Consider the following 57671-nt stretch of genomic DNA (forward strand, 5'->3'; position numbering starts at 1 on the left):
AGCCTTTATTTTATGCAGAAATTGAAAAATTATTCCCGAAAGCTAGTTGCGAAAAAAGCTGATCGAAAGATCAGAACGGCCAGTTTGCCCCGAAACAGGTGGTCACTTTAAAGCGAAATGGGGTGACAGTTTAAATGCGGAACGGCTGGCCATTTTTGCCGAAATGCCCACTCTGTCAGCATTGTTCACAATGAAATGATTCTTAGTAATCAAGCAGAAGCTATTTATCTTTTATCTCCATGAAAACTCAAGAGTTTATATTTCAGCAGAAGCGATTTACTTATTTCGCTTCAAAATAGCCATCAATCTGGTTTTCAAGATGCTGTTTAAATTGTAAGCTAAACGGTAGTCCCCGATACGCTATCCTAGTTTATTCATTGATTAAGTTTTAAGTTCATCAATCGTTTTTTGAATTAGAAATGGAGCTTTACTCTGAAGCATCTCCGCATAATTTATACTTTGTGCACGGAAGGTATCTACTGCTGTGCAAAATTTTTCTGAAACCTGATGCTCTTCCGAATAATTCTTCATTAGGAACCAGTATAACACTTCGCAGAACATACCCAGCTCCGGTTTTGTAAAGCCTCCTAATTTAGCAATGAGCCATATGGCCCCAACATTTTTCTTTCCATTTTCTTCAAAGCTAAAGACCAAGTTTGGATTGAGGTAAAGCGGTATATTGTCGATTGAATATATCTTGTGAACTTTCTGCACACTTTCGAATTTGGTTATCTCCTCTGGTCGGATTTCCTGGTGGTTGAATTCCTTGAAGTTGGTAAGGATTTCGATGTTGCGACGGTGCATCGATTTTGTTTTTTTGATTTCTGTAGCTTCGACTTTAGCCAAGAGTTCATTGATTTTATCTTCATAAAATTCATCACTATTATGTTTAATAACATTATAGATACAACTCGTGCTGGTGACCCAATAATCACCGCCTCCTTCCTGATTATCCTCTTCCTTTTTTTCTTTGGCTGTACGTGTTTTTAGTTTATAAGCGAAATTGGCTTTTGCCTTATCAGAGATTTTACGATTATACTCTATGAGTTCCTTAATTGTGATTTTTTGCATAATAAAGAGCTTTAATAATCAGCAATTTAAGGTTTTTTATTGTATTTCTATCAATCCCGTTTTTACTAGAAAGATAACTAAGTATTTGGTTGTTGTCAGTATAGTCTTGATGCTTATCGAAAATAATCTTTAAATTCAAGTTGGATTATTTTATCGGTCAAAGAACGTTCATATATAGTGTTTGTTTAAGCGAAACTGGTTAGCCCATTTAGAGCCAAATTGGTCAAGAATTTGATTGTCTGCTTTTTTTAAGAAAATCCAAAATTGGCATAACCATACATATATTAAACTAGAAATCAGAAAAAGATTATCGATGGCGTATCCACCATCAAAATCTTATAATATCATATATTAGCTATAAAATATTGTATAGGAACGAAATGGGTATTTTGGCAAAAGCGTACGCACGTTTCGCCTTTATACAGACATACTGTGTCGCTGCAAACTGGTCGCGCTTATCTTTTAATCGGGATTTCTTCACTCAGTAATTCCATTTATTTTTTTAAGTTCAGGCCAATTACAAGGCTCAGCTATTAAAATACCACTTGATGCGATTTTTGTCTATCTAGTGGGATTTAGATGCTGTGGTGCATCTTTAAGGTGATATTTCGATATGATTTTCCATCAAAGATCCATTGTTCATCTGAAAAAGATGGGTTGGATGTGTACCTGAATTAAATGGATATGGTTGCTTCGAGGGAGAAATAAATTGGAGGTCGACGCCGGTTTTTGTTCAGAGGGAAAGGAACATGTTAGACAACCGCCTGGCATGCAAATTCATGTACAGTTTGGACCGAAAAGGATTGAACCTTTTTCGCTGAAATATGCACTTTGAAAGCAGGTTAAGTTCTTCCCATACGGAATAACCCCCGGGCGATTCTGGAGTAATGCCAAGAGTTGTTTAAATAATCTAACTATTAATAAATGTTGGAGATTTTTAGGGTAATTACGCCCGTCTTGGGTTGATCAACCTTTGTAGGCTAGGATCACCGACATCTAACGTGAGGGCATATCTAAATCGGAGTCTGGGTGGATCAACTTCATCCTTTCGGAAAAACAAGGTTATTTTGCCATCTGTATTAGCGCAGGCATTTACCCCATAGAAATAAGCTGACATATCTTCAATGAGGTTCAATGTGCCATGATAATACTTATCGATAAGTTTGAAAAAATTGGTGCCGTTATATGTTGGTTCTTCAACCACTGCCTCCCCATTATATGCACTTATTTTGAATCTCGGAATTTCAGTATCATAGTCATGCTCGATATCAGCCCTTAGCTGCATAAAATCTTTTTTAAAATCAACCTGGGCTTTTTTGGCAATATCTATGATTTTCAGGTAGCCTTGTTTATACCTGAAATTTTCTGAGAATGTTTTAATATATTTTTCGACTTCAGATTCTTTGTAGAGTAAAAAAGAGCTTACCTTAAAATCACCGTCTTCAAGGAGACCGGATTTCCCAAAATTGTTCAATAACTGCCTACCGGAAATGAAAAATTCTTTGATACGTTTACGTATCAAAATCTCTGGGGTCCTATCAGAACTTGTACTGCCATCTAGGTTTATAGAAAAGTAGGTGCCGTTGTTAACCCCTTGCAGATATTCCTCACGCAGTTTCATCACTTCATGGTAAGTATCGTAGAAATTGGTAAAGTCTTCCTTATTCTTTTTCTCATACAGTTCATACCGGCTTTTCGCTGCAGGCCATCGCTTTCCCATGAACCCCATTTCGGCCATTTTTTCGAAATGCAAAAAAAAGCGGGTTAAAATGCCCTGAGAGGTCCCGTGGTTTGAGATATAATTTATTCCGGATAATAACATTTGCAGTAAGTTTATAAAGTATTACGAAAAAACGTCATTACTTTATTGACCATCCCATTCTTCAGCATCGGACAGGTATTTATCCATCCAGGATTTCATGATATTGCCAACAAATCTGGTCTTCCGGCTTTCTCCAAAAAGACTAAAGGAATTATAACTACGTTTTTTCTGATATTTAATCATTTCCAAATCCCGCATCCTGATTTCAAGGATACTTCTGCTAACCTGGAATATATAAGCCAGTTGAGTAATCACTACTTTATAGTCCCTAATATTACAAGGTTGGTTATCAACCCAAATTGATCCATAATTGCGTATTCCCTCACCAATCTGCCATTTTACCAGTTGAAACATCAAAGAATACTTTGGTATTAATAAACAGGCTGCCAGATAATTAGCCTGCCATTCTATCCAGTGTTTCTCTTTTTCTAATTTATGTTTCTGTGTTGCCCGATCATATTTGGAATCTTCGTGCTGATCATAATCAGTTTGTGTGATTTTAAGATCTTCATGTAACAAGAAATGAGATATTTCATGCATGCATACAAAAGCAAATTGCCCAGTACCCAGCAATTCCGGGTTAATGTGTATGGTTTTGTCTTTTCTTTGATAAAATCCGTTGAGGTGGGATTTGTTTCTCTCAAATGGTACATCTACAAAGAAGCGCAAGCCATGTACTCTTGTGATGTAGTCCATAAAATCATCTAAGGGCAAAGGATTACCTCTGGAAACGACATTTGGATTAAAATCGGTAAGGATTTTCTCGCTAATTCCTTTTATGATAGTTTTTGAAAGGTATTCCAACCCCTCTGTTTTATCCCCTGGTTGTTCCCAGTTTACCTTGGCATTAAGTTCTCTACTTAAAAACTGTTCGATGATCAAATCCCAATCGTTTGAAGTGATATCAATTTCTTCATTCACAAAGAGGGTTTTGATCTCTCGTAATTTCCGAAGCTCTTCATTCAGGGATACTACTGGTAGATCTGATTGCTCTGCACTTTTGCGCTTCTTGTTGAATAAGCGGATATCATGGCTATCAGCATCAACCTTGATCCACATCATGTTCTTATTTTTTAACAGATTATATCCGCCTTCCTGTAAATCGGTGGTGGTGATCAGCACTCCTTTTACATAGAGGCCAGCAACTTGTTGGATTTTAGCGATAAACTCCTCTACGTCGCTAACCGGAATAGGGCCACTATAGTCCTTACATTCTATCAGATATAGAAGATGGCACTGATTTGCGCCAGGGGGAATAACTTTGAGACTTATATCGAATATAATGTTACCTTCTCTGTCATTAGAATAGAAGGGTGCCTTTTGTTCGAGATGGCAAAATTCCGGATTTAAACCAAGACGGCCTTCTTTCACGGCGGTATCCATAATCTGATATGCTTTACCCTCAAAAAGATCCCCTTTTCTTACAGTGTTCATAATGCTAATAATTTTCGTAAATATAGCCATTTGTAAAAATCAATTAACTGACACATAGCACTTTATTTATCAACATTAAAATAGTAAATATATTAGCAAAGGATTTTTTGCTAAAAGTTAGCATTTGTCAATTACAAATCCATTTATTTACTCTTTACAATTTATCGGCTGTTTGGCTAATTTCTACTATTAACATTTTTGGCACCTAAATCCTAAACTCAGGTTTAACTAGAGCACAGTATTGCGTGAGCCACTGAGCCAATAGCAGAATGTTTTAATTATAATCTAGCTATCGAAAAAGTTAATCTTTCATACAAAACAATACTTTTTCATTCAAATAAACAACTTTCACCCTCCAAACAAAGAGCGATTCTGGCGTTAGATTTTCAGAATATTTTTCATATAAAATATCGATAGATATTATAATAAATCTTATTTGTTAACAGATAATAAGTGAAATACCACAATGAAAAATACTTATTTATATGTCCGCGTAAGTACAGACGAACAAAAAAGAAAAGGATATTTTCTTCCAGAACAAGAGGACCATCTATTAAAATATTGCGAATTCAATGGCATTGACGTAATGGGGATCTACTGGTAGGCTGGCTAACAGATATTTATTGCCATAAAAAAAGGAAACAACCCGTTAGAATTGTTTCCTTAAGTAAGTGCTGGAGTCGAACCACACAGTGATTAGTAATTTAAATTCCTTCTAATTTTAAAAGAGAATGATTATATTTACACTATAGCAATTGCAGCTAAAACGTAACGAAATAATTGGTGAGCGATTAGGTGAGTCAAAATCTAAAACCGCAATTATACTATTTAAACGCTGATTTTAGCACTAGGTGCAAATCCCAGCGGGATCACAGAAAGCCTCACAGAAATGTGGGGCTTTTTTGTGTTTAAAAAGTTTGGCAGCATTCACGCCAGCATGAATTTCAAATACATTGCAATAGCAAAAAATATAAACTTAAAATGGCGATAAAATCGCTGATCTCTGCCACCCTCGTTATTCCAAAGGAATCACTTTGTGACAAACCAGGACGATTGGGGTAAAGTACATATGCATTTGGTTTGACTAAGATAACGGTTTTATGATGATTGATGATCCTTACATTCTTTATCGGTTCGTACGCTGGTAGTCAAGTTTCCAATAATCCCGTTTGTGTAAAATTTTCACAAAAAAACACCCTTTTATACTTGTAATGAGTTTCTCAGTCTTATTTGGTGTAAAATTCAGATCCTACCCTTTGCGTAACAATTCTGTTGCGATATGTTTGTGGCACTATACTCTCATATTTAGATTTAAATTAACAATGAAAAAATTAACGCTTAAGAATGGCAAGGCAATAGCTTGCCTGATCCTAACCTTTTTATTTATGGTGCAGGCATGCAGGAAAGACTCTTTGATGCCTAGCTCAAACCTTCTCAATAAAACTATATCGGTTGAGGAAGCCAAACAGTACTTTGAACAAAACATCCTAAAGTTCAAGCCCGGGGTTAAACTCTCCTCAACAGGTCCGATAAAATCAGAAAGGAATGATGGTACCGATACCTCCGATGACAAACTTCCCATGTGGGATGCCTCAAAGTTCAGGGATTTAAGTATAGGTACAAATGCGGTTCTGGCTCCCTTGCATAGGGAGGGGGTGTACGTCCACATCTCGAATAAAAAGATGGTCAAATATGGCTTTCTGAATTACCTTATGATGCATAAGGATGCAGACAATAAAATAATCACTGAGTGGGTGGAGCTGAAGCCTACCGAAAAATGGGTTGATGCTAAATTTTCCAGAAATTATGATGGAAAAATATTGGTAAAAGACTGGGATGGGAAAATAAAGCGCATATATACCTTCAATGATGGAATACTAGTAACAACCAATAAGCTAAAGAAAAATGTATTAGCTTCTTTAAAGGGCAAGACAATAAGTTCAGAGCAGGTTTGTCTGGTTACTACAACCGTCACCATAAAAACAATACCGACACGGTGCCCATGCATGGGGCATACCTATGAACAAATAGGACAATGCGATTGCAGTGTAAAACCAACGCATTCATATTACAGAACCGTTGAGGTAGAAACGACCTATGATTGCGAGATACCCGACGAACCGATCGAGCCTACCCCAGGCGGTTCTGGAGGCACACCTGGTGGTCCAGGTAATCAAGGTGGAGGTTCACCCAACCCAAATGATTACACTCCATTAAACTGTAATCCCGACCCAAATTACACAGTTCCAACTGTGCCGCCGCCACCCGGAACCGAGTATATACTACCCTGTTCGGAACTTGAGATCCCTACAGAAGAACCACCTCTGCCTAGCGATGAGCCGATCGAACCTAAATCATCTGCTGATTTGCTGGTTGAGTGGTTTAACAATGATCCAGATGCCCAGTTGCACTTATCGGATAACGAAATAGCCTATTTGTATGCGAACCCGACAATAGCAAGCGAACTGCTAAATACAACTTTTTCAGAAGCTAAAGAGGTTAAAGAATTTACAAAGTGGGCTATTGCGTATAGTATAAATAATGGTTACAGCGAATACGTTACTTCCCTACTTAATGGCGTTTATGAAAATCAACCAGACGCCGATGCAGAATCAACTTTTACAAACTTTAGTTTTGATAATATTGAAACAAATTTTGCTTTCAGTTCAAATGGAGTTAATGTTTATGGGAATAGTCCCGCACTTCCAGACTACCCCTCTAACCATCCGGTTTCTGCCGCAATTACAGCATATAATCCGTGGATATATTTAGCATTTTCTAATTCAAACAATACCAGCATAAGGCATTTTCATAAACAAGTGAAAGGCCTAGCAGGTAGTGATGGTTGGGGAAAATCGATTGGTGCCATTGGAGAAGGATTGGCAGCAAGCAGAATTACATCCTGGCCAACCTCACCAGGTTTCCAATATAGAGTTGGTTTCATGGCAGGAACTACACATTTGGATGGTTTACAGTGGGGCGTGCTTTTCAAAACCAGTACAGGAATTGGATGGGGATTAAATGTGGTGAATTCAGATCTTAATGGAAATGAAGTAATCACAAAAATGGAAGAGCCGGATGGACCGGAAGTATTTGGTCAGAAAATGGCAAGAATCTCTTATGAGATAAAAACCATCAGTCCTTATAATGACCCCGCTTATCTATGGGCTAGTTTTTCAGAAGGAATAAAACAGGCAGAACATAGGGCCAATAGTTCAGGTATCAGCGCATCGGTCTTAGTGTTTGATACTGACTCTTTTCTTAAATTGAAAAACTCCACATATGGGCCACAATTATTAAATCGGCTGGCAACTATGTTCTCAAGAAAAAATGACAATGGTGAGCAAAAAGTGTATTTAAGGTTGGAGAAAAGTTTGTATGCTGACGCAAGATCTTCATATTTTGCTTTAGCTGGCAGGATTAAAAATTTATCAGAATGAAAATAGTTATTTTAGCCGTATGTTTACTTTTTTCTAATTATTACAGCAGCATGAGCCAATCAATAGATAAAAATCTCGGAATTGTGGTAACCGATTTTGACACTAATTTTTCAGAGTATGTGAAAAAATACGGCCAATTAGAAGTTTTAACCTTGCTTAACCCAGGGCAGACTATTTACCCGCCAGGGGATGTGATGCCGATTAATCCATATTATTATAAATTAACAGAAAAAATTTACCAGTTTAAAAATTTAAAACACCTGAGATTGCAGTGTCTGTATGTCTTAGATTTGCCGAATAACATTACAAAGTGCAAACTGGAAACCCTGGCCATTCCATTCTGTCCTGATTCTAATATGGAGTCTATTGTGGGTAAATTAAAAAAGTGTAAGTATTTAAAAGAAATTGATTTGGTTAATGTAGTTCTACCTGATGACAAAATTGCATTTTTGAAAAAAAGCTTACCTCACATAAAGTTCGTTAACTTGATGGATGACCTTTCTTTTGACGATGAAATTGAAAATTGAAAGAAGGCAGATCATAATATTCTTGGCAAAATGGGAAAAATAAAGTTGGAAATAGATTTTTTTTCTCCTGCTAGTTAAATAATTGTCGAATAATTAACCAATGGATCTAAAACATCTATTTATCCGTAACATTGCTGAAAGGTGCTACAGATTGAGACATAAAAAAGAACGGTCAATAGGCATGCTGTAGTTATCTTCAAAAAAATTGGCTAGTTTTTATTTGTTGCAAGTTATGTTAATGGAACTTTTTTACGTATTTTTAATTAAAGCATTTGTAGCTAAAACGTATTGAAAAAATGGTAAATTATTCGGTGAGTAGATTTTAAAAACACCTCTAAATACTATTTATACGCTGATATTTGGACTAGGTTCGAATCACAGCGGGATCACAGAAAGCCTCACAGAAATGTGGGGCTTTTTTGTGTTTAAAAAGTTTTGGCACCATTCACGGCAGCATGAATTTCAAATGCATTGTAATAGCAAAAAATATAAACTTAAAATGGCGATAAAATCGCTGATCTCTGCCATCCTCGTTATTCCAAAGGAATCATTTTGTGACAAACGAGGACGATTAAGGGTAGGCTGAATAAAAACAAAAGAGCGGCACTCAAGTCCGCCCTTTTATGTAATTCCTATGATCTGATTTTATTTGTATTGAGTAAGATTCAGGAGCCGTCACTTATTGAAATCAATCTATCCTGTTTAATCTTCCATTTACCATTTTCCTTTTGTAAAAAATAAACCATACTGGATGAGCCCCCTCGAGGTGAATAGCCTAATTCCAATATTGAAATCGCTAAATTACCATCGGCACTTATAATAACCGGTGCAAAGACCATTGTTTTTTTTACTTTTCCTTTGATTTTAAACCAGGGCTTACCAGCTGTGGATAGTGAATAGTTAGGAACCACTGAGGTATCAACGCTATTTAAAAAGGTTTTCCATTCAGCCCTTTTCCAAATATTTGATGCCGATGTATCAATACCATCCGGATCTTTAAAATCAAAGTGCCTTATTATATTTTTTTTGGTGGTACCATAGACGGCGTATTTCCCTTCTGTTGATAAGTTTTGCTGTAATAGCTTGTGAATCTTATAAAGCTCAGCATTATCTGTTTGTGCGTTGACCTGTAATCCTACAAAGGATAAGAACAGGAATATAATTAATAATCTCATTAGCAATCTTTTTTAATTGTTGATCCTGGTGAATGTTGGGTTTCTTTAAGTACATTGGATTCGATCCTTGATTTATTTGGCGCAAAACGGTAGGCTTTAGTCTCCATCAGCCCACCCCAGGCCAGATCCGTACAGTATAATAAACTCAAGAGGCCTTCGCAGGTAAGCACAGGCTAGGTTAATATTTATCTTAGCGCTATTTCTATGTTAAATATCTGTTTGTTTGAAAACCTATATAGATTTTCAAACGTAAACAAGGTGAGCGCACTTTTGCTGCTCTCAATCCGGTAGATCATCTTCGCGACTGATAATTGTCCTTGCTGCTGAATACCCAAAATGTGACCGTTGCCAGTCATCCTTTGTTCTTTCCTATTGAACTGCCAGCTAATATCTTTTAAATTAATTGTTTTATTAATGTTACTGATATTTGGCTTTTGAATATAGTTTTCAAACTGAGAGGCAATCTGTTTGCTACGTTTTTCGTAACTACCTGCCAGAAGTTCCATACTTGACAAATCGATAAAACTAAACACCCCCATTAGAAGCAGTTCCTTTTTAAGTACAAGGTTATACAAGCTATCATTGCTTATCTTTAAACGGACTTCTATCGCGTCATTCGGATCCACTATTTTGTAATTATATAAATTAAGTTCGCTGCTGTCATTTCTTAAGAAAAAAGAACTAGAGTTTTTTCTTAACAGCATTTTTCTATTCACAAGATAGATTTCTTGTGTTATGGGCGAAGCCAGGAAAGTTCCCGAAATATCTGACTGGTTAAAAATAGCTGCAATACTAAAATCATTCACCCATACCAGTTGTGCAAACGGGAGGGTATTCTTATAATTGATCACCAGAACAGAATCCTTTCGATTAAACCCGGCCTTAACTTCAAATTTTTCACCAAAGACTGTTGAACTCTGTGCAAATGAACTATAGCCGCTAGCTAAAATTATAGCTATAGCGGCAATTAACCTATTTATTGTGGACATGAAAGTTTGCTCAATTTCCATTTTTTTTATAAGAACAAATAGTATAATAGGATTGGACTTTAAAATACATGTCGTTCAACAAAACTGTTTTTATGAGAAATCGGTAATTGAAATCAATCTATCCTGTTTGACCTTCCATTTACCATTTTCCTTTTGTAAAAAATAAACCATACTGGATGAGGCTCTTCCAAGCGTATTGATTATTTTCAATATTGAAATCGCTAAATTACCATCGTTGCTTATAATAACCGGTGCAAAGACCATTGTTTTTTTTGCTTTTGCTTTGATTTTAAACCATGGTTTACCAGCTGTGGATAGTGAATAGTTAGCAACCACTGAGGTATCCACACTGTTTAGGAAGTTTTTCCACTCAGCCCTTTTCCAGATATTTGATGAAGAGGTATCAATACCATCCGGATCTTTAAAGTCAAAGTTTATCATCACATTTTTTTTGGTGGCACCGTAAACGGCATATTTTCCTTCTGTTGATAAGTTTTGCTGCAATAGCTTGTGAATCTTATAAAGCTCAGCATTATCTGTTTGTGCGTTGACCTGTAATCCTACAAAGGATAAGAACAGGAATATAATTAATAATCTCATTAGCAATCTTTTTTAGTGGTTGATCCTGGTGAATGTTGGGTTTCTTTGAGTACATTGGATTCGATCCTTGATTTATTTGGCGCAGAACACATAGAAGTGCCCGCGTGATAACTATTTAGGCCTATAATATATAGTGGCCGGATAAGCATATACAACAAACAAAGCAATACAGCTACATCCAAAGTATTAATGAATATACTTCTGCGGAAGGGTATTATTAAAGAATACATTATGGCCCCTATAAGGAAACAGGTAAAATTAAAATAAGGGCTATGTAGTTGGCGGTTCTGAATATTTGTATCGCTGTTGAACCAAAATGAACATGAAAAACATAATAACAGTAAGGCTGCACAATACAGACCAGTGGATATCCCTAATAATTTTACTGAATTAAAATACATAAACAATTACACCTTCAATAAACCGGTTTAATTGCCTACGGGATATCCATATATAATGAATAGGCAAGAGTGGCGCAAATATATACATTTAAAAATATTTTTCATACTACTGCCATTGCTAATTACTTATATAGATTAAAATCCTTTATGAAAAGGTCAATATATTACATAGATAGTTATGTTCCATAACAAACTGACGACATTCTTAACCCCAGCGGGATCACAGCTAAGGCAACAAAAAAAGCGCAGTAATCTGCGCTTTTGTTTTTTACTTCCAAATGCCCATCACATCATTTTTTTATCAATAAAACTTAACAATTTATCTCTATAGCCTGCACTTACCGGTAATTTGGTGTCGCCAATTAAAACATGATTATCAATAATCTTTTGCATAAAGTTTATATTCACAATATACGAATTGTGTATGCGCATAAAATTAACCGGTAATTGCATTTCGAGCTGTTTCATGCGCTTATACACTAAAGAATGGCCTTCTGCAGCAACAATATTTACATATTCTTTATTGGCCTCAAAATACAATATTGATTCGTAATTAATTTTCACAACCTGTTTGCCAGACTTAACAAACATACAATCAGCTAAAACATCATGAGTATTAAAATCTACAGGCTGTTTTAGCAAGGCAAAATAATCCTGCACTTTCGTGGCTGCCTGGGCGAAACGCTTAAACGTAATCGGTTTCAGTAAATAATCAAGTCCGTTAAATTCGTATCCTTCCAGCGCATAAGCAGAATATGCTGTAGTATAAATAATAGGCTGGTTTTTAGGTAATACCGTAGCCAGCTCCATCCCCGACATTTCAGGCATCTCAATATCCATAAAAATCAGATCTACAGTTTCTTTACGCAGGTATTCCATTACTTCAAAAGCATCAAAACACTTCTGCTTTAACTGCAAAAAAGGTATTTTACTGATGTGATCTTCCATCAATTTAACCGCATTGGGTTCATCATCAACAACAAGACAACTTATCATTTTAACAGGGTATATTTAAATTAGCGGTAAAACAATTATCTTTTTCTGTAATAGCCAGATCAAATCGGTCAGCATACAATAACTGTAATCTGTTCCGCAGGTTTTGCAAACCTCCCCCAGCCTGTTTTTGTTTTTTTGCTGAAACAATCTGGTTACGCACATTTACAGACAAATATTCAGTATGCCGGACTATATGTAAAACAAGTAAATTGCTGGGGTTACGCTTATCGATACCATGCTTAAATACATTTTCTACCAAAGGCATGATTAACATCGGAGAAACTTTCACCAGCTTGATATCGCCTTCTATCCGGAAGTCTAACTTCAGCGGGTGTCGTATCCGCATTTTCTCCAGATCGATATAGTCGCTGATAAACTGAATTTCTATAGACAGCAACACTTCATTTTTAGGTGCTTCATCTACAAAATAGCGCATAATATTGGATAATTTCTCTAATAATACCGCAGTTTCTGGCGATTGCTTTTGTGCCACATAGTAAATGTTATTAAGTGTATTGAACAGGAAATGAGGTTGAACTTGCGCTTTCAGCAAATCAAGTTCAACCTTTGTAGTATACTCTTTCAATAATTTCTGTTCCTTTCGCACTTTAAAATAATTTAAAGCAAAGCGAAAGAAGATACTAAAAATAAAATTTATTATACAGGAAACCGCAGTTGTTGCATACAACTGCAAACGAGGAATAGTATCAGGCTCATTAGGATAAAAAACGGCAAATGAATAAATTCTGAACTCAACACGTGCAATACAAATAACAAACAATAAAACTAGTGCAAAAAAAACATACGTTACTTTTTTATTCTTCTCATAGAATAAGGGCATTAATCCGTACACATTTGTGTAAACAATAATAATGATAGCTGAAACATTAACAATAGTTGCTATTACCGTCCATAAAAAATTATTAGTCTGCAAGTAAGAGACAAGAGTAAGAATCGTAATAACTATCCAAACAATCCAATGAAGTTGTCGGGAAGCAATATCCCACTTTAAAAACTTTATCATGCTTTCAAATATACCGGTTCCATCACGCCATATCAATCAATTTCAATGAATTACATTGTTTATTCAACAGATAGGTTTGTTTAATATTATAAATAAGTTATTGAAAATGTAACACAAGGGGTTGAATAGTTTTTTTAAAAAAAGTTTATCCATACACATTTGTGATATAAAGCCACAATTGGCTGGCTTTAAAATGAGTAAACATTTTTTAATTATTTAAATTTTTCTTGCTATGAAACTTATTCAAACAAAATTGAACATTGGAATAATCCTCGCCATTCTTTTTACATTAACTTCCTGTAGTAAAAAAGATGATAACGTTGATGGAGGGAATATTGGCGACAAGGTAAAAAAAGCGAAATTTACCGTAACCGTAACCGGTGGCACCGCTAAAAACCTCAGTATCATGGTGGGCGGCGCAAATACCAGCGGTAGCACCAGTACCTGGAAAGTGAACGGTACTGTAATGAATGATGCAGTAGTAATGCTTGAATCTGGTGATTTTCCTGGCACTGCAGCCAAAACTTACACTTTCGAATTACAGCAGCCCGCCAATAACGTTTCGCTTAATATTAATGCCACATCAAATAACAGCTCTACTTACAAAATATACTACAAGACCGAAATAAATGATGTTACAAAAGATGAGGCAACTGTAGATATTACTTCGGCCAAGACCTTTACAAAGCCCCTCCGCTATACAGAATAGTGCCAACTTCCTGTATCAAAACTACGCTACGGAAATTAATATTTCCGTAGCGGCAATTTGGTGACACCAGAAGATTATTAGCCCTGTTTGATGCGCAAAACAGGGTTAAAAGTGGCGGTTAACAACTACCGGTATTGTAAAACAATCTCTAGAAACCTTATGGATGAGGGCAGATGACAAAGCCTAAGCTTAGATGTACTGCACAAAGAAAAATTATTTGACCGGTTTTGAGCGAGTTAAACCTATGAACTGCACAAGGAAATTATTACTGAAGTTTATTACAACCTGTATAATACTGATAAACTATCATAATTTATCAGCTCAACTTGCAGCCAATGCCGCATTTAATATCGATAGTATTATTGAAAACAAAATGGCAAATACCGGAATGGTTGGTATTGGCGCTGCCATTATAATAAATAAGAAATTAGTATGGCAGAAAGGTTACGGATACGCCAATCGGCTAAGTAAAATTCCGTTTACGCCCCAAACCATCATGAATATTGCATCAATAAGTAAAGTAATTACAGGCGCTTGTTTAATGAAGGCCGTAGAACAGGGAAAATTAGATCTCGATACAGATATTAATGCTTATTTATCTTTCAAGATTGTAAACCCCTATTTTCCGCATGATAAAATTACCTTAAGAATGCTGGCCACGCATACATCCAGCCTTGCAGACCGTTATCCATTTTATACGGATAGCACGTATTTCTATGGTAAGGATGCTCCTGAACCATTGAGCGAGTTCCTAAAAGCCTATTTTGTGCCAGGTGGAAAATACTATTCACAGGAAAATTTCCTGCATCACAAACCAGGTACCTATCGCGATTATGCCAATACCGGCGCAGCTCTGGCTGGTTATATAGTGGAATTGAAAACCGGGGAAAAATTAAATGTTTTTAGCCGGAAGTATATCTTTAAGCCACTTAAGATGGAAAATACCGGATGGTTTTTGGCAGAAATCGATACCAATAGCCATTCCAGATTATACAGCAAGCAAGGCGAACACATCAATCAAATCCCATTATACGGTACAACTACATACCCAGATGGCGGTACGCGTACCTCGGTAGCTGAACTCTCCAGGTTCTTTATTGCTTTACTAAATGAAGGGGCCTATAACGGAATAAGGATCTTAAAAAAGAAATCGGTAGCTGAAATGCTTCGCTTTCAGTTTACTCAAGCAAACAAACCCGAAAATGTAAATCCGGATAACCTTAACTCAGGTATTTTTTGGGCAACAAAAATGGGTGGCACCAGAATTGGACATAATGGGTCTGATCCTGGGGTAAGAACATTTATGCTCGCTGACTTAACTAAAGCAATTGGTATTATATTATTCGTTAATACCTCATTAGGTGAAAAAGAAGAAAGTATCTATTTTAATATCTACAACGAGCTTTATAGATATGCAAAGACCCGTGACACAGTCTATTGAATAGACCCGACAAGCATAAAACTAACACCTGCAAGCATAAAACTAACGCCTGCAAGCATAGAACTAACGCCTACAAGCATAGAACGGATCTGCTAAGGGATCACTCCTCGCCGTCACCCTGAACTTCTGCCACTCATATATCCGTCACCCTGAACTTCCGCCCGGCTGGTTGGACGGGTGTTTCAGGGTCTCTTCTTTACTGCATTAAACCATAGAGGGATACTTCGCTGCGCTCAGCATGACAATGCGGAATAAAGAATTCCCGCCTACGCGGAAATGACGGATCTGCTAAGGGATCACTCCTCGCCGTCACCCTGAACTTCCGCCACTCATATATCCGTCACCCTGAACTTGATTCAGGGTCTCTTATTGAGAAGTGCGAACTAAAGAGAGGTGCTGAAACAAGTTCAGCATGACGGCGAGGCGGATCTGCACCCTGCCCTCCGGCATAGGAGATGATGGCAGGAGAAGCTGTTGAAACTTATGCACAGCCCCACAATACCCCACGGAACCAAAACAGAGGCAAAAACGATTTTTCTTCGTTCCTAGCCGCTGTTGCCAATAAAGTTTCGACTAGCTTATCCAACATCAGATCCAAGCCTTGATTTTTTGTTACTTTTTCATCAAGGAAAAAGTAAGAGCCCCCGCGGCGGCGAGCGGAAGAAAGCCCGTGCACACGGCATAGATAGCGAAAGCATTACGATTCCCGCCTGCGCGGGAATGACGGATTTGCTAAGGGATTGGAAATACTCTTCTAAACAGATTGCTTCAGCTCGCACAACCCTGCTTCGCAATGACGAATCGCGGAAAACAAAAAACCTATAAGATCATTACAATCCTATAGGTTTCTTTGTGCTTTTTGGTTAAACAGATTTGTCTGTGCAAATACCCAAAGCATTAAGATTGCTTCGTTCCTCGCAATGACGAATTACTAATTCCATCCTCCCCCTAACGACCTATACAAACCCACTACCGCATTTAACTGCTCCGCTTTAATCGTTGCCAGTTCCAGTTCGCTTTGCAGCAGGTTGCCTTGTGCCGTAATTACCTCCAAATAGTTGGCCATACCGCTTTTAAACAACAAGCTGGCATTGCGCGAAGCCTCCTGTAACGTTTGTGCTCTTTTTTCGGCAATGCTGTACTGATCTTTCAGTTTCTCTACTTTAGTAAGCTCATCAGAAACTTCTCCCACCGCATTTAAAACCGACTGACGAAACTGAATTACCGACTTCTCGCGGTCTATCTTAGCCAGTTCCAAATTTGCTTTCAGCTGTCCGCGTTGAAAAATAGGTTGCGTAATCCCGCCCGATACCAGGCCGAACAACGAAGCCGGCACGTTGAACCAGTTACTTGCTTTAAAAGAGTTAACCCCACCACTTGCCGTAATCACCAGCGAAGGGTACAAACTCGCTTTCGCCACCCCTACTTTAGCATTCGCTACATCCAGTGCCAGTTCGGCACTTTTAATATCCGGCCTGCGGCTCAACATCGCCGAAGGGAAACCTGCATTTAAATTAGCAGGGATACTCATTTTATCTAAGCGACTGGCACGGTTAATCGTTTTGGGCAAAGTACCAATCAGTACGCTTAAAGCATTTTCCTGTAAGGCTACATTCTGCTCCAGGCGTGGTACCAGTTGTGCTGCAACCAGCTGTTGTGCCTGTGCCTGCTGTATCGCCAGCGAAGTTACCTGACCCGCATCAAACTGCAGGTTAATAATCCGCAGTGTGCTGTCGTTCAGCTTTAAGTTTTTGCGGGCAATTTCCAGTTGTGCATCCAGCATCAGCAAGTTATAATAACCCTGTGCCACATTGGCCACCAAACGCGTTTGTACCGCTTTGCGTGCTTCGGCAGTTTGTAAAAAGCTGGCTAAAGCACCTGCCTTTTGGTTGCGGATTTTTCCCCAGATATCCGCTTCCCAGAATAAGCCCAGGTTGGCACTGTAATCTTCAATATGCGTAGAGCCTGTAAACTGGTTTAAACTCAATCCGTTTAAACTGTTATCAGACGGGCGACTCGAACTGGCCGTAACCTGTAGCTTCAGCTCAGGTATATTGCCCAGTTTCGATTGTGTAAACAACACTTCAGCCGCATCGATATTTTTCAATGCAATTTGCATGTCGTAATTTTTGGCCAGCGCCGTATCAATCAGGTTTTGTACCGTAAGGTCGTTAATAAAACTCTTCAGCGGCATATCGCCAACGCTTGATGAGTCCTGAGGCACTGCATTTCTAAACATTTTAGGCGCCAAACCTTCAGGCAGGGCCAGGTCTTTAGAAACCGAACATCCGCTCCACACCAAAGCAAGGAGCAGGATGGTATATAGATTAAACCGTTTCATAAACTGCATGATTATTATTTACCGGTTCTTCATGGTGATGAACAACCGCTTTTTCTTTTTTAGATATTTTTTCCTGTAAAGCCTGGAAGATGACAAAGAGTACCGGAATGATAAATAAACCTAATACCACACCCGATACCATCCCTCCGGCAGCACCAATACTGATAGAATGGTTACCCTGTGCCGACGGACCCGTTGCAATACTCATCGGGAACAAACCAAACACAAAGGCCAGTGAAGTCATGATAATTGGCCTGATCCTTAAGCGTGCCGCTTCTATCGCCGAATCGAACAGGCTCAGCCCTGCCCTTCGTCGCTGAACCGCAAACTCTACAATCAGGATGGCGTTCTTAGCCAGCAAACCGATGAGCATAATCAGCGCTACCTGTACATAAATGTTGTTTTCGATACCGGTTAAGCCCAATACCACAAACACACCAAATACGCCCGTAGGGATAGAAAGGATTACCGCCAATGGCAGGATATAACTTTCATACTGTGCCGATAACAGGAAGTACACAAATACCAGACAAAGCAGGAAGATCACGGTCGATTGTCCGCCCGAAGAAATTTCCTCGCGGGTTTGGCCCGAGAATTCGTAGGCATAACCTGTTGGCAATTGTTCTTTAGCCGTTTCTTCGATTGCTTTAATCGCATCACCCGAGCTGAAACCCGGTTTAGGGATGGCATTTACCTCGATAGAGTTAAACAGGTTATAACGCGAAGCCGTTTCAGAACCATATACACGGGTTAATTTAACCAGGGTACTCACCGGTACGCTTTCGCCATCTTTGTTTTTCACAAACACCCGGTCAATACTCGCCGGGTCGGTCCTGTCGGCAATATCAGCCTGCACCACTACCCGGTAGTATTTACCAAAGCGGTTAAAATCTGAAGCCTGCGCCGTACCAAAATAAGTTTGCATGGTTTGCAAAATATCTTTCACACTTACGCCCAGCTGATCGGCCTTTTCGTTATTCACATCCAGTTGCAACTGCGGATAATCTGCTTTGTATGAAGTAAAGGCAAAGGCAATGGCTGGTTTAGCCATTAATTTGGCGATAAAGTTATTGGCTACACCACTAAATTTATCCAGCCGGCCGTTCGTTTTATCCTGCAACATCACATTCATCGCTTCCACGTTACTGAAGCCCGGTACTGTAGGGAAACTGAATACAAAGAAAGTACCCGCAGATATAGCGGCCATTTTAGCCCTTACAATATTCTGGATTTCGTCGATGTTTTTTACTGCACCCCTTTCTTCATTCGGTTTTAACAATAAGAAAATCTGTCCGGCCGAAGGACTGTTCGATGCAGTTAAGAAGTTATAACCTGCCAGCGACATTACAAACCTCGCCGATGGCATGGCACGCAATTCTTTTTCGGCCTGTTGCAATATTTTATTGGTATTGGCTAACGAAGTTCCCGAAGGACTGGCTACCGCAATCGCCACAAAGCCCTGATCCTCTGTTGGGATAAAACCGGTTTTCGTTCTGCTCACCAGTAAAACCGTAAGCGCAATAATGATAGCCAAACCAGCCATGCTGATCCATTTATTGCGGATAAGCACTTTTAAGCCGCCAATATAACGGTTGGTCATGTAATTAAAACCACCGTTAAAGCCTGCATAAAACTTCTCTACAAAGCCTTTTTTAGGGGCATGGTGATCGCCTTCAGCATGTTTGTTCTTTAAAAATAAGGCTGCCAGCGCCGGACTTAAAGTTAAAGCGTTAACCGCCGAGATAATGATGGCGATGGCCATGGTTAAGGCAAACTGTTTGTAAAAGATCCCTGTAGAACCGGTCATAAAACCTACGGGTAAAAATACCGCCGCCATTACGAGGGTAATCGATATAATTGCCCCGGTAATTTCGTTCATGGCCTCGGTAGTGGCTACCTTAGGGCTCATGCCGGGATTTTCTTCCATTTTGGCATGCACCGCTTCTACCACCACAATCGCATCATCTACCACAATACCAATGGCCAGTACAAGGGCAAACAAGGTTAACAGGTTAACCGAGAAACCGAACAGTTGCATAAAAAAGAAGGTACCAATAATCGCCACCGGTACTGCAATAGCCGGAATTAAGGTCGATCTGAAATCCTGAAGGAAAATAAATACTACGATAAATACCAGTAAAAAGGCTTCGATCAAAGTATGTTCCACCTGGTTAATCGATTCGTCCAAATCCGTTTTGGTACGGTAAAACTGGTTGAATTTAATTCCAGCAGGAAAATCTTTCGATAGTTTGGCCATCAGTTTATCAATCGCAATCTGGATTTCGTTGGCATTCGAGCCCGATAACTGAATTACCCCAATCGTAATCCCATCACGACCGTTTAAACGGTTAACACTGCTGTAACTGTAAGCACCCAATTCCACGCGGGCTACATCTTTTACGCGCAATATCGAACCATCAGCATTAGAACGGATCGCAATGTTTTCGTACTCCTCTGGCTTGGTAAGCTTACCTTTATATTTAATTACATATTCGAAAGCCTCGTTACTGCGTTCGCCCAAACGGCCCGGTGCTGCTTCCAGGTTTTTATCTTGTATGGCACGCATTACTTCGTTAGGGGTAATCTTATAGGTAGCCAGCTGACTTGGGTTTAACCAGATCCGCATCGAATAATCTTTAATCCCGCCAAATACACTGGCAGAACCTACCCCCGGAATACGTTTAATTTCAGGGATGATATTAATTTGTGCATAGTTGTTAACGAAAACCGCATCGTATTTTTTAGGATCTTCGGAGTACACCCCAATTGCACCAATAAAGCTGTTTTGCTGTTTCGTAGTGGTAATACCATATTGTACTACCTCGGCCGGTAACTGGCTCGTAGCCTGCGAAACCCGGTTTTGCACGTTAACGGCAGCCTGATCCGGGTTGGTACCTTGCTGAAAGTAAACCGTGATGGCCAGCGTACCATCGTTACTGGCAGAGGAAGTCATGTAGGTCATGTTTTCCACACCATTAATTGCTTCCTCCAATGATGGAGTTACCGAACGTAATATTGTTTCGGCATTAGCCCCCGGATACACAGCAGTTACCAATACCGATGGAGGCGCGATATTAGGAAACCGCTCTAAGGGTAACTTTGTTAGGCCCAGTATACCAACTATTACCAATAAAATGGAAATAACAGTTGAAAGTACCGGCCTGTTTATAAATTTCTGAAACATGACTTTAATAGTTTTTTGTTCTTATTTTTTTGTATTGGCAACAGCTACTTTATCTGCTGCTTTTTGAGGTTGGATCACCATGCCCTCCTGTAACTTATCAATGCCGCTTAACACAATCTGGTCGCCTACTTTAACGCCCTCTTTAATCAGGTAATTTTCGCCGGCTTTACCCACAATCGTAATGGCTTGTTTTTTAACCTTACTGCTGTCGCCAAGAGTAAACACAAATACTTTATCCTGCATTTCAACCGTTGCCGATTGTGGTACCAGGATGGCATCATTATGCAATAAACCCAAACGGATTTTACCGGTATTACCCGAGCGCAATACGCCATTGGCATTCGGGAAACTGGCCCTTAATGTAATGGCACCTGTGTTTTTATCAAACTGGCCGTCAATCATGTCTATCTTACCCTTAACCGGATAAGTAGAATTATCGGCCAGTACAAGTTCTACCGCAGGTAAGTGCTTAATCCTGTCGGCAGGGCTATTGCCCGGGTAATTGTTGTTAAAGCTGTTGAAGTCGTTTTCGGCCAGCGAGAAATACACATGCACTTCGTGAATATCCGATAACTGTGTTAGCGCAGTCTGGTCTGCCGGAGAAACCAAACTTCCTTGTTTTTTCGGGATCCGGCCAATATAACCGCTTACAGTAGCCTTCACATTGGTATAACCCAGGTTAATTTGTGCCGAAGCTACATTGGCTTTAGCTTGCTCCGCATTGGCTTGTGCAATTTTGTAGGCAGTTTTAGCTGTTTTTAACTGAATATCAGAAACAACCTTATTTTGCACCAGTGGCGTTAACTTATCTACCTCCAGCTGGGCGTTTAAAATAGCGGCTTCAGCAGCATGTAAACTTGCTTTGGCATTGTTTAAAGCCTCGCGATAAGGGTTTTCGTTAATTTTAAAAAGCGTTTGACCGGCAGTAACATAAGCACCTTCGTTAACCAGCACACTTTGTAAATAACCACTTACCTGTGGACGTACATCAATATCAACCGCACCTTGTATAGATGCCGGATATTCGATATAAGTAGTTTCAGCGCCTCCGTTAACCGAACTTACCGGTAAAACGGGTGGCGGAGGCGCAGCAGCACCTTGCTGGGGTGCCGATTTGCAGCTCGCCAGTACAATGGCCGCAAAAGCGAGCGCGAAAGTATATTTAACAAATGTAAATCGTTTAACAGTGTTAAATAATAAAAACAAACGATGTAGAGATTTCATATGATTTTAAATTATAATGGATTTAAGATGTATAAACTATTTAACAGTGTTAAATAGCAGGGTAAAAAAAAATTAACTATTAATAGATAAGGTAATTCCCTTAATAGCGTCTTTTAAAATTTGCTGGTTCAGCTCGTTGGTTGTTCTCCCGTCGGGGCGTACCAGGTTGATGGAGATCAAACCGTGTATTATAGACCAATAGGTGTAGTACTTTCTACAGATATCATCGTCTGATACCGGCTTTTTATCGAATAAGGACTCAATTACATCGCCCAGCATACCGCCCACATTTTCTGCTTCGGGTAACGAGTTTTTAACGGTGCAACAAACCATATCCACACCGTACATCAACTGATAAAATTCTTTATGTGCAAAGGCGAAGTTCCAGTAAGCAATCCACATCGCTTCCATCTGGTCGGCTGGTGCTTCGTGCTGGTCGCGGGCTTCGCGAATGTCTTTGGCCAGCATCAGGTATCCTCTTCGGGTCAACTCAAGCAGGATGCCTTCTTTGTTAGAAAAATATTCGTAAATAATCGGTGCAGTATATTCGATCTGATCGGCAATTTTACGCATACTCAATGCCTGCCAGCCTTCTGTTTGAACAATGTTCAAGGCAGCATCCAGAATTTTGGCTCTGGTTTCATCTTTTAAACGTAGTATTCTTTCTTTGCTTCCCATGACTGGAATATAAGGTGTAAATAATCTAACACCGTTAAGCAAATGTAGAACCAATTCCAGAATTCACCATCATGCAATTGTCAAATAGAAATTCGCAGCGTTAAAACAGGCCTAAATTACGTTTAAACGAGCTTTTTAAATTCTGCCAATATCTGGGAGAATATTTTTACCATTATTTTTCATGCCTGACAGGACCTGACATTTTTTGTATCTCTGACACTTATCCTTTCCTTGTTTGTCATCCTGAGCCTGTCGAAGGACCTTAGTTAACTGCTGTTATAGCTAAACATCATCATTACGCAGACAGTTTTTCATTGGCCGAAGCAATCTGTTCATAGTATATTTACTCACCACCTCAGACACCTTAGAGCACCTTAGCATTTTACCTCGGGTGTCCTTACATGTCTTAGGTGGTAAATTATGCTGCATAACTACCTCAAACGCCTTAGGCCAACTAAGCATTTACCTCAGGTGTCCTTACATGTCTTAGGTGGTAAATTATGCTGCATAACTACCTCAAACGCCTTAGGCCAACTAAGCATTTACCTCAGGTGTTCTTACATGTCTTAGGTGGTAAATTTTAACCATTTATTCCATCAATCATTATCTTAGTACCATGATATACCGCGAAGCACAGCTAACCGACATTCCCCAAATTCAGGTGGTAAGGCATACCGTTAAAGAAAATACCCTTTCAAACCCTGCACTGGTTACCGATGCAGATTGCGAAGACTTTATTACCCGCCGTGGTAAAGGCTGGGTATGCGAAATAAATGGTGAAGTAATTGGCTTCGCCATTGTCGACTTACAAGAACACAACGTTTGGGCTTTGTTTTTAAGGCCCGAATACGAAGGTAAAGGCATTGGTAAAACATTGCATCGCTTAATGCTCAATTGGTATTTCGATCAAAGCCAAACAAACCTTTGGCTCGGAACCGCGCCACACACCCGTGCCGAAAGGTTTTATGGTTTACAGGGTTGGCAAACCACTGGCATAGTAAATAAAGGCGAAGTTAAATTCGAAATGAGCTATGCTGACTGGTTAAAATTAACAAAGTAATTGAAATGCTTGACTTTTAATATCAGGTAAAATTATAACGGAACACAAAGGCACCAGAACACCAAATGATTATTTCTTTGTGTCTTAGTGCCATTGTGGTAAAAAACTTAGCTATTCCAGATAAAAGGAGCCTGCTTTGTAAAGCTAAGATCTTTTAACTGATCAATTATAAACTGTGCAAGACTAGCAGCATTAATCTGATCGCCGGTACAATTGATTAACCCCGTGCCCATTGGTGTTTGTTCGTCAGTTTGCATAATCAGCGGCAAACGGATTAAAGTCCAGTCCAGCTTACTTTCAGTCAGGATGTCATATTCCTTTTGTCTGTTGGCAGTCGACACCGGAAAATGATCATACATCCATTGGGTAGCTAAGCGGGTCTTTTCGTCCTTGTTATCTAAAGGCGCATCTACATTCAAACCCGTTAATGCGATATAGCGCTTTAAGCCCAACCATTCCATAGCGGTAATAATGTTTACAGTCGATTGGGTAAATATGGTTTTCTCACTCGCCGGATTGCCTAAACCCAGCGCACTGATTACCACATCGCAACCATTGATAAGACCGCGCACCACATCGCTGTCGCCAACATCGCCTGTGGTAACCGTTAAAGCTGAATGATTAAATTTGATTTTTTCCGGATTTCTGACCAGGGCTTTTACCGGGAAGTTTTGCGCCAGCAGCGCTTTTAAAATATAAGTACCAGCTTTACCTGTAGCACCAATTAAAGCAATTTTTAAATCTTGCATGATGTTCTCTTTATAAAATTTAGAAAATAATGTTTTAACCCTGTATCGGAGGATAAGGGAAATTCAGAACAGGGTTCTGTCGGGGAAATATTTTATAAAGAGATTTTAATGAGACTAATATACGAAATTTTCCGTCATTTCGGCCCATTAATGGTAATCTAACGGCGTACTCCGTCATCTCGACCGGAGCATAGCGGAGTGGAGAGATCTAAATTCAAAACAATCCCAATATAGATTTCTCGACTTCGTTACACTTCGCTCGAAATGACGGTTACTCCAAGGAGTTAAAAATTTAATCCCTAAACTTCCTCATAAAGTTGCTTACGCTTTCTTCCAAATTACCTTCGGCAATGGCTTTAACGAAAGCGGTACCGATAATAGCACCATTGGCGTAGCTGCAGGCTTTATCGAAAGTCTGTTTATCGCTGATCCCGAAACCAATCATCGTTGGGTTTTTCAGGTTCATGGCTTTAATGCGGCCAAAATAAGCTTCGGTGGTATCACCTACTTCTAAATTTTTACCCGTAGTAGCTGATGATGAAAGCAGGTAAATAAAGCTGTTGGTTAGTCCGTCAATTTTATGGATGCGTTCTTCAGCGGTTTGCGGGGTAATCAGAAATACATTGCTCAGGTTGTGTTTTTCAAAGCATTCCTGGTAAAATTCTTCATACTCTGCCATCGGCAAATCAGGTACAATACAGCCATCTACCCCTACTTCGGCACAGGCTTTACAAAAGTTTTCTACACCAAACTGCAAAACAGGGTTCACATAGCCCATCAGTAAAACCGGGATAGTTACATTTTTACGTAAGTCTTTCAACTGCTCGAAAAGCACCTTAAGCGTCATCCCCTGATCTAAAGATTGCTTGCTGCTGGCCTGAATCACAGGTCCGTCGGCAACAGGATCTGAATAAGGGAATCCGATTTCGAGTATATCGGCACCCGATTTTTGCAAAGCTTCGGCAATTTGAATGGTATCGCCCAAATTAGGATAACCAGCGGTATAATAAATTGATAATATATTTTTCTTCTCCTGGAAGAGTTTTTTGATTCTGTTCATGTTCTGAGATTTGAGATGTGAGACTTGAGATGTGAGACTTGAGGTATTAGACCTTCAGCGCATTGCTGGAAAATCCGACTTCTCATATCTCATATCTATCGTCAAAAATCTATAAGTTAAAATATTTAATATACGTATCCAGATCCTTGTCGCCACGGCCAGATAGGCAAACCACAACATTTTCGCCACCTTTAAATTCCATTTTTTCCAGGTAAGCCAATGCGTGTGCACTTTCTATCGCCGGGATAATGCCTTCCAGTTTGGTGCACAATAATCCCGCTTCCAGACTTTCGTCATCAGTAATGGAAACATATTGGCCACGACCGGTTTTAAACAAATGCGCATGTTGCGGACCAATACCAGGGTAATCCAGTCCGGCAGAAACCGAATGTGGCTCTACCACCTGACCATCTTCTGTTTGCATTAAAATACTGCGGCTACCGTGTAAAACGCCTTCTTTACCCAGATAGGTTGTTGCAGCTGAGAATCCACTCGAAACGCCTTTACCTGCAGCTTCTACAGCGATGAGTTTCACATTTTCATCGTCCATGAAGTGATAAAACATCCCCATGGCATTACTACCACCACCTACGCAAGCCAGAACGTAATCGGGTTGGTCGCTACCGGTTTGTTCCAGTAGTTGTTTTTTAGTTTCTTCTGAAATGATAGACTGAAAAATGGCTACCATATCAGGGTAAGGGTGCGGTCCCACTACCGAACCAATGATATAATGCGTATCAACCGGGTTGTTAATCCAGTCGCGCATGGCCTCATTAGTAGCGTCCTTTAAAGTTTTACTACCCGAACTTGCCGGTACAACCTTTGCACCCAGCATTTTCATACGGGCCACATTCGGTGCCTGACGCTCAATATCTACCTCGCCCATGTAAATTACACACTCCAGGTTACGCAACGCACAAACCGTAGCCGTAGCCACACCATGCTGACCAGCGCCCGTTTCGGCAATGATCCGTTTTTTGCCCAGTTTCTCGGCCAATAAAATCTGTCCGATAGTATTGTTAATTTTATGTGCTCCGGTATGGTTCAAATCTTCTCTTTTCAGGAAAATATTGGCGCCATACTTTTCAGAATACCTTTTGGCCAGATACAATGGCGAAGGGCGGCCAACATAATCTTTTAACAGCTGATGAAACTCCTTTTGGAATTCAGGATCAGCAATAATCTTTAAATAATTCTGACGCAGTTCTTCTACATTCGGATAAAGCATCTCGGGGATGTACGCGCCTCCAAAATCTCCGTAATATCCTTTTTCGTTTACTTTGTATTTCATATGTTCTCAACTAGTTTGTCACATTGATGGCTTTTAAAGATAAGTCGTCATTCCCGCGCAGGCGGGAATCTTAAAGCGTATGCATTACGATTCCCAATCAAGTTGGGAATGACGGATCAACTTATATTTTAATCGACTTCATGATGACATTATTTTGTAGTCATTTCTTTTATAAATTCTTTAATTTTTTCAGCATCCTTCAGGCCTGGTTCCGTTTCGAACCTGCTGTTAATATCTAATGCATATAAACGATCGTCGTTTATATTTTTAATAGCAGTGGTATGCTCCAAATCAATTCCACCGCTTAAAAAGTAAGGTTTAGTGTAAGTATATCGGTCTAAAACAGACCAATTGAAGGTTTCGCCCGATCCGCCATGTGCCTTCGTTTTGGTATCGAACAGAAAATAATCTGTTGTAGCTGAGTAAGCTTCCAAAGCCGAAAAATCAAAATCTTCATCTATCCCAAAAGCTTTAATCACTTCTAAATTAGGAAAGTCTGATTTTAGTCCGGCACAATATTCAGGCGTTTCGCTCCCATGCAACTGAACGGCCTTTAACTTTAAGGAGCTTATTTTCTCCTTTACAGTTTCAATGTCTTCGTTCACAAATACGCCTACAGTTTTAATTTCCGCTGGAATGTATTTGATTAGTTCTGCCGAAACATCGCTGATTACTCTCGGAGATTTTTCATAAAAGATAAAGCCCAGATAATCGGGTTGCAATCCGGCAATCGCAGCAATATTCGCGGCTAAACGCATGCCGCAAACCTTTAGTTTTAGCATGCCAGTAATTGTTTAAAACTGTGTAACGCTTTTTTGCTCATCAGCGATTCTTCTGCTTCGTAATAGCAATCGGCAAATGACAGTTCTGGTTTTATCGTCCGGATGGCCAATGCCGAATTGCAAAGTACCACGTTATTCTGTACATCTGTGGCCTCACCATTCAGTACATCCATAAATATTTTAGTCGATGATTCTACCGTATCTCCTCCTTTAATTGCATTTACATCAACTTTTTCGAAGCCCATATCCTCGAGGGTTAAAATCTGCTCACCTTTGTTGCTAAAGGTTTTCACATCACAGGTAAGCGAAACTTCATCGTAGCCCTCCAATGCGTGCACAATAGTATAATTTTTATCGGTATCCTGATATAAATAAGCATACAGGCGGGCCAGCTCCAGGCTAAATACGCCTACCATCTGGTGTTTGGGCTGCCCCGGGTTAACCATTGGTCCCAGCATATTAAAAAAGGTTTTCACGCCAAGTTCTTTCCTTATTGGCGCTACAATTTTCATGGCCGGATTAAAAAGTGGTGCATGTAAAAAGCAAATGCCTGCTGCATCTAAATTACGCTTTAAGGTAGCTTCATCATTAGTAAAGCTATAGCCCAGGTATTCCATCACGTTTGATGATCCACAGCCCGAAGAAACACCGTAGTTGCCATGTTTGGCTACATGATGACCTGCACCTGCCACCACAAACGATGATAAAGTAGAAATATTGAAGGTGTCTTTGCCATCGCCACCAGTACCGCAAAGGTCAATCAGCTCGTAAGCAGAAAGGTCTACCTTTACGCACATATCCAGCATGGCATCTCTAAAGCCCTGCAACTCCTGCACCGTAATATTTCGCATGGCATAGGCCGTAATAAAAGCTGCAATTTGCGAGGAATTAAAAGCACCTTCCGAAATGGAAATTAAGATGTTTCTGGCCTCTTCCCTGCTAAAGCTTTTGTTCTCAAATAAATGGTTTAATATCTTTTTCATGTTTATTGCTCAATCCCATGGTTCGTGTCCGCACGAACCATTTATTTAAACTCCGTTTCGTGAAGACACGAAACGTGGCGTTGTTAAAAAATATCACAAAAAAAGAGGATTGCTTTCCGGGCAATCCTCTTCGTTGTGTATAAAATATTTTAAAATATATAACAATAGAAATGCCTAACGAATTTCGTTATGCCACCACCAATTGTTATTTAAGTTTTTAATTATCATGTTTGTATAAAGCAAATATTGATATACTTTTTTAATATTCCAAAATCTTTCTGAAAATATATGGCCTTTTTTAAAAGAAAAGTACAGTTTAACGATGATTTCGGTTTCGGATCCAATCCTGTAGCCAAAAATCAGCGCATGCTTAACCCCGATGGCTCAGCCAATATAGAGCGTACCGGCCTGCCCTGGTTTAAATTCGATGATACTTACACACGCCTGGTTACCATGAGCTGGCCCCGTTTCTTTCTGGTTATTCTGGTGGCCTACCTCCTGGTCAACACTTTATTTGCCATACTTTATAACCTCATCGGGATCGAAAATTTAGTTGGCGCAAATGGCATTACGCTGCGCGATCAGTTTTTTGATGCCTTTTTCTTTTCGGCCCAAACCATCTCTACCGTAGGTTACGGACACATTTCGCCGCAAGGCTTTATTACCAGTGTGCTGGCTGCTTTCGAGAGTATGCTTGGTCTGCTGGCCTTTGCCCTCGCCACAGGTTTATTGTATGGCCGTTTTAGCCGCCCTACTTCAAAAGTTAGTTTCAGCAAAAAAATGGTGATAGCCCCTTACGAAGGTGGCCATGGCCTAATGTGCCGGTTGGTTAATTTACGCCGCAACCAGCTCATTGAAGTGGAAGTACAAATGGTGATGTCGTACAATGAAATTGTTGATGATAAACAGGTAAGACGTTTTTATCCGCTGCATCTGGAGCGTGATAAAATCAGTATCCTCTCTTTAAACTGGACATTGGTGCATCCTATTACGGAAGAGAGTCCTTTATTCGAAAAATCATTGATCGAATTGCAACTGGCCGAAGTTGAGGTATTTGTGATGCTAAAAGCTTTTGATGATACTTTTGCCCAAACCATCCATACACGTACCAGTTACCAGGACGAAGAAATTGAAATGGATGCACGCTTTGAGAAAATGTATTATCATAACGAGGCCGGTAAAATGGTAATGGATTATAGTAAACTGGACGAGGTTACGCGAACGGTGTAAATGACAAACAAGTTTAAGCACCTAACTTCCTTTGCAATTACGTCATTTCGAGCGGAGTGCAACGAAGTCGAGAAATCTAATTAAAGATCTCTCCATTTCGCTGCGCTTCAGTCGAGATGACGATTTTCTTTTAAGGCCCATTAATGATAGTTGAGATTTGTACTGGCACCTATAAAACTCAAAATATCCTCATATAACTGGTTTCCACCAAAAATCATCTGGCTAATCATTGGCACGTGGCTTTTGCCTTTAATTTCTTTCAACTCAACCGGAACGCCGTTGGCTTTTAGTGTTTCGTACAGTTTTGGCGTTTGCAGTTTTATGGCACCATAAGTTTTAGCGCCATAAAAAAGCAGGTGTGGATTTTTGATCTCGTTTACATATTCCATCGGCGATGCGGTTTTCCAAACCTCAACCTGTTCTGTAAAGGTTCTAATGAAATCGAAATAAAAATGATCTTTTTCGGCAGTGGTTAAATATTCGTGCATGTCAAGTCCGAAAGGATCGTTTAGAATTACCCCTTTAATCGGATTCGGTATGCCTGCCTTTTTAAAATATTTAGGGTCGGCATTAATCAGTTCAGCCAGGTGCCCGCCTGCCGAATGGCCCATTACAAAAATCTTATCGGAACTTGCAGAATAATCAGCTATATGTGCTTTAACCCATTTGATCGCTAGGGCGCAATCATCTGCCATTTTTTGATACTGTACATTTGGTGCCAGAGGGTAATTGATAATAACCGTAACCACTCCTTTGCGTGCAAAATTACGGCCCAGCCACCAGTAGGTTTCTTTCTTTCCGCTACTCCAGGAGCCTCCATGAATAAAAACCAATACCGGCTTACTCTTGATGCTATCGTTTTTGTAAAAAATGTTCAGTGTATTGGCTTCATCGGTATTGCCTGCGTAATTTATATTTTTTACCTTTTTAACCTGAGCCGAAGCGAGTATAGTCTGGAACAAAAGCATTAATAAAACAAGGGATTTATACATAATCAGGATTTAGCATCGCTAGTGTAAATAAACGAAATTGTTGTAAGGGTGGATTTTTGGAATAGTATCAAGAAGGCCGTATTAAGTATCAAGACAAATTAAATCACATTAAGCGCTCACCCTTAAACCCTACACCTTAAACCTTTTTACCCTTTAATCAGCGGATTCTTCTCTTTCGCAAACAAATCAAACACCTTTTTATCTACAAAAGCCGGGAAGAGTTTATTCATCCATACGGCCAGTTTCCCTTGCCTGGTCATTACCAAAGTGCGTTTACGCTGTTCAATACCATCGGCAATAATGCTGGCTACCTCTTCCGATGACATCATTTTACCTTCGTCCATACTGGTTTCGCCATGGGCTGCGCCATCTTTTGATAAGGCCGTTACACGAATGTTCGAAGCCGTAAAGCCGGGGCAGGCTACCATTACATTTACACCTGTTTTAAGCAACTCTGTACGCAACGACTCCATAAAACCATTCATGGCAAACTTAGAAGCCGAATAACCTGTACGGCCCGGTAAGCCCCGGTAACCCGCAATTGATGATACGCCTACCACTGTTCCTTTGGTTTTTAAGATTTCGGGTAAGGCATATTTGGTGCAATACACTGTTCCCCAGAAATTCACGTCCATCAGGTTTTTCAGCACGGATAAATCCAGATCGTTAAACAAAGCGCGCATCGATAAACCGGCATTATTAACCAGAATATCAATTTTTTGAAAGGAAACGAGCGTTTGTTTAATAATCAATTCGCAATCGGCTTCTTTACTCACATCGGCTTGTACGGCAACCGCCCTGATGCCATATTTTTTTTCTAAATCGGCGGTAATTTCGCAAAGGGTAACGTATTGACGGGCTGCTAAAACCAAATTGGCACCGCGTTTGGCAAATTCTTCGGCACAGGCTTTTCCAATTCCGCTTGATGCGCCTGTAATGATGATTACTTTATCTTTTAAGTTCATTTATGTTGTTGGTGAGTATCAAGTAGTAAGTAGTGAGTATCGGGTACAAGTATAGAGTAGCAAGTATGGGGTATCGAGTATCAAGTACGGAGTAGCAAGTATTGAGTAGTTCGCATTTAAACAAGTCTAGCTACCTGATACTTACTACAAGTCTAGCTACTTGATACTTGCTACTTAATACTTGTTACTAGTTTATTTCATCATCGCAGTTTCGTAAGGTACACGGGTAACAATCGAACGGCCCAGGGTAATTTCATCGGCATATTCGAGTTCGCCACCAAAAGCAATTCCGCGCGCAATAGTGGTAACCGGCACATTAAATTCTTTCAGTCTTTTGTAGAGGTAAAATAAAGTGGTATCGCCCTCCATATTGGGACTTAATGCTAAAATAATTTCTTTAATACCTCCGGCAGCTACACGGTTAACCAAACCATCGATAAATAAATCAGAAGGCCCTATCCCATCCATCGGCGAAATTAAGCCGCCTAAAACATGGTAAACGCCAAAATATTGTCCGGTATTTTCGATGGCCATTACATCACGCGTATCTTCTACAACACAAATGGTTTCTTTGTCGCGTTTGTGCGAGGTACAGATTTCGCACACCGCATAATCAGAAATATTATGGCAGGTTGTACAGTGTTTAATCTGTTGTTTAAGTTTAATAAATGTATTGCCAAACTGGTTTACCTCCTCCTGTTCTTTGCTTAAAAGATGTAATACCAGGCGTAAAGCGGTTTTTTGTCCTACACCAGGCAGTTTCGAAAATTCGTTTACTGCATCCTCGAGTAGTTTGGATGAAAAATTCATAGTACAAAAATAGGGAAAAGGTTTATTAGTTCAATAGTCATTAATGAGAGGTTTAATCGGTTAATTGTTGAAATCGGTTAACTGACAATTGCAAATTGATACTCGTTCAATCGTTCATTGCTCATTAGTTCATTAGGCTATTTGACTTCCAGCTCCGGACTCCTGACTTCCGACTTGATGTATTGCTTCATTTAATAGTTTTCTTTACATTTATCAGCTTAAAACAAAACTATGTCACCAACCATCCTATTGTGCTTTCTAATTGGCTACTTCCTGCTACTGATTATTATTTCCTTTGTAACCTCACAAAAATCGTCAGACAATAATACTTTCTTCGTTGCCAACAGAAACTCTAAATGGTACCTGGTAGCCTTTGGAATGATTGGAACGGCACTTTCGGGGGTAACTTTTATCTCGGTACCCGGAGAGGTTGGTGCACCCAGCGGAAACCAGTTTCAGTATTTTCAGTTTGTATTGGGTAATGCAGTTGGCTTTATCATTATTGCCACGGTTTTACTACCGCTGTACTACCGGATGAATTTAACTTCCATTTACAGTTACATTGAAAAGCGATTGGGCCACTACAGTTATAAAACTGCTGCCTCGATATTTTTATTAAGCAGAACACTTGGATCGGCCACACGCTTGTACCTGGTTGTGATTGTTTTACAGCGCTTTATATTCGACAATTATGGCATTCCGTTTTGGTTAACGGTTTTAATTTCTTTAGCCTTAATCTGGTCGTACACTTTTAAAGGCGGCTTAAAAACCATTATTATTACCGATACCCTGCAAACGTTTTTCCTGGTTTTATCGGTTTTCTTAACCATTTATTTTATTTGCAACAGTCTGGATTTCAGTATCCCACAGGCATTTGAAACCGTAAAAAACAGCAGCTATTCTAAAATATTCTTCTTGGATGATTTCCTCACCAACAAGTTCTATTTCAGTAAACAATTTATTGGTGGTATTTTTGTAACCATTGCCATGACAGGCCTCGATCAGGATCTGATGCAGAAAAACCTGAGTATGAGTACCATTAAAGAAGCACAGAAAAACATGTTCACCTTTACCGGTGTATTTGTCATCTTGAATGTTTTCTTTTTAAGTGTAGGTGCATTATTATATATCTATGCCAGCAAAAACGGCATCGATATTCCTTTAGATCACATTACCGGTAAACCACGTACCGATTTATTGTTCCCCGAAATTGCCTTGAATAACCTCGGCTCCGTTCCGGCCATTATTTTTATGTTGGGCTTAACAGCAGCTACTTTTGCCACAACCGATTCGGCCTTAACTGCATTGACCACTTCTTTCTGTGTCGACTTTTTAGGCATGGATAAAGCCAAAAATATCGATGAAAAAAGTGCCGTTAAAAAGCGTCACACGGTACACATAGCCTTTTCAGTACTCATGTTTCTGGTGATTATTGTGATTAATGCACTAAACAGTTCATCAGTAGTGAGTTTAATTTTTACCATTGCCTCTTATACCTATGGCCCGCTTTTAGGCTTGTACAGTTTTGGATTGTTTGTAAAAAAACGCGGCCTTCACGATAAATTAGTACCGATAGTTTGCATATTATCGCCTTTTTTATGTTACTTGCTTGCAAGCAATTCGGCCGCATTATTGGGCGGATATGTTTTTAGTGTTGAACTGATTTTAATTAATGGTTTAATCACATTTATAGGTTTGTTGTTCATCAGCAAAAAGACTGATGCCCAAACCAGATTTTAATATTTAGCATTACAGTATATGACGAGTGAAGAAAAAATCAGAAGTGCTTTTGAGAACAAAGACTGGCAAGAAATTAAAGTAACCGATTCGTGGCAGATTTTTAAAATTATGGCCGAGTTTGTAGACGGTTTTGAAAAACTGGCTAAAATCGGTCCTTGTGTTACCATTTATGGGTCGGCCCGCACCGCCCAAACCCACCGCTACTACCAATTGGCTGAGCAATGCGGCAAGTTATTAACCGATCGTGGTTACGGGGTAATTACCGGTGGTGGACCGGGTATTATGGAAGCCGGGAATAAAGGCGCGCATACCAACGGCGGTAAATCGGTAGGTTTAAATATTGAGTTACCTTTCGAACAATTCCACAATAAATATATCGACCACAATAAGCTACTGGAGTTCGATTACTTTTTCGTACGTAAAGTAATGTTCATGAAATACAGTCAGGGTTTTGTGGTTTTACCTGGTGGCTTTGGTACCATGGATGAGCTTTTCGAAGCCCTAACCTTAATCCAGACCGGTAAAATTGCCCGTTTCCCGATTGTATTGGTAGGTGTTGATTATTGGGGTGGATTAATTGACTGGATTAAAGGCACTATGCTACAGAAAGAGCACAATATCCACGAAGAAGACTTAAACCTTTTCCGCCTGGTTGATACCGCAGAAGAAGCCGCCGAGCATATTTTCCGTTTCTACGATAAGTATGTGTTGAAGCCGAATTTCTAGTGCAAGAGGTTCAATTGGTATGGTTAATCGGTTAATTGTTTAAATCGGTTAACTGTAAATTGTAAACTGAAACTGGTTAATCGGTTAATTGTTTAAATCGGTTAACTGTCAACTGAAAACTGGTAACTGAAACTGGCTAATCGGTTAATTGTTTAAATCGGTTAACTGAAAACTGCCAATTAATAACTGAAAAAAGTGCTTACAAACAATAAGCACTTTTTTTATGTAACATCTGAAAGAAAGTGCTATCTAAAAATAAACGCAATTAAGATGTCGAAATTTATCAACTGGAAAAGCGATTGGTTTAGCGGAAACTTTCATTTGTTTGTAGATGGGCTCCAAAAAGGGGCTATTACTTTCACAATGTGGACAAGCAATGCCGAAAGTATGTTTGAAGACAAGAACTATCAATTTGCGAACGAAGGGTTTTGGCAATCAAGAACTAAGGTAATCGACAAAAAAACAAACGAGGTGCTTGCCATAATTACTTACGACAGCTGGAAATCGAAAGCGCTAATCAGTTTAAACACCGGCGAACAGTACGAATGGAAATGAACCGGCGTATGGAAATCGCAATGGACTGTAAGTAATTACAAAGATGAGCACATCATGTATACTTCAAGCAGTAACAGTGGCGCAATCTCTTCTGACACAGATAATAAATTATTGATAATAGCTGGCCTATTTATTAAACAAGTCTACAACAAACGTGCAGTTTTTGTTATTGCCTGCATGGTTCCGGTTATCACAACAACCATTAGCCGCCACCACGGTTAGTCATTTTAAATCTTTTGGGCGATGGAACAGGTATTATTTTGGCGAAAAGGTTTATTTGATAGCAGCTATCAGGTATTTGATCAACAGCAACTGAAATTTTCGATGAATTTTAGTTCATGGCAAAACTCTGCCATTGCCACTACACAAGCCGGAATTTACCTGTTAAAAAGTGAAGGTTTTGCCAGGCCTGAAACCCGGATTTTAAACAACCAGAATGAAACTTTAGCTACGATTACCTACGATTGGCTGGGTTTTAAAGCCAGGATTGTATTCGCATCTGGCGAAACGTTCGACTGGCGCTACCAGAACAGCTGGCTAAGTCGATGGTCGCTTAATAACCTTAAAGATAAACAGATTCTGTTCAGTGCATCAGCCGGAAATGGTAACATCCACAGCAGTGTTGATGATGATATGCTGGTACTTACCGGGCTTTTTATCCGCGAGTATTATTCGAGGATCTTGTTTGGGCTAATGCTTCTGGTGATCTTTCTGATTGGCTTTAGGAATATTTTTTAGCTAACTGCCTGGCTAAAACTTACGAAGTCTTTCCTTCGTTCTTCCTCCTTCAGACTTCGTAAGCTACCCTAAAATCTCCTGTATTTTTTCTGTCGGGCGGGCAATAACGGCCTGATCACCTGAAATTACAATTGGTCGTTCAATTAGAATCGGGTGTTTAACCATTGCTTCAATCCATTCGGCATCAGTTAGCGTTTTACCCTTATAGTTATCGATGAAAGCCTGCTCCCCTTTTCTGATGAGTGCTAAAGGTTTAATGCCCAGTTTGGCTACAATAGCGGTGAGTTCGGCTACGTTTGGTGGCGTATCGAGATAATAAACTACTTCAAATTCTTTTCCGCTTTTTTCGAGCTCCTGCAAAGCGCAACGGCTTTTGCTACACCTGTTATTGTGGTAGATGGTAATCATTTCGAATGTTATTTATAATCCGCTTACACCGCCGCTCACCACCAGTTTCATGGCATCGGCAGCAGTCATTTTTAAGTCGGTAACTTTATTGCGTTGTACAATACACAACTGACCGGCAAATGAATAGGAAAGCGGAAAATAAACCGCTACTTCATCGGGTAAATCAAGTTTATGTAAATCGTTCTGCGTTAAAAAACCAATCTTTTTTAAACCGCCCTCAACCTCAACCAGTACGGGGTGGTTAAATTTCTTTTCGTCGCCAACAAAGGCTTCGGTTAAATCTTTTATAGAGGAGTAGATGAAATTAAGCAAAGGCAGGCGGTGCATCATCCGCTGAAACCAGTTGTACATGGGTTCGGTAACCAGGTTGGTTACAAAAATACCTGCCAGCAAAATAATGGTAACAACGGTAAGCAAGCCCAGGCCAGGTATGTTCCTGCTTTCGCCGGTAAGTGGATTAACGCCAAATACATTCTTTACGTTTAACCAGCTATCCACGGTGGTAACCGCCCAGACTACAATAAAAATACTTACGGCAATGGGTACCACAATTAATAATCCTTTAATCAGATAGTTTAAAATGGCTTTCCCTACTTTGTTCATGGTGCAAATTTAGCACTTTTTTTGTTCATTGGTTCATTAGCCATTGGTTCATTAGTAAAACCCATAGTCACACCCTATCGGTTGGTGTTCCACCGACCGAAATAAATCATCAAATATCGGATGTTATGTAGACAATAAAGTTAAAATAGCTCTTCGACTCTGCCACCATTGACAGGCCCTATAGAAAAATCGTCATTTCGACTGGAGCCGGCCGGTTCTTCACCGGTGGCGGAATGGAGAAATCTTTTCGAGTTAGATTTAGCTTCGCTGAGCACTTCGTGGTTCTCGACTACGTTGCACTCCGCTCGAAATGACGATCCCTTAATGCTGATCCTGTCATTCCAATTCTAGTGTTTTTTTCTAGAACTGACTTCTCGAAATGACGACCCCGGAAAGGCTGTCACTACCCCACCAATGAACTATTGAACAACTGAACCAATGAATTAGTTATTCATAAAAATAAACCCTTTTAACCCTTTGCGATATATTGGTTAAGATCTCGTAAGGTATGGTATTTACATCGCTGGCCAATTGCATGATGGTATGCTCTTTATTAAAAACAATAGCTTCATCGCCGGCTTTAATATCGATCCCGGTGATATCCAGCATCGTCATATCCATGCAAATTGAGCCTATGGTAGGCACCAGATTACCGTTGATGAGCATTTTACCTACCCCATTGCCAAAAGCCCTGCTGTAGCCATCGGCATAGCCAATTTTTACGGTTGCAATCTTGCCTCCATGGGGCATAACGCCCTTACGACTGTAGCCAACCGTTTCGCCAGGCTCCAATGTTTTAACCTGACTGACCGTGGTTTTAAGTACCATAACGGTTTGCAACCCTCGGTTGTGTGGCAATGCCGAATCGAAACCGTACAAACCGATACCCAGACGTACCATATCCATTTGGCCTTCGGGCCAGCGCGAAATGCCCGAGGTATTGGCAATATGCAACAAAGGTTTGTAAGTTAATGCTTCCAATAATTGTTGTGCCATAATATTAAACCTTTCAATTTGTTGTTGGGTAAAACCATCATGTTCGGCCTCGCCACTGGCCACCAGGTGCGAGAAAATGCTCTGTACTTTTACTTTGGCATTATCTTTTAACAAGCCGGTTAAGGTGCTAATTTCCGATTGATCAAAGCCTAAACGGTGCATCCCGCTATCAATCTTAATGTGAATGGGGTAATCAAAATCGTAATCAGAAAGCGCATTAATAAAACTGTTCAGAATATCAACACCGTAAATTTCAGGTTCTAACTGATGTTTGATAATCGCCTCGAAAGCAGATTCTTCGGGGCTCATCACCATGATAGGCAGTGTAATACCGGCTTTCCGTAAGGCAATTCCTTCATCAGCATAGGCTACGGCCAGGTAATCTACCTTATGGAACTGCAGTAAATTGGCGATCTCAAAACTGCCACTGCCATAAGAAAAGGCCTTTACCATAGCCATTATTTTCACACCCGGTTTAATTTTTGAACGGTAAAACTGCAGGTTACCAACCATGGCATTCAAATCAATCTCTAAAACGGTATCGTGTATTTTCTGGGTAAGTAGCTTGCTGATACGACCAAACTCAAAGCGCCTCGCTCCTTTTACGAGAATGGTTTCATGACTAAACTGTAAACCCGGGAAAGCTTCTACAAAGGCATTGGTATCATCGAAAAACTGGGTTTCGAATTTAAAAAGATCAGCAAAACGGGCAATATGGGTACCGATTCCTATCAATCGGTTTACTTTTTTCTGCAAAAGCAGCTCAGCTATTTCGGTATATAAATCGAGGTCGTCTCTTCCGGTTTCAAATAACTCGGAAAGGATAACGGTTTTGCGCGCATGCTGGTTCTGCTGGTTCAGAAAATCGAGGGCAATGGCCAGTGAAGAAATATCAGCGCTGTAAGAATCGTCGATAATGGAACACTGGTTAATCCCGTTTTTAAGCTCGAGGCGCATGCTAACATGGCTCAGTTTTTCCAAACGTAGATCGGCTTGCTCAGGCGTATATCCCAAGGCCAGTAAGGTAGCCCAGCAAATCATGCCGTTTTCAATCGAAGCCTTATCCTTAAATGGCAATAAACATTCTATTTCACGATTTTGATAAATGGCCCTCAGGTAACAATTACCTTCAATCGGCTCCACCGCAATCACCTGTAAATCGGCCGCTTGTTTACTGCTCCAGCTAAATTGTTTTTTACCGGGTAACTCTTTAAAACTTACTTCGCTTACATATTCAGGCGAATAAATAAAAAGTTCGCTCTCTTTAAAAAGCTTCAGCTTTTCAGTGAGCTTTTCCTTCTTCGAGCTAAAACCTTCGGCATGTGCCTCGCCAATATTGGTTAAAATACCGATTTCCGGCCGGATAATTTTAGCAAGGCTTTCCATTTCATTTACTGCCGAAATACCAGCTTCGAAAATCCCTAAAGTATGGTCAGCATCAATTTGCCACACCGAAAGCGGCACACCAATTTGCGAGTTATAACTTTTAGGACTTTTTACAATATTAAAATCGGCTGCCAACAACTGGTATAACCATTCTTTCACGATGGTTTTGCCATTACTGCCGGTAATCCCAATGGTTTTAAGGTTAAATTGTCTGCGGTGCTCAATGGCCAGTTGCTGCAAGGCTGCTAAAGCATCGTTAACTTTTAAAAAATTACAATCAGGATATTGGGCAATGTATTTTTCGTCGGTGATAACAAAATTGCGGATTTCTTTGGCGTAAGCATCTTTAATAAACTCATGCCCGTCGCGATGCGCTGCTAGCGCAAAAAAGATCGAATTTTCAGGAACAAGTACGGATCGGCTATCGATTACCAAATACTGAATAACCACCTCGCTATCAATTAATTTAGCATCTGCTTTTAAAATTTCGGCTATTCTGGCAATGGTATATATGGGGTTCTGCATGCTATTTTTATTCAGAAAATAGGGTAATCGTTTATATTTTTACGAATTTCAGTAAATAATTATGAAAAGCGGTAAACAAGAGGGTATAATATTAGATAAAAAGCAGGCATTGGCCAAGGCCGAAAGTTTTTGCGTGTATCAGGAGCGCTCGCAAAAGGAAGTGCGCAGTAAATTGTTAGAGCTGGGTATGCGGGGCGATGAACTGGAAGAAATTATTACAGACCTGATTCTGAACAATTTTTTAAATGAAGAAAGGTTTGCCCTGAATTACGCTTCCGGAAAATTTAACATCAAACACTGGGGTCGGGTTAAAATTAAACAGGGTTTAAAACTGAAAGGTGTTCCGGATAAGCTGCTGCAAAAAGCAATTTATAGCCTGGATGAAGACGATTATCTACTCACTTTGGAAAAACTGGCAGTAAAAAAAGCAGAAAGTTTGAGCGAAAATGATCCCTTTAAAAGAAAAATGAAGCTGATGAGCTATCTTCAGGCAAAAGGATTTGAAACTGATTTAATTTTACTAGTACTGAAAGCCAGCAGTTTAAACTAAATATTAAATTTTTAATAAAAAATCTCTTGACAGATATATAAATCTGCCTATATTTGCATCACCAAAACGAAACAACAACATCAGTTTTGTAAATGCGAAAGTAGCTCAGTTGGTAGAGCACGACCTTGCCAAGGTCGGGGTCGCGAGTTCGAATCTCGTCTTTCGCTCCAAAAAAATGCCTTCCTACCAGAAGGCATTTAATTTTAAAGTTAACCAAGCCGATGGATATCGGCAGCGGCTAATGCTCGGGTGGTGGAACTGGTAGACACGCAGGACTTAAAATCCTGTGCTTTCAAAGGCGTGCGGGTTCGATTCCCGCCCCGAGTACAACAAAAAAATCGAACGAAAAGCCTTGATGAAAATCGAGGCTTTTTTGTTAAAAAGCTACTGGTTCCAGTTGAAGTCCTGCCAAACTTGAGGTACTACCCTTACCTTCCTGTAAGGAAACAGAAATGGTGTAACGTCCTGGCTTATCAAAGTGTAACCAGCCCATTGGATACCAATGATATACTGAAGATGCACTTTGTTGATTCTGAATAAATTGTTTTCCGTTTACAGTTATTCGCCACACAATTTTATTTTCCCCTTTATAATTTAGTTGTGTCTGGTAATAGCCGGGCTTCAAAATATCTGCTGTCCAGGTAGCATCTCCTGAGGGATTCCAGTTGGTGAATCGATCTACATGCTTCCACTCACCAAATTTTTCCATCCAATGCTCATCGCTCTTTTTCACCTGATCATTGGCTACTGCGAATACCCCCTCCAATACAGTTGGCATTTGTGGATCAATATTCAGTGTTTCATCAGCTTTTGGTAAACCGGCAAGATTTATCTCAATTACTGACACCATTTTTTCTGGTGCTTTGACCGGAATATTCACAATATAGCAATTGTTATCTCCTTTTTTATAAGCTAAACTTTCTCTCTTCCCGTTATTAAGAAGTGCCATATTTTTTATTGCTGATTGAAGCCCCGGGATATACAACTTTCCGGAAGCTGGCCAATTATAAATTAATAAAGAAATGGAATTCCCTCTGGTTACTGCATCGCCCCAAGGCAGCGCATGCCCCCATGGCGACCGGCCGCTTTTATATACAATTTCAGGATAGCGTTTAATCCAGTTCCCTGCACTTCTTAGGGCCAAAGCAGCTGGCTGTGGTACCGTCCCATCACCTTTAGGACCAATATTAAGCATATAATTACCACCTCTGGCTATGGTAGAGAGTGCGTTGGTTAAAATGGTTTTGGGCGATTTCCAATTTTCATCATACCAGGCATACCCCCACGAATCATTGGTAACATCAACTGATTCCCAAAGCCCCGGAACATTTTTGCGGGGTACTTCCATATCACCTAACGTACTATAATCACCTAAACCATGTCCTACCCGGCCAGACACAAAGGCTCCCGGCTGGTTTTTATGTACAACATCTACCAGTTTTTCTACATATTTTTTCCCAATATCTCCAGGGGTATCAAACCATACCAACGCTAAGGGGCCGTAATCAGTTGTAATCTGCTCAACCTCTGGCAGGCACCGATTATTAAAATATGCATCGAAATCTACGGCCTTTCCATCAGCATCCTTTTGCGGCCCGCCATTACCACCTGGCGTAGTCCAGTCCTGATACTGAGAATAATAAAACCCGAATCCTATTCCGCCTTTTTTACAGGCCACAGACAGCTCTTTCATTATATCCCGTTTAAACGGTGTTGCATCTACAATATTAAACTTTGAAACCTTAGAGTGAAACATGGCAAACCCATCATGGTGTTTACTCGTAATAATGATGTATTTCATCCCTGCATCTTTAGCTACAGCCACTATACTATCTGCATTAAACCGGGCTGGGTTAAAATCATTAACACCACGCATATACTCATCTACAGGCGCACCGGCCATATTCTTATTGAGCAACCATTCCCCAATTCCGTAATAGGTTTTACCTTTCCATACATTTGCCAAATGTGAGAAATAGCCAAAGTGTATAAACATGGCATAGCGCCCTTCTTTAAAGATTTTTCCACGGGCATTATCATCCAATTTAGCAGTAGCATTTCCATTCCACATTTCATTCATTCCTGTGTTTTGTGCAGAAGCCAATTGAGAAAGAAATAATACGCCTACTGCAAGCGATAAGATTTTGAAACGATTTTTTGTTTTTTGCATGATAAAAGATTATCTATAAATATAATGTTGTTACCGGTTATCTCTTCTAATTAGTTTATACAAGCACCATTCTACAACAATTTTCCTGAAGCTATACCAGATAATTCTAAAGAGCTGTTTTTTTGCTTGACTTCACCTATAGTGCAATTAAACTTCAATTTTTACCTGATTTTCCTCTAAATTACACAATAGACTGATAATGAAAACATAAAACCCATTAACTGACAACTCCATCAGGCTTTGGCCATAGGTAAAATTTCTTAAAAACTATATTCAAAAAGAATTTTAAATAAAAAATCTGGACTTTTAAACAAACCCACCTGATGATGTATTGCCGAACTTTGTTTCATCAAATTTTGAAAAATGAAAAACAAAGAAACAGTTTTGGTAACCGGAGGCTCAGGATTTATTGCCTCTTATTGCATGATTGCGTTATTAAATAATGGATACCAGGTAAAGGCTACACTTCGTTCGCTCAAGAAGGCAGATCTGGTAAAACAAATGTTAAGTGAAGGTGGCATCAATAATTTCGATAACTTATCTTTCGCCGAAGCCGACCTGGAAAATGAATCCAGTTGGGAAAAAGCGGTTGAAGGCTGCCAATATGTAATCCATGTGGCCTCGCCTACCCCCTATACCAATGCCACTACCGAAGATGATTTTGTAATTCCGGCTAAAAACGGGGTACTTTTTGTATTGCGCGCAGCCAAAAAGGCCGGCGTAAAAAGAGTGGTATTAACCTCGGCCTTTGGTGCGGTGGGCATGGGTACGGTAAAAACTAAGCCTTATACAGAGGCAGACTGGACGGTTTTAAATGATACGGTAGCCCCTTATCAAAGATCGAAAACCATTTCGGAAAAGGCAGCCTGGGATTTTATCGCCTCCGAAGGTGCAGGCATGGAACTGGCAGTGGTTAACCCGACAGGTGTTTTAGGTCCTGTCCTCTCCAATGATTTTTCGCACTCGATTCAGAGCATCAGACAAATGCTCAATGGCGAAATGAAAGCCTGTCCTAAAATCATATCGGCCTATGTGGATGTACGCGATGTAGCCGATTTACATTTTAAAGCCATGACCTTACCACAGGCCAATGGTCAGCGGTTTATTGCGGCAGCTGGTGAAGGCTACTCGTTGATTGATATTGCAAAAGTACTGAAGAAAAATCTGGGCGAAAAAGCCGCTAAGGTGCCCACAGCTGAATTACCCAGCTGGCTGATTAAATTGCTGAGTATATTTAATCCAAAACTGAAAGCAGTTGCCCCTTATTTAGGCATGGTGAAACGCGCCAGCAGCGAAAAAGCCATTAACCTATTGGGCTGGAAACCCCGCAGCACCGATGAGGCAATTTTGGCGACTGCAAATAGTTTAATTAAATTAGGTATCGTAAAATAGAAGCAGCATGAAAATAATCATTACCGGCACCACCGGCTTAGTTGGCGAAGGCGTTCTGTTGGTTTGCCTCGAAAACCCTTTGGTTACAGCGGTGCTGGCCATTAGCCGGAAGCCCCTGAACCTGAAGCATCCAAAATTAAATGAACTGCTCGTTAAAGATTTCGCTGAAATTAAAAACTACAACAGCCTGCTAATGGCTTACGACGCCTGTTTCTTTTGTGCAGGCGTAAGCTCAGTTGGCGAAGATGAGGCTTCGTTTACCCGCAAAACCTACGATTTTGTTGTACCATTTGCCGAAACACTTGCAAACATTCAACCGGAAATGACTTTCATATACGTTTCGGGCAACCGGACTGACAGTAGCGAACAGGGCAAAGTAATGTGGGCCCGCGTAAAGGGGCGTACGGAGAATGCATTGCTTAAACTGCCATTTAAAGCCGTTTATAACTTCAGGCCGGGCTTTATGCGACCGGTTAAAGGGCAAAAAAACGTCAGGTTTATTTACCATATCTTTGATGCCTTGTCGTTTTTATGGTACCTCCTATTCCCCAACTGGATTTGCACCATGCGCGAAGTAGGTTTGGCGATGATCCAATGTGTAGCCAAGGGCTACGATAAACCCATTCTCGAAGTCAGCGACATTAAGTCGCAGGCTAAATCGTGAAATATTTTAAATGGTAGAACCCTACTGCATGAAAATAACAGAAATTAAATCCTGCTTTGTTGGCCCGGCAGTTTCGCCCGAGCAGTTTATAGCCGAACATTTTTTTATATTTCTCGCTAAAGGCTCCATGAACGGCTACGATGGACATAAACACTATAAGCTTAAAGCCGGCGAATGCTGTATGGTACGCAAGAACCGGCTGGCACGCTACAACAAGCAACGAGATAACAATGAATTTGAAAAGGTAGTCTTCATTTTCGACGAAGTATTTTTAAGGGATTTCTTGAAAAAGCATTCTTTTGCATTTCAAAACTACCAGTCGAAAGATGCTTTTATTAAAATTAAGAAGGACAGATTAATTAATAGTTTTCTGCTTTCGTTAGATCCTTATTACACCGAAACAGGCCAGATGGATAAGGCTTTCGAAGATGCCAAACGCGAAGAACTGCTGCTCATCCTGTTACAACTGCAACCCGAATTATCGGATATTTTGTTTGACTTTGGCATTCCAGGCAAAATAAACCTCGAAGCTTTTATGCAACAACACTATAAGTTTAATGTGGGCTTAGAACGCTTTGCTTTCCTTACCGGACGTAGCTTATCGGCTTTTAAAAGGGATTTCAAAAAAATCTTTAGCCAAACACCAAACCGCTGGTTAACCCAAAGACGGCTGCAGGAAGCCCGTTTTCTGGTTGAAGAGAAAAAGCAAAGGCCAACGGATATTTATCTGGATTTAGGTTTCGAAGATTTATCGCATTTTTCTTTTGCTTTTAAAAAAGCCTTTGGCGTAGCGGCAAGTCATTTGTAGGTCCTGTTATTTATAAAGGATAGGCTACCATTTCAATATGCGGTATTCCATCTTCCATAAATTCATCGCCAGATGCCTCGAAACCCAGTGTGGCATAAAATGCTTTGGCATAAGTTTGGGCACCAATGCGGATGGAAACATTGCCAAAAATTTGCCTGCAGGTTTGCATAGCTGCTTCCATTAAAACCTTGCCTGCTCCTGTACCCCTTACCTGCGCACTGGTAATTACCCTGCCAATAGAGGCTTCTTCGAAAGAAAGTCCTGCCGGAACGATTCGTGCATAGGCTACCAGCTCATTGTCTTTAAAAAGCATTAAATGATGGCAATGCTGGTCTTTATTATCAGCATCCTGATAAAAGCATTTTTGCTCAATCACAAAAACCTCAATCCGCAACCGCATAATCTGATAAAGTTCATCGGGACTTAAATCGCAAAATGCTTTAACAAGGGTATGGTATTTCATGGCTGATTGATTTTTATTTTAGTTTTTTTTAGGAAATTATCTTTTAGCAGGAGCCAATATTAATCAAAAAAATAATTTATTATTAAAGAAAGGGAGAGCAAAACACCAGTTTTGCTGTTTTTTATACCCTGTAGAAAAAATATTTTTATTTTTTTTCACCCCTAAAAAACTCCACTACCTATGTGATCAAACCTCCTTTTAACTCACTGATAATCTTTTAATTTTAAGCTCAAAAACATAAAAAAATAATGCTTTTTCTATGTGTTATTTCGAGGAAAAATGCCCTTCAGCCTGCTATTTGAAGCAAAAAAAGTAAAATTATTTTTGATTGTGATATTTATATTTCTATATTTGCAACCCCAACGGAATACAACACATCAGTATTCAAATTGCGAAAGTAGCTCAGTTGGTAGAGCACGACCTTGCCAAGGTCGGGGTCGCGAGTTCGAATCTCGTCTTTCGCTCCAAATAAATGCCTTCCTAACCGAAGGCATTTATTTTAACATTAACCAAGCCGATGGAGATCGGTAGCGGCTAATGCTCGGGTGGTGGAACTGGTAGACACGCAGGACTTAAAATCCTGTGCTTTCAAAGGCGTGCGGGTTCGATTCCCGCCCCGAGTACAAAACAAAAATCGAACGAAAAGCCTTGATGAAAATCGAGGCTTTTTTGTTTCAGACCCTTTTCGCTCATTAAATAAATTCGCTCCACCAATCCTGTTTACAAATCAGGGAATTAGCTTCAGCGAAACGGAGGTATTTTACTAAATATCAAACCAGGGATTTCAAAAACACTTTTCCAATTAGTGCAGATCGATGCTACTTTTTCCTCAACAGCCTAAACCAAGAATATAATTAGACTGGTTATCATTAACAGGAATTTTTCGGGGATTGATTAACATTTTGGTAATTTGAATTTTAAAACGGAGACGATAATGAGTGTACACATAGGATTGATGATCTGGAAGGAAATGAAAACCAAGGGAATTTCTGTTGCCGTATTGGCCGAAAAAATGGCCATCAGTAAAAATAAGGCACAGGAAATCATCAATAGCTCCAGCCTGGATGTGGCGTTGCTGGCTACCGTAAGCGAAATACTGGGCTATAACTTTTTCAGCTACTATGAAAAGGGAAAGTTATTTTCAGACCACAATCAAAAAGAGATAAAGGCCTCGGCTGAGGAGATTAAAAGATTAAAAAGCCTGTTGAGCGAAAAGAACAAAACCATCGAACTCAAAGATAAAATGATTCAGAACCTGTCGCAAACAGTTTCTATACTCGAAAAAGTACAATACCGCTAATTTAGCAGGTTCCGGCCTTGATTAGCACCAGTAATACCAAGGCTGCGATTAAGGTATTCAAAAAATTCACAATATTGTTGCCTATACTCCCCTTCCGTTCAAGCAAGGCACCCAGCACAGAATCGGTTAAATTGCCAATGGTACCGGCAATTATGATAAAGAAAAAGCTGTTATTCCAGCCAAAACCCAGCGCATAAATTACTGCAATAAAGCTGCTGCCTAACATACCAATTAAAGTTCCTTCCAGACTAATTACGCCATCCAATCCGGATTGCTCAACTTTAAAAGTGATGATATTGAAAAACCTTCGTCCGTAAACCATACCCAATTCTGACGACAGTGTATCTGCTGTAGCAGAAGCAAAAGCGGCGCCCATTGCGGGCAACATGAGGTTGCTGAGCTGTGGAAACAGTATAGCCAGTACAGCTGCAATACCGGCAACACCTGCATTGGCAAATACCTGAAAGGCAGATCGCCCTGTTCTGGTTTCCTCCTTACTGGCAAATGCCTGCTTTTGATGCCGTTTCCACGAAGTGGCCAAAGTGCCCAAAATAAAAAACGTAGTCATCATTGCAAACCCGGTATAACCCGAAGCCAGGAAAATAATGCAGCCCAGGATAGCACCGGTAAAGGAAGCCGGAATGGTTAGCTTTTTTGCAAGTATAGCATAGCTCATGCCCAGGATGATAATAAGCGGAAAAAAGAAATCAGACAAAATATGGTTATAGTATGGCGTGATTAATTCCAAATCTATGCTTTTTCGCCACATTAAATGCGATTAAGATAAAATATCAACATGACCGTATCAATTAGCTGACTGGCTTGACTAAATTATCAGAATGATTACTTTTGTATTTAAGGGGATCATCCAAATGCAGAACAAGACCATTACTTCCGATTTCATCAGACTTGCACCTATACCTGTATGTATTATTGACTCCAATAATCTGAAGCTGGAGGCTGCCAATGAACAATTTCTGGATTTGGTGAATGAAAATCGTGCTGAAATTCAGGGTAAACATTTCGGCAATATCATTGGTCAGGATGTATCTTTGTTTTTCCCGGCTTTTCTCCTTCAGTTAACAGAAGCTCCTGGAATAGCTTCGCTACCGATACAAATTCCGGAGCTGGAAGCAAGCATAGCGCCGTTTTCAGGCTATAGCTATTTTGCCAGCGCGGTCAAAGAGACTTCAGGCGAATCAAAAATCGCAGTTTGGTTAATGGCTAAAACAGCACGTTCAGCAGATCAAATGGATGTAGCGCTTGCCGACAATCTAGCCTTAGGCGATGCCAAAACTATTGTAAAACGTCCAAGCATCGAGTACATACAAATGGCTGAGGAAAATCAGTTCAATACGCCCGGAGATTCAATTTCTTTAAAAGCTTCAACCTATAATCCTGAGCAGGACGAAATGTTAGAGAGCTGGACAGAGCTTGAGCGGAGCCGCGAATGGTTTAAAAATATGGTCCACTCCTCTCCCGTTGCAATGCTGATTACTAAAGGTGAAAATATGGTTTTTGATGTGATCAACGAGCCGATGCTGAATTTGATTGGCAGGGATGCCTCAGTTTTGGGGAAGACCTGGTTTGAGGCGATACCTGAATTGGTTGGGCAACACGTAGTAGACGAACTGTTTTATGCTTACCGCACTGGGCTTACGCATCATGTACCTGCTGTTGGCATTACACTGGTAAAGAACGGTGAATCGATGTTAGGCTATTATGACCTGACCTATACGCCGCTAAAAGAAAACGGACAGGTGGTTGGATTGATGCAAACGGCTACTGAAGTTACCGAATATGTCAAATCTAAAGATAAACTTCAAAAGGCTTACGAACAGATCAGGTTATCAAAAGAGGCTGCAGAACTGGGTACTTTTGATATGGATATGGTTACCGGCCGCCTGGAGTGGGACGACCGCTGCAGGCTATTATTTGGAATCAGCCATTCAGATGAGGTAGAATTTGAGCGCGATTTTTTGCAAAACCTCCACCCGGAAGATTTAGACAGGATAAATTCGGTTTTGGCTTATGTTTTTGACAAGCAGGCCAGCAACGGCATTTATGATATAGAATACAGAACGATTGGATATGAAGATAAACGATTGAGGTGGATACGGGCAAAGGGACAGGTTTATTTTGATGTTCATGATAAGCCTTTGCGCTTTATTGGCTCTGTTTTAGACATCACCGAGCAAAAAGAAGACGAGCAACGCAAGAATGATTTTATCGGCATGGCGAGCCACGAACTTAAAACGCCGCTTACTTCGATAAACGCTTATCTGCAATTGCTGCAGCACCACGCCAACCGCAATCAGGAAAGTACAATGCTTGCTACGATTGAAAAATCATTAAACCAGGTTAAACGCATGACGCGGATGATTGATGGCTTTTTAAATGTTTCCCGCTTGGAATCGGGTAAGATTGCCATTGATAAGCAGGCATTTGAAATAACAGCGTTGCTGAAAGAAGTACGTGAAGAAACCGTAGCTTTAACTACCGGTTATCCGGTTAACCTATCTGTTACCGATGAGGTAATGGTTTATGCAGACCGGAACAAAATAGGCCAGGTACTTCAAAATCTCCTGGGCAATGCTTTTAAATATTCGATGCCCGGAAGTGAGGTTAAAATGAGCTACTTGACTGAAAACGATCACATTACCATTAGTGTAACTGATCAGGGAATTGGAATTAAGCCAGAGCATCAGCAAAAGCTGTTTGAGCGCTATTACCGTGTAGAAAGTAACAGCACTATCTCTGGTTTCGGAATAGGCTTGTACCTGTGTGCTGAAATTATAATACGCCACCAGGGAAAAATATGGGTAGACAGTGAATTCGGGAAAGGCAGTACATTTTCATTCAGGCTCCCGCTTAATTAGGATATACTCATCCAAAATTTATTTCCCTTCCTTGATTTATTGTAAAACGCGGCGACATCCGTCAACCGCGTTTACAGTCATCATTAACTAATTAATTATTTTCTGCTCCTTTAGCCACTTTCCTATTTCTAAAAATACTTCTGGGGCAATATCTTCTTTGATTTCTTTGTACTCCTGAATCTGGCACGTTTTGCAGTGTTGCAACAGGTGGTTAAGCCCAGGTAATTCAATGGTTTTTACATTTTTATTCCCACCTGCGGCCGATAGTTTTTTCCAGTTCGCCAAATTCACAGCCGGATTAACCATAATATCTTTACTGCCATTGATGGCCAGAATCGGCACTTTAATTTTGGCAAGATAAGGTGCAGGATCATACTTTATAAAATAACGGTACCATGGCCCCGTTGCATTATTTACATAACTGTAAATCGGATAACGGAAATGATCGAACTCAACCCCTGCTGATTTGATTAGCGCATCATCTTTTACTTTCCAGGCGGCATATGCCCGGTTCAACATGGTATCTAATGTCGATGAATCAGCATATTTCAGTGCTGTTTTAAACATCAGCTCATTAATTTCATTGTAGCGCTTTTTATCGCGGTCTGGTATGGGGGCTGCAGCGACTATATCTTCATTTTGCAAAATCTGCGCCTGGTACCCATTTGTGGCCAATCCGGATAAACTGATCAAAAATGCGATATCTTTCGATGCTGCCGCAGCAATGGTAATTGCGGCACCACCTTCGCTATGCCCCAATAAGCCGATCTTTTTGAGTTTTAGCTCCTTTCTGGATTTTAAATAAGCCACTGCAGAAAGTGCATCCTTTGCGAAATCGCCAGTGGTGGCAGTTTCATATTTCCCGGTCGTTTTACCTTCTCCCCGATCATCGGTACGCAATACGGTTAAACCTTTATCAACCAGGTACGCTGCAAGCACTTTAAACCATGGGTGGCCCGCCATATTCCCATCCCGATCTTGCTTACCCGTTCCTGAAATTAAAATAACTGCATTACCGCTATTTTTTTCAGCAGCAGGAACAGATAAGGTTCCTCCGAAAGTAATGGCTCCATCTCCGTTTTTAAATGTTACATCGGTGTTTTGGGCGTATAATGCATTTACCGAAAACAGCAAGGTTACTACAAAAATCAACTTTCTCATACTATTCTCCTTTGCGCGCCAGTTCAATCATCATACTTATTTCATCAACCAGTTCTGACGGGCTTCCCATGTAACCTACTTCCGAGAAACGCAACATCCCGTTTTTATCAATAACCATTTTATGCGGAATGGCGCCTACACCATAGCTTTTCGAAAAATTAGCATCTGCATCAAACAATACATTAAAATCAAAATTGTGGTCTTTTAAATATTGACTAACATAAGTTTCGTAGTCTTTCATTTTCTCCTGTGTATCAACAAAGTAGAAAACCACATCTTTATCGTCTTTGTATTTCTGCACTGCCATATTCATCCCCGGAAATGCAGCCTTGCAAGGCGCGCACCATGAAGCCCAGAAATCAAATACAACAACTTTTCCTTTCAAATCATTTAATGAAACCATTTTGCCGTTGCGGTTACTTTTAACATTGAAGTTTGGAACAGTTTTTTTAATCATCGATTGCCTTACCTTGTTTTCCAATGCCGAATCGAGCTTCACATCTTTCAGGGTAGATAGATAGGCCTGATATCCGTTTTCTGATTTGGTACGGTTCACATAACTTTTCTTCAACATATCCAACATTACCGGGCTCATTTGATTTTTGCGCATACTGTTTTCCAGCACCTGTTGTAGCTGATCCGTTTTTCCCAACTTTTCTAATAAAACAGCCTGCAGTTCGTTTAGGGTAGCTTTTTCATATTGGTATTTTTGCTGGGTAGAAGTTGCCAGGCTTAACGCCACTTCATTTTTACCCAAATGCATCAATATATCGGCATAAGTAGGCATGCTATCGAAGTACACATCCATAAAATGCTCAGGTTTTTCATCGCTAAACTGAAAAAAACGATCAACTATCGGACGGGCGTACACATAAGCCTGTTGTGCATCAAACGTTTTTAATGAAACGTAAGGCACTTGCATGCATTTATAAAAAATGGTAGATAAACTGGCAAAAGGTGTTTTAGCCAGGTATTTTTTGTAGGTAACCGTATCCTTTTCTACCGAGGCAATAATCGCTATGGTGCTGTAAATCCTGGAGTAATCAATCCAGTTATTCTGATCAAAAGTTCTGTCGGCTTTTTCGGATGGATAGCGTTCTAAAAAATTAATATTCAGCGCCAGTACCTTTTTATAATCGCGTTCCGACCCCAGGGCTTTAAAGGCAGCCAGTTTATCGGGGTTTGCTTTTTTAATGGCCGCCGAATCGATTCCTGCAATTACTTTCGACATAGAATCTGCTGCCACTTTATTGTTAAGCACCTCTGCATAAATCTTTTTAATATCTCCGAGATCACGCTCCGTAAAGTTTTGAAGATTTTTCAGGTAGGCAATATCTTTTACGGCCTGTGTCTGCGCTTTTTGTGGATCGATTTTATTTAATACTTTGAGCCATGGGTAAGCGATATATCTTCTGGTTGCCGGATGTTGTCTTACCTGCTGTTCCATCCAGTAAACCACCACATCATCGCCAATCATTTCTTTATTATCGGTATAGTCAGGGAAAAATTCAGGTACTGAACCGTTCCTCAAAAAAGCCCATCCGGCGTAGCCACCAGGAATATTTTTCCCATCCTTATCTGATAATATCCAGCCATAAGCATGCCCGATATCAGAGAGCTTGCCACTTTTAAACTTAAAGGCTACGAGGGCTGCATCAGCTGGCAACATGTAATCGGCAGTCCACAGGCTATCTTTTTTAGTCAGCTTGATTTCTTCTTTCTTCCATTTATAGTTGCGAAACTGGTAAACCTCTGCACTCACATTTTTTTTATTATTAAGTACGGTTTTGGCCGGATTGTAAGCTACTTTTACGGTAGTTCCGGGAACAGCTGCACGTGGCGTTAAAGAAAAATTTTCCTGTGCCCGGCTGGTGTAAATTGCAAGTACCGAAATGGCACTTGCAATGATGATACTTTTTTTCATTTATGGTTTTCTGTTATTTTAATTAAGGATTTGCTTCAAGTTCAGGATTTAACTGCCTCAACGATTCGGCTATCGGAAATACATAACGATTGCTGTTTGGTGCTAAAGTATAGGTAGTTCCGTTGAAGGTTCTGGTATAGGTTTTTTGAAAGGCCGGCTCGCTTTTTAAGCGGCGCATATCCCACCAGCGCAGCATTCTGCCAAAAAATTCCCTGCGCCTTTCTTCAATTACTTTTGTTAAGGCATCTGCCGGCGATGTTGCTGTCATTGCTACATAATCTGCTGCCTTAAAGCGTTTTTCGCGTAGCCGGTTTACCCATAACATGGCGTTTGCAGCATCATTGTTGCGGGCATAATATTCAGCCTTAATCAACATCATTTCGGGCACCGATGGACCAACATTTCTGGTTTCGCCAACAAAACGTTCTTTGTAAAAAAACCTGCCGGTGTAGCCGCTTCCAATGGTAGCTCCAGGCACGGTAAACAAATTGTAGCGCTGATCGGCAGTACCCAGTAAGCTTAACAACTCATCGCTTAATTTAAAGGCTGTTGGCGTATAAGCCATTGTACCACCATTGGTAATTTTTGACAGGATTACCTCAGGATCGGCAATACGGCGTGGATAATTGGTTGAGGTAGCTGTATAGGCTGCCAGATCATTTAAGGTATTTCTTAAAGCAAGTGCTAAATCTGCATAGCGGTTTGCCTCAGCATAATTATTCATATACAAATAACAACGGGCCAGTTCGGCATAAGCTGATGCTTTACTGGGCAAGGTATTGTACGCCTGTGTATTGGGCAAAGCTGGTATAGCCGATGTTAAATCATCAATAATCTGGGTATACACTTGTTGCACCGAGGCACGTTTTAAACTCTGACTCACCGTTTGAACGGTAAGTAAAGGCAGGCCCAGATCGGTACCGGCTGTTGATGCATTGAAAGGCTTCGCATAAGCATTTACTAAAGTCAGGTAAGCATCTGCACGGTGCACCTTTGCCTCAGCAATTAGTGCATCCTTATCTTGCTGGGTACCATCGCTTCCCGGCAGTTCATTAATAATGGTATTGCAGTTTAAAATAACAGCGTATGAAGCATTCCAGTTAAGGTCATTTTCATTGGTGCTGCCTGCCACATAAAATACTGGCTGCCAGGTATAGCTAGCCACATAGTAATAGTAAAATGCACTACCAGAGAGCGAGGTCATCTGTGTAGCATCTGTAATGTTGATATCATCAGCAGCAAAGTCGAATAAATTGGGGTTGGTTTCGAAACCAGAAGTATTGTTAAGTAAATAACGATAATTGATGGTTTGGTTAGGCACCAGATTACCTTGTGTTTTGATTTCTACAAATTTCTTGCAACCTGCAAAGATCAATGCAGTTGCAGCTAAAACGATAGCTTTATAATTGATTTTCATGATCTTTGAATTTAGAAGTTTAGGTTAAGCGAAAAATTATACGAAACAGTTGGCGGTAAACCTAGCGTAGTGCTGGATAGGTTCGGCAATACATCAGGATCTAACCCTGCTTTGTTTGCTGTCCAGATCAGGCCTAAATTGCGTACGTTAAAACCAAAAGTTGCTCCTTTTATTTTACTGGTAATTTTTTCTGTCGGAATCCTGTAACTCAATGAAAGTTCTCTTAAACGGATGTAATCTCCTTTTAAAACATTGATATCTGATTGCTGATAACGCAACAAGCTGGTTCCGGCAAAAGTACCGGCCATTCCGGGCACGTTTGTGATTGCTTCATCACCTGCTTTCTGCCATCTACTTGCTACATCTTCGTGCAGGTCATACTTCACCCCTAATCTGGAGCTGGAGTAACTGCTTGCGGTAGGCTTTAAGAATACACTTCCAAACTGGTAGCTGGCAACTGCTATCAGGGTAAAATCTTTGTACCTTACACTCTGAATGAAACTTCCAAAATGGCTGGGTGCACTCCTGCCTGCATATTTCAGTGCGGCTACGTTGGTTACATTTTGGTTAGCAGCCACTTTATTTCCGTTTTCATCGTAAACCAAAGTCATCCCGGTTGCATCTAAACCTGCATTGCGGTAAACAAATATTTTATCGCTTGGATAGCCGGCTAACAGCGAGCCATAAGCCGGGTTGGCATAAAAACTTGATGTAGGAACAAAACGCGTATCCTCTACATTATTGGTATTATAGGCATAATTAAGCCTTGATGTAATATCCCAATCTTTTGTGGTATAAATAATTCCGTTCAGGGCAACATCAACTCCCTTACCGGTCATTCTTGTCGAATTGCGGGTTAATGTAGTTACCCCGTAAGTACCGTTAATCGGAAATTGGTACAGCAGGTCTTTTCCATCTTTATGATAAAAATCTACCGAGCCCGACAACCTGTTTTTCAGGAAACCGAAATCTATGGCGATATTGCTCATGTAAGTTTTCTCCCACCTCAACTCCGGGTTAGCAGGCGAAATAATACTCGCATAAGGCAAGCCTGTAGTCAGATCGGCAGCGCCAACAGAAATCCAGGTAAAAGGGAATAGCTGTGTAGAGATATTGCCATTTACGCCATAGGTTCCGCGCAAACTTAAATTCGAGATCCACGAAACGTTCTTCAGGAAGGTCTCTTTGTAGGCATCCCATTTTGCACCGAATGAATACAGCGGAGTTGCCCTGAAACTGCGGTCTAACCCAAAATTATTATAATCATCATACCTCACGCTACCCGACAATGTATATTTTGATTTGTAGGTATACGCAGCATTACTGTAATAAGATAAAAACCTCCTTTTTTTATCTTGAAGCGTTGGGTAAGATCCACTCAATGAGGTACTGTAACCTGCAATTGTAGGGTATGGAGTGAAAAAATCTACCGGTCTCGATAAACCAGTTCCGGTGTTATAACCGTATAGTGTACCCGTGGTTTGTCCGGCATTGGTTTCCCTGATTTCGCTACCTGCAATGGCCGTTACCTGGTGATCGGTACCAAATGTGCGGTCGTAATTTAATTGCCCTCTTAGCGTATAGTTATTGGCAGTAGTATTCTGGCTATTTAAAATACCTGCGCCTTTAGCCAGTCCAATGCTATTGGTTGCGTTGCCTGTGGTAGGTATTGGTGTATAACCATTCACAAAATCACGATAATAAAAACTTTGCTCATTATAATACCTCCGGGCATTACTAAACCCAAACTCATTTGCATAAAATGCGTTGGCCGTTAGCCCTTTAAATACCGGAACGCTTAAGTTAAGGTTAACACTATAGTTGTTATCCTTTTGCGTGTTATCGGCATTTTCAACTTCATCCAAAGCATTATAACCCCAGTTTAAAAACCCTTTAGGGTATAAAGTATTTACCCAGCCGGCATAATACCTTCTTGAATAAGCAACACGATTTCCATTATCATCAACCAGTTGATCGTAAGGCATAAATGCAGTAGCCGATGGTGCATATAAAGTATTTAAACTAATGCCATTATTTTTATACTTTAAGAAAGTCCCCTTAACATTGGTTGATAATGTTGCTACTTTAAATAATTTGAATGTATTGTTTAATGTAACCGTAAGCCGTTGACCATTGTTTCCAACTGCATAGGGGTTTTCATTGGCATAAGAAGCAGAGTAAAAATAATTTGAATAATTATTGCCACCGCTTACCGAAAAATTGTACACCTGGTTGTTGGCAGGTCTTAACAGATAATCTGCTACCTGACTGCGGTTATCCATTGTTGA

Annotated in this window: 47 protein-coding genes and 4 tRNA genes (1 of these 51 running past the window's edge); 21 read left to right on the forward strand and 30 right to left on the reverse strand. The window is 40.2% G+C overall.

The window, feature by feature from the left end; translation table 11 throughout:
* Positions 1-381: 381 nt before the first annotated feature.
* The 3 genes from OC25_RS23165 to OC25_RS23175 all read right to left on the reverse strand — a co-directional run bounded on the left by OC25_RS23165 (position 382) and on the right by OC25_RS23175 (position 4327).
* Positions 382-1071, reverse strand: coding sequence for a hypothetical protein (locus OC25_RS23165; RefSeq protein WP_039481486.1), 690 nt, complete (start codon positions 1069-1071; stop codon positions 382-384).
* A gap of 946 nt (positions 1072-2017) precedes the next feature.
* Entirely contained in the window at positions 2018-2893 is an 876-nt protein-coding gene (locus OC25_RS23170) for a hypothetical protein (RefSeq protein WP_039481489.1), read from the reverse strand.
* 42 nt (positions 2894-2935) lie between these two features.
* The gene (locus OC25_RS23175; RefSeq protein ID WP_167335431.1) at positions 2936-4327 is read right to left on the reverse strand and encodes an ImmA/IrrE family metallo-endopeptidase; all 1392 of its coding nucleotides are present in this window, start codon (positions 4325-4327) and stop codon (positions 2936-2938) included.
* Positions 4328-4793: 466 nt separating this feature from the next.
* Between OC25_RS23175 and OC25_RS28035 the strand changes: the two genes are divergently transcribed.
* The 3 genes from OC25_RS28035 (at position 4794) to OC25_RS23185 (ending at position 8294) form a co-directional block, all read left to right on the forward strand.
* Entirely contained in the window at positions 4794-4931 is a 138-nt protein-coding gene (locus OC25_RS28035; protein WP_156131567.1) for a recombinase family protein, read from the forward strand.
* 718 nt (positions 4932-5649) lie between these two features.
* Positions 5650-7767, forward strand: coding sequence for a hypothetical protein (locus OC25_RS23180; RefSeq protein ID WP_039481495.1), 2118 nt, complete (start codon positions 5650-5652; stop codon positions 7765-7767).
* A complete protein-coding gene (locus OC25_RS23185) occupies positions 7764-8294 on the forward strand; it encodes a hypothetical protein (protein ID WP_039481498.1) in 531 nt (176 codons plus the stop codon). Before OC25_RS23180 ends, OC25_RS23185 begins: the two co-directional genes overlap by 4 nt.
* 665 nt (positions 8295-8959) lie before the next feature.
* On the opposite strand, the gene OC25_RS23190 is transcribed toward OC25_RS23185, so the two are convergent.
* From OC25_RS23190 to OC25_RS23210, 5 genes are all read right to left on the reverse strand, one after another.
* On the reverse strand, positions 8960-9469 hold the full coding sequence (locus OC25_RS23190; protein ID WP_039481502.1) for a hypothetical protein: 510 nt from the start codon (positions 9467-9469) through the stop codon (positions 8960-8962).
* Between the two features lie 185 nt (positions 9470-9654).
* Positions 9655-10479 (reverse strand): hypothetical protein, encoded by an 825-nt coding sequence (locus tag OC25_RS23195; protein WP_039481505.1) that lies wholly within the window; start codon positions 10477-10479, stop codon positions 9655-9657.
* A 69-nt stretch (positions 10480-10548) separates the two neighbouring features.
* Positions 10549-11058, reverse strand: a complete 510-nt coding sequence (locus tag OC25_RS23200; protein WP_039481508.1) for a hypothetical protein — start codon at positions 11056-11058, stop codon at positions 10549-10551.
* Positions 11059-11744: 686 nt separating this feature from the next.
* A complete protein-coding gene (locus OC25_RS23205) occupies positions 11745-12455 on the reverse strand; it encodes a LytR/AlgR family response regulator transcription factor (RefSeq protein ID WP_039481512.1) in 711 nt (236 codons plus the stop codon).
* A 1-nt stretch (position 12456) separates the two neighbouring features.
* Positions 12457-13479, reverse strand: coding sequence for a sensor histidine kinase (locus OC25_RS23210; protein WP_039481515.1), 1023 nt, complete (start codon positions 13477-13479; stop codon positions 12457-12459).
* 232 nt (positions 13480-13711) lie between these two features.
* On the opposite strand from OC25_RS23210, the gene OC25_RS23215 reads away from it, so the two are divergent.
* Together OC25_RS23215 and OC25_RS23220 are read left to right on the forward strand one after the other, a co-directional pair.
* Positions 13712-14188, forward strand: coding sequence for a hypothetical protein (locus tag OC25_RS23215; protein WP_039481517.1), 477 nt, complete (start codon positions 13712-13714; stop codon positions 14186-14188).
* Positions 14189-14432: 244 nt separating this feature from the next.
* Entirely contained in the window at positions 14433-15629 is a 1197-nt protein-coding gene (locus tag OC25_RS23220; RefSeq protein ID WP_082018699.1) for a serine hydrolase domain-containing protein, read from the forward strand.
* 931 nt (positions 15630-16560) lie between these two features.
* Here the strand turns inward: OC25_RS23220 and OC25_RS23225 are convergent.
* The 4 genes from OC25_RS23225 to OC25_RS23240 all read right to left on the reverse strand — a co-directional run bounded on the left by OC25_RS23225 (position 16561) and on the right by OC25_RS23240 (position 23056).
* On the reverse strand, positions 16561-17970 hold the full coding sequence (locus OC25_RS23225) for an efflux transporter outer membrane subunit (RefSeq protein WP_039481702.1): 1410 nt from the start codon (positions 17968-17970) through the stop codon (positions 16561-16563).
* Entirely contained in the window at positions 17957-21154 is a 3198-nt protein-coding gene (locus OC25_RS23230) for an efflux RND transporter permease subunit (protein WP_039481519.1), read from the reverse strand. The genes OC25_RS23225 and OC25_RS23230 overlap by 14 nt, the downstream gene beginning before the upstream one ends.
* A 21-nt stretch (positions 21155-21175) precedes the next feature.
* Complete coding sequence (locus OC25_RS23235) at positions 21176-22378, reverse strand: efflux RND transporter periplasmic adaptor subunit (RefSeq protein WP_039481521.1); 1203 nt, start codon at positions 22376-22378, stop codon at positions 21176-21178.
* Between the two features lie 72 nt (positions 22379-22450).
* Positions 22451-23056: a TetR/AcrR family transcriptional regulator gene (locus OC25_RS23240; RefSeq protein WP_039481523.1), complete on the reverse strand. Its 606-nt coding sequence runs from the start codon at positions 23054-23056 to the stop codon at positions 22451-22453.
* 616 nt (positions 23057-23672) lie between these two features.
* On the opposite strand from OC25_RS23240, the gene OC25_RS23245 reads away from it, so the two are divergent.
* A complete protein-coding gene (locus tag OC25_RS23245; RefSeq protein WP_039481526.1) occupies positions 23673-24116 on the forward strand; it encodes a GNAT family N-acetyltransferase in 444 nt (147 codons plus the stop codon).
* 107 nt (positions 24117-24223) lie between these two features.
* Here the strand turns inward: OC25_RS23245 and OC25_RS23250 are convergent, their stop codons facing one another.
* From OC25_RS23250 to trpD, 5 genes are all read right to left on the reverse strand, one after another.
* Positions 24224-24865 (reverse strand): NAD(P)-dependent oxidoreductase, encoded by a 642-nt coding sequence (locus OC25_RS23250; protein ID WP_039481529.1) that lies wholly within the window; start codon positions 24863-24865, stop codon positions 24224-24226.
* 292 nt (positions 24866-25157) lie between these two features.
* Positions 25158-25925: a tryptophan synthase subunit alpha gene (trpA, locus tag OC25_RS23255; RefSeq protein ID WP_039481532.1), complete on the reverse strand. Its 768-nt coding sequence runs from the start codon at positions 25923-25925 to the stop codon at positions 25158-25160.
* A gap of 109 nt (positions 25926-26034) precedes the next feature.
* A complete protein-coding gene (gene trpB / locus OC25_RS23260) occupies positions 26035-27216 on the reverse strand; it encodes a tryptophan synthase subunit beta (protein ID WP_039481536.1) in 1182 nt (393 codons plus the stop codon).
* A 149-nt stretch (positions 27217-27365) separates the two neighbouring features.
* Positions 27366-27998: a phosphoribosylanthranilate isomerase gene (locus OC25_RS23265; RefSeq protein ID WP_039481539.1), complete on the reverse strand. Its 633-nt coding sequence runs from the start codon at positions 27996-27998 to the stop codon at positions 27366-27368.
* A complete protein-coding gene (trpD, locus tag OC25_RS23270) occupies positions 27992-28981 on the reverse strand; it encodes an anthranilate phosphoribosyltransferase (protein WP_039481542.1) in 990 nt (329 codons plus the stop codon). Before trpD ends, OC25_RS23265 begins: the two co-directional genes overlap by 7 nt.
* Positions 28982-29269: 288 nt before the next feature.
* Between trpD and OC25_RS23275 the strand changes: the two genes are divergently transcribed.
* Complete coding sequence (locus OC25_RS23275; RefSeq protein ID WP_039481545.1) at positions 29270-30211, forward strand: ion channel; 942 nt, start codon at positions 29270-29272, stop codon at positions 30209-30211.
* Between the two features lie 140 nt (positions 30212-30351).
* On the opposite strand, the gene OC25_RS23280 is transcribed toward OC25_RS23275, so the two are convergent.
* The 3 genes from OC25_RS23280 to recR all read right to left on the reverse strand — a co-directional run bounded on the left by OC25_RS23280 (position 30352) and on the right by recR (position 32978).
* Positions 30352-31203: an alpha/beta hydrolase gene (locus tag OC25_RS23280; RefSeq protein ID WP_039481548.1), complete on the reverse strand. Its 852-nt coding sequence runs from the start codon at positions 31201-31203 to the stop codon at positions 30352-30354.
* A gap of 146 nt (positions 31204-31349) precedes the next feature.
* On the reverse strand, positions 31350-32168 hold the full coding sequence (locus OC25_RS23285; RefSeq protein WP_039481552.1) for an SDR family oxidoreductase: 819 nt from the start codon (positions 32166-32168) through the stop codon (positions 31350-31352).
* A 192-nt stretch (positions 32169-32360) separates the two neighbouring features.
* Complete coding sequence (recR, locus tag OC25_RS23290; RefSeq protein WP_039481556.1) at positions 32361-32978, reverse strand: recombination mediator RecR; 618 nt, start codon at positions 32976-32978, stop codon at positions 32361-32363.
* 231 nt (positions 32979-33209) lie between these two features.
* On the opposite strand from recR, the gene OC25_RS23295 reads away from it, so the two are divergent.
* The 4 genes from OC25_RS23295 to OC25_RS23310 all read left to right on the forward strand — a co-directional run bounded on the left by OC25_RS23295 (position 33210) and on the right by OC25_RS23310 (position 36737).
* Positions 33210-34718 carry a sodium:solute symporter gene (locus OC25_RS23295; RefSeq protein ID WP_039481560.1) on the forward strand — a complete coding sequence of 503 codons (1509 nt, stop codon included), beginning with the start codon at positions 33210-33212 and terminating at the stop codon, positions 34716-34718.
* A gap of 18 nt (positions 34719-34736) precedes the next feature.
* Positions 34737-35444 (forward strand): LOG family protein, encoded by a 708-nt coding sequence (locus OC25_RS23300; protein WP_029278019.1) that lies wholly within the window; start codon positions 34737-34739, stop codon positions 35442-35444.
* Positions 35445-35714: 270 nt separating this feature from the next.
* Entirely contained in the window at positions 35715-35999 is a 285-nt protein-coding gene (locus OC25_RS23305) for a hypothetical protein (protein ID WP_039481568.1), read from the forward strand.
* Positions 36000-36242: 243 nt separating this feature from the next.
* The gene (locus OC25_RS23310) at positions 36243-36737 is read left to right on the forward strand and encodes a hypothetical protein (RefSeq protein WP_039481571.1); all 495 of its coding nucleotides are present in this window, start codon (positions 36243-36245) and stop codon (positions 36735-36737) included.
* Between the two features lie 63 nt (positions 36738-36800).
* On the opposite strand, the gene arsC is transcribed toward OC25_RS23310, so the two are convergent.
* The 3 genes from arsC to OC25_RS23325 form a co-directional block, all read right to left on the reverse strand.
* Positions 36801-37145: an arsenate reductase (glutaredoxin) gene (gene arsC, locus OC25_RS23315; protein WP_039481574.1), complete on the reverse strand. Its 345-nt coding sequence runs from the start codon at positions 37143-37145 to the stop codon at positions 36801-36803.
* A 12-nt stretch (positions 37146-37157) separates the two neighbouring features.
* Positions 37158-37748 (reverse strand): DUF502 domain-containing protein, encoded by a 591-nt coding sequence (locus tag OC25_RS23320; RefSeq protein ID WP_039481577.1) that lies wholly within the window; start codon positions 37746-37748, stop codon positions 37158-37160.
* A 447-nt stretch (positions 37749-38195) separates the two neighbouring features.
* Positions 38196-40655 carry a bifunctional UDP-N-acetylmuramoyl-tripeptide:D-alanyl-D-alanine ligase/alanine racemase gene (locus tag OC25_RS23325; RefSeq protein WP_039481581.1) on the reverse strand — a complete coding sequence of 820 codons (2460 nt, stop codon included), beginning with the start codon at positions 40653-40655 and terminating at the stop codon, positions 38196-38198.
* A 61-nt stretch (positions 40656-40716) separates the two neighbouring features.
* On the opposite strand from OC25_RS23325, the gene OC25_RS23330 reads away from it, so the two are divergent.
* The 3 genes from OC25_RS23330 to OC25_RS23340 all read left to right on the forward strand — a co-directional run bounded on the left by OC25_RS23330 (position 40717) and on the right by OC25_RS23340 (position 41532).
* Positions 40717-41205, forward strand: a complete 489-nt coding sequence (locus tag OC25_RS23330) for a regulatory protein RecX (RefSeq protein WP_039481585.1) — start codon at positions 40717-40719, stop codon at positions 41203-41205.
* 94 nt (positions 41206-41299) lie between these two features.
* Positions 41300-41375 (forward strand) — tRNA-Gly (locus OC25_RS23335).
* 73 nt (positions 41376-41448) lie between these two features.
* Positions 41449-41532: transfer RNA gene (locus OC25_RS23340), tRNA-Leu, on the forward strand.
* Between the two features lie 49 nt (positions 41533-41581).
* Here OC25_RS23340 and OC25_RS23345 read toward each other — a convergent pair.
* A complete protein-coding gene (locus tag OC25_RS23345) occupies positions 41582-43375 on the reverse strand; it encodes an alpha-L-fucosidase (RefSeq protein ID WP_039481588.1) in 1794 nt (597 codons plus the stop codon).
* A 363-nt stretch (positions 43376-43738) separates the two neighbouring features.
* Here OC25_RS23345 and OC25_RS23350 point away from each other — a divergent pair, with 363 nt between their 5' ends.
* The 3 genes from OC25_RS23350 to OC25_RS23360 are packed head-to-tail and all read left to right on the forward strand — an operon-like array spanning position 43739 to position 46239.
* Complete coding sequence (locus tag OC25_RS23350; protein ID WP_039481591.1) at positions 43739-44767, forward strand: SDR family oxidoreductase; 1029 nt, start codon at positions 43739-43741, stop codon at positions 44765-44767.
* Between the two features lie 7 nt (positions 44768-44774).
* Positions 44775-45431 (forward strand): Rossmann-fold NAD(P)-binding domain-containing protein, encoded by a 657-nt coding sequence (locus tag OC25_RS23355; protein ID WP_039481594.1) that lies wholly within the window; start codon positions 44775-44777, stop codon positions 45429-45431.
* 28 nt (positions 45432-45459) lie between these two features.
* Positions 45460-46239: a helix-turn-helix domain-containing protein gene (locus OC25_RS23360; protein WP_039481599.1), complete on the forward strand. Its 780-nt coding sequence runs from the start codon at positions 45460-45462 to the stop codon at positions 46237-46239.
* Between the two features lie 10 nt (positions 46240-46249).
* Here OC25_RS23360 and OC25_RS23365 read toward each other — a convergent pair whose 3' ends face one another.
* Positions 46250-46702: a GNAT family N-acetyltransferase gene (locus tag OC25_RS23365; protein ID WP_039481603.1), complete on the reverse strand. Its 453-nt coding sequence runs from the start codon at positions 46700-46702 to the stop codon at positions 46250-46252.
* A 391-nt stretch (positions 46703-47093) separates the two neighbouring features.
* On the opposite strand from OC25_RS23365, the gene OC25_RS23370 reads away from it, so the two are divergent.
* From OC25_RS23370 to OC25_RS23380, 3 genes are all read left to right on the forward strand, one after another.
* Positions 47094-47169, forward strand: a tRNA-Gly gene (locus OC25_RS23370).
* A gap of 72 nt (positions 47170-47241) precedes the next feature.
* Positions 47242-47325 (forward strand) — tRNA-Leu (locus OC25_RS23375).
* 311 nt (positions 47326-47636) lie between these two features.
* On the forward strand, positions 47637-48002 hold the full coding sequence (locus tag OC25_RS23380; RefSeq protein WP_143009577.1) for a hypothetical protein: 366 nt from the start codon (positions 47637-47639) through the stop codon (positions 48000-48002).
* Between the two features lies 1 nt (position 48003).
* Here OC25_RS23380 and OC25_RS23385 read toward each other — a convergent pair whose 3' ends face one another.
* Entirely contained in the window at positions 48004-48750 is a 747-nt protein-coding gene (locus OC25_RS23385) for a DUF92 domain-containing protein (protein WP_209435626.1), read from the reverse strand.
* A gap of 91 nt (positions 48751-48841) precedes the next feature.
* Here OC25_RS23385 and OC25_RS27100 point away from each other — a divergent pair, with 91 nt between their 5' ends.
* A complete protein-coding gene (locus tag OC25_RS27100) occupies positions 48842-50881 on the forward strand; it encodes a PAS domain-containing sensor histidine kinase (RefSeq protein WP_052266409.1) in 2040 nt (679 codons plus the stop codon).
* 87 nt (positions 50882-50968) lie between these two features.
* On the opposite strand, the gene OC25_RS23395 is transcribed toward OC25_RS27100, so the two are convergent.
* The 4 genes in view from OC25_RS23395 to OC25_RS23410 are tightly spaced (at most 22 nt apart) and all read right to left on the reverse strand, a layout consistent with a single transcriptional unit that may run on beyond the window.
* A complete protein-coding gene (locus OC25_RS23395) occupies positions 50969-52042 on the reverse strand; it encodes an alpha/beta hydrolase family protein (protein WP_039481609.1) in 1074 nt (357 codons plus the stop codon).
* A 1-nt stretch (position 52043) separates the two neighbouring features.
* Complete coding sequence (locus OC25_RS23400) at positions 52044-53966, reverse strand: TlpA family protein disulfide reductase (RefSeq protein WP_039481612.1); 1923 nt, start codon at positions 53964-53966, stop codon at positions 52044-52046.
* A 22-nt stretch (positions 53967-53988) separates the two neighbouring features.
* Positions 53989-55383 carry a RagB/SusD family nutrient uptake outer membrane protein gene (locus OC25_RS23405; protein WP_039481615.1) on the reverse strand — a complete coding sequence of 465 codons (1395 nt, stop codon included), beginning with the start codon at positions 55381-55383 and terminating at the stop codon, positions 53989-53991.
* A gap of 11 nt (positions 55384-55394) precedes the next feature.
* A protein-coding gene (locus tag OC25_RS23410) for a SusC/RagA family TonB-linked outer membrane protein (RefSeq protein ID WP_052266410.1) crosses the window boundary here: on the reverse strand, positions 55395-57671 show its 3' portion. The gene runs 1326 nt beyond the window's last position; 2277 of the gene's 3603 nt are visible here — the last part of the coding sequence; its start codon lies off the right edge, out of view; its stop codon occupies positions 55395-55397.

Source organism: Pedobacter kyungheensis (assembly GCF_000812965.1).
In the GTDB taxonomy this organism is placed as follows: Bacteria; Bacteroidota; Bacteroidia; order Sphingobacteriales; family Sphingobacteriaceae; genus Pedobacter; species Pedobacter kyungheensis.

Coding starts and splice junctions, on each gene's coding strand:
- OC25_RS23165 (WP_039481486.1), bottom strand. CDS start 1,071: ATGCAAAAAATCACAATTAAGGAACTCATAGAGTATAATCGTAAAATC.
- OC25_RS23170 (WP_039481489.1), bottom strand. CDS start 2,893: ATGTTATTATCCGGAATAAATTATATCTCAAACCACGGGACCTCTCAG.
- OC25_RS23175 (WP_167335431.1), bottom strand. CDS start 4,327: ATGAACACTGTAAGAAAAGGGGATCTTTTTGAGGGTAAAGCATATCAG.
- OC25_RS28035 (WP_156131567.1), top strand. CDS start 4,794: ATGAAAAATACTTATTTATATGTCCGCGTAAGTACAGACGAACAAAAA.
- OC25_RS23180 (WP_039481495.1), top strand. CDS start 5,650: ATGAAAAAATTAACGCTTAAGAATGGCAAGGCAATAGCTTGCCTGATC.
- OC25_RS23185 (WP_039481498.1), top strand. CDS start 7,764: ATGAAAATAGTTATTTTAGCCGTATGTTTACTTTTTTCTAATTATTAC.
- OC25_RS23190 (WP_039481502.1), bottom strand. CDS start 9,469: ATGAGATTATTAATTATATTCCTGTTCTTATCCTTTGTAGGATTACAG.
- OC25_RS23195 (WP_039481505.1), bottom strand. CDS start 10,479: ATGGAAATTGAGCAAACTTTCATGTCCACAATAAATAGGTTAATTGCC.
- OC25_RS23200 (WP_039481508.1), bottom strand. CDS start 11,058: ATGAGATTATTAATTATATTCCTGTTCTTATCCTTTGTAGGATTACAG.
- OC25_RS23205 (WP_039481512.1), bottom strand. CDS start 12,455: ATGATAAGTTGTCTTGTTGTTGATGATGAACCCAATGCGGTTAAATTG.
- OC25_RS23210 (WP_039481515.1), bottom strand. CDS start 13,479: ATGATAAAGTTTTTAAAGTGGGATATTGCTTCCCGACAACTTCATTGG.
- OC25_RS23215 (WP_039481517.1), top strand. CDS start 13,712: ATGAAACTTATTCAAACAAAATTGAACATTGGAATAATCCTCGCCATT.
- OC25_RS23220 (WP_082018699.1), top strand. CDS start 14,433: ATGAACTGCACAAGGAAATTATTACTGAAGTTTATTACAACCTGTATA.
- OC25_RS23225 (WP_039481702.1), bottom strand. CDS start 17,970: ATGAAACGGTTTAATCTATATACCATCCTGCTCCTTGCTTTGGTGTGG.
- OC25_RS23230 (WP_039481519.1), bottom strand. CDS start 21,154: ATGTTTCAGAAATTTATAAACAGGCCGGTACTTTCAACTGTTATTTCC.
- OC25_RS23235 (WP_039481521.1), bottom strand. CDS start 22,378: ATGAAATCTCTACATCGTTTGTTTTTATTATTTAACACTGTTAAACGA.
- OC25_RS23240 (WP_039481523.1), bottom strand. CDS start 23,056: ATGGGAAGCAAAGAAAGAATACTACGTTTAAAAGATGAAACCAGAGCC.
- OC25_RS23245 (WP_039481526.1), top strand. CDS start 23,673: ATGATATACCGCGAAGCACAGCTAACCGACATTCCCCAAATTCAGGTG.
- OC25_RS23250 (WP_039481529.1), bottom strand. CDS start 24,865: ATGCAAGATTTAAAAATTGCTTTAATTGGTGCTACAGGTAAAGCTGGT.
- trpA (WP_039481532.1), bottom strand. CDS start 25,925: ATGAACAGAATCAAAAAACTCTTCCAGGAGAAGAAAAATATATTATCA.
- trpB (WP_039481536.1), bottom strand. CDS start 27,216: ATGAAATACAAAGTAAACGAAAAAGGATATTACGGAGATTTTGGAGGC.
- OC25_RS23265 (WP_039481539.1), bottom strand. CDS start 27,998: ATGCTAAAACTAAAGGTTTGCGGCATGCGTTTAGCCGCGAATATTGCT.
- trpD (WP_039481542.1), bottom strand. CDS start 28,981: ATGAAAAAGATATTAAACCATTTATTTGAGAACAAAAGCTTTAGCAGG.
- OC25_RS23275 (WP_039481545.1), top strand. CDS start 29,270: ATGGCCTTTTTTAAAAGAAAAGTACAGTTTAACGATGATTTCGGTTTC.
- OC25_RS23280 (WP_039481548.1), bottom strand. CDS start 31,203: ATGTATAAATCCCTTGTTTTATTAATGCTTTTGTTCCAGACTATACTC.
- OC25_RS23285 (WP_039481552.1), bottom strand. CDS start 32,168: ATGAACTTAAAAGATAAAGTAATCATCATTACAGGCGCATCAAGCGGA.
- recR (WP_039481556.1), bottom strand. CDS start 32,978: ATGAATTTTTCATCCAAACTACTCGAGGATGCAGTAAACGAATTTTCG.
- OC25_RS23295 (WP_039481560.1), top strand. CDS start 33,210: ATGTCACCAACCATCCTATTGTGCTTTCTAATTGGCTACTTCCTGCTA.
- OC25_RS23300 (WP_029278019.1), top strand. CDS start 34,737: ATGACGAGTGAAGAAAAAATCAGAAGTGCTTTTGAGAACAAAGACTGG.
- OC25_RS23305 (WP_039481568.1), top strand. CDS start 35,715: ATGTCGAAATTTATCAACTGGAAAAGCGATTGGTTTAGCGGAAACTTT.
- OC25_RS23310 (WP_039481571.1), top strand. CDS start 36,243: ATGGAACAGGTATTATTTTGGCGAAAAGGTTTATTTGATAGCAGCTAT.
- arsC (WP_039481574.1), bottom strand. CDS start 37,145: ATGATTACCATCTACCACAATAACAGGTGTAGCAAAAGCCGTTGCGCT.
- OC25_RS23320 (WP_039481577.1), bottom strand. CDS start 37,748: ATGAACAAAGTAGGGAAAGCCATTTTAAACTATCTGATTAAAGGATTA.
- OC25_RS23325 (WP_039481581.1), bottom strand. CDS start 40,655: ATGCAGAACCCCATATATACCATTGCCAGAATAGCCGAAATTTTAAAA.
- OC25_RS23330 (WP_039481585.1), top strand. CDS start 40,717: ATGAAAAGCGGTAAACAAGAGGGTATAATATTAGATAAAAAGCAGGCA.
- OC25_RS23345 (WP_039481588.1), bottom strand. CDS start 43,375: ATGCAAAAAACAAAAAATCGTTTCAAAATCTTATCGCTTGCAGTAGGC.
- OC25_RS23350 (WP_039481591.1), top strand. CDS start 43,739: ATGAAAAACAAAGAAACAGTTTTGGTAACCGGAGGCTCAGGATTTATT.
- OC25_RS23355 (WP_039481594.1), top strand. CDS start 44,775: ATGAAAATAATCATTACCGGCACCACCGGCTTAGTTGGCGAAGGCGTT.
- OC25_RS23360 (WP_039481599.1), top strand. CDS start 45,460: ATGAAAATAACAGAAATTAAATCCTGCTTTGTTGGCCCGGCAGTTTCG.
- OC25_RS23365 (WP_039481603.1), bottom strand. CDS start 46,702: ATGAAATACCATACCCTTGTTAAAGCATTTTGCGATTTAAGTCCCGAT.
- OC25_RS23380 (WP_143009577.1), top strand. CDS start 47,637: ATGAGTGTACACATAGGATTGATGATCTGGAAGGAAATGAAAACCAAG.
- OC25_RS27100 (WP_052266409.1), top strand. CDS start 48,842: ATGATTACTTTTGTATTTAAGGGGATCATCCAAATGCAGAACAAGACC.
- OC25_RS23395 (WP_039481609.1), bottom strand. CDS start 52,042: ATGAGAAAGTTGATTTTTGTAGTAACCTTGCTGTTTTCGGTAAATGCA.
- OC25_RS23400 (WP_039481612.1), bottom strand. CDS start 53,966: ATGAAAAAAAGTATCATCATTGCAAGTGCCATTTCGGTACTTGCAATT.
- OC25_RS23405 (WP_039481615.1), bottom strand. CDS start 55,383: ATGAAAATCAATTATAAAGCTATCGTTTTAGCTGCAACTGCATTGATC.